The following is a 55,074-nucleotide window of genomic DNA, read 5'->3' as shown; positions in this document are numbered from 1 at the left end:
GCGGCCTCGGCCGTCGAACGCGGCGGACACGCCGTCGGCGTCCTGGCGCACCAGCGCGTAGCCGCCCTCGACGGCGCGCAGGCCCGCCTTGTCGGTGTGGGGGCGTCCGTACTCGCGCCAGTCGTGGGACGGGACGAGCATGATGTCGGCGCGGACGCGCATCATCGCCGGGAAGTCGGCGTCGTAGCAGATCACGTTGGCGATCCGGCCGTACGGGGTGGCGACGACGGGGACGCGGCCGTCCCCTGGCTTGTAGGTCTCGGAGCCGGGGATGGGGTGGGCCTTCTGGTACGTCCACAGCACGGCGCCGTCCGGGCCGAGGAGGACGGTCTCGTCGCGTCCGAAGGCGGGGCCCGTGGTGTCGTACACGGCGATGCCGATGTCGAGGTAGACGCGGGAGCGGCGGGCCTCGGCGCGGGCGGCGGCGATGACGGCCGGTTCGCGGGCGGCCTGCGCGGGGACCGCGTTCTCGGGCCAGACGACGATCCTCGCTCCGGCGGTCGCCTCGCGGCGGGTCGCGGCGAGCAGGTCGTCCTGCGCGGCGGTGGTGGCGGGGTCGACGGCGGCGGGCGGTGCGGCGGCGATCCCCTGCCGTCCGCCGGGGATCCGGGCGAGCGCGGCCCGCCCGGCGGCGGCCACCGTCCTGGCCGGGCTCACCCCGGCGATCCGCACGGTCCTGCCGTCGTGCGGGAGCAGCGCGAGCCGCGCGCCGCCGGCGAGGGCGACGGCCGCGAGCACGGCCGCGCAGGCGGCGGCGGGACGGGCCGACGGGCGCGACGGCTCCTGCCAGAACCCGTTCACGGCGGCGGCGGACCAGGCGATGAGGAAGCCGATGCCGTAGCAGCCGGTGACGGACGTGACCTGGAGCAGCGGCAGATCGCCGTGCTGGGTGACCGCGAGGGAGCCGTAGGCGGTGCCGAACGGCGACAGCAGCGTGATGAGGAACTCGGTCGCGGCGACGGCGGCGGGGAAGACGAGCGGCGCCGTCCACCGGCCGAGCCTGGCGGACAGCAGGCGGTCGAGGAGGAACGGCACGGCCTGGACGGCGCTCAACGCCGCGGCACCGGCGAGGACGACCGGGCCGGACCCCAGCGCCGACTCGTACACCCAGAACGCGGCGGCTGCGATGTGGGCCGCCCAGATCCAGAGGGTGCCCGCCCACGGGCCGGTGGTGCGGGTGAAGCGCAGCAGCAGGACGGGGAAGAGCCATGCGGCGAGCGGGACGTCCCAGCGCCCGCCGACCGCGAACAGCATGGCGGCGGTCCCGGCCGCGAGCAGCGCGTACCGGCGTCGGCGCGCGCGCTCGGCGGGGCGTGCCCCGGCCGGAGACGTTCTGTTTTCGAGGAGAGGAATGCCCATGCGTTGGGACGCTAAGTGAGCGCACATATGCGGGGCGTCGCCCGCGCGGCCCAATTCTCCGGACTCGCGCAACTTTGGATGCGCGCCTTCCGGGCGATGTCCCGGAAGGAGACCGTTGACTAGCCTCACCTGCTGTGGAGACCGTCGCCGTCACGTCCGTGCTGCGGGGCGTCCGCGCCTGGGCTGCGGGCAGGCCGTGGCTGTTCGACGCGGCGCTCGGCGGGGGCCTCACCGCGTTCGACGTCGTGACGCTGGCGGCCCGCGACCCCGCGCCCGGTCCGGCGGCGCTGGCGCTGTGGGGGGTGCAGACCGTCCCGCTGCTGTGGCGGCGGCTCCGGCCGCTCACGGTGCTGGCGGCGATGACCGTCGCGTTCATCGCGTTCGAAGCGGCCGACCCGGTTCCGGGCAAGACGCCCGGACCGTACTTCCTGATCTTCGGTGTCCACGCGGCGGCCCGGTACGCCCCCGCCGCCGCGAGCCTCGCCGCGTCCGGCGGGGCGCTGGCCGGGGCGGTCGCGGTGGACCTGGCGCTCGGCCGGTCCCCCGGGCCGCGCCCCGACTCGCTGGAGCCGATCACCGCGACCACGTTCGCGGTGTTCCTCGGCGTCGCGTGGCTGCTCGGGCACGCGCGGCGGCGCATCGACGCCGACGCCCGCCGGCTCCGCGACCTCAACGCGCAACTGGGCGACGCCAACGCGCGGCTGCGCGCCGAACGCGAGCGCAACGCGCGGCAGGCCGTCGCCGCCGAGCGCGCCCGGATCGCGCGCGACCTGCACGACGTCGTCGCCCACCACGTCAGCGCCATCGCCGTGCAGGCGCGCTCCACCGAGGACGTCGTCCACGACGACCCGGCGCTCGGCCGCGCCGGGGTGGCGCGCATCGCCGAGACGGCCGACACGGCGCTGATCGAGATGCGCCGCATCCTCGGCCTGCTCGACACCGGCCGGGACGACGGCGGCGCCGAACCGTCGCTGCGCGGCCTCGGAAACCTGGTCGAGGCCGCCGAGCGCGCGGGCTGCCGGGTGCGAGCGGACGTGGACGCCGAGGCGCCCGCGCTGCCGCGAGCCGTGCAGGTCTCGGCGTACCGGATCGTGCAGGAGGCGCTGACGAACGTCCTCAAGCACGCCGGGCCGACCGACGTGCGGGTGGCGCTGCGGACGGCGGGCGCCTCTCTGGTCGTCGAGGTCGGCAACGGCCCCGCGGTCCCCGGCCGCACGCCCGTGCCGGGATCCGGGCGGGGACTGATCGGCCTGCGGGAGCGCGTCGCCGCGTTCGACGGGACGCTGCGGGCCGGCCCGGACCCGGCGGGCGGCTGGCTCGTCCGCGCCGAACTGCCGCTGGAGGGCGTCCGATGACCGTCCGGGTGCTGCTCGCCGACGACCAGGAGATGGTGCGGGCGGCGCTGCGGGTCGTGATCGACCGGCGGGACGGGCTGGCCGTCGTCGGCGAGGCCGCGGACGGCGCCGAGGCCGTCGCCGCGGCGGCCCGGCTGCGGCCGGACGTGGTGGTCATGGACGTCCGCATGCCGGGCGTGTCCGGGGTCGAGGCGACCCGGCGGATCATGGCGGGCCCGTGGGAGGGCGGCGCGCGCCCGCGCGTCCTGGTCCTCACCACCTTCGACCTCGACGAGTACGTGTACGCGGCGCTGCGCGCCGGGGCGAGCGGGTTCCTGCTGAAGAACAGCCCGATCGACCAGCTCGAGCACGCGATCCGGGTCGTCGCGGCCGGGGAGGCGATGCTGGCGCCGAGCGTGACGCGGCGGCTCGTCACGGCGTTCGCGGCGGCGCCCCCGGAACCGGCACCGCCCGCGCCGGCCGCGCCGGGACGCCTGGACGGGCTCACCGGGCGCGAGCGCGAGGTGCTGCTGCTCGTCGCGCGCGGGCTGCCGAACGCGCGGATCGCCGAGGTCCTCGGGCTGAGCGAGGCGAACGTGAAGAGCCGCGTCAACCGGATCCTCGCGCGCCTCGGCCTGGAGAACCGCGTCCAGGCCGCGCTGCTCGCGTACGAGGCGGGACTGCCGGGCCTGCGGGACGGCGCGGGCCCCGGTTAGACGCGTTCGAAGACGGCGGTGAGGCCCTGGCCGCCGCCGATGCACATCGTCTCGAGGCCGTAGCGGGCCTCGCGGCGGTGCATCTCGCGGGCGAGCGTGGCGAGGATGCGGGTGCCGGTGGCGCCGACGGGGTGGCCGAGGGAGATGCCGGAGCCGTTGACGTTGATGCGGTCCCAGTCGGCGTCCTTGACGTTCCACTCGCGGGTGACGGCGAGCACCTGCGCGGCGAACGCCTCGTTCAGCTCGATGAGGTCGATGTCGGCGAGGGTGAGGCCGGCGGCGGCGAGGGCCTTGGCGGTCGACGGGACGGGACCGATGCCCATCGTGCGCGGCGGGACGCCCGCGCGCGCCCACGAGACCAGCCGGACGAGGGGACGCAGCCCGAGTTCGGCGGCGCGCTCGGGTGTGGTGACGATGCACGCCGCGGCGGCGTCGTTCTGGCCGCTGGAGTTGCCCGCCGTGACGGTGGCCTGGTCGTCGCTCTTGGCGAGCACGGGCCGCAGCCTGCCGAGGGTCTCCATCGACGTGTCGGGGCGCGGGTGCTCGTCGGTGTCCACGACGGTGTCGCCCTTGCGGGACGGGACGGTGACGGGGACGATCTCGTCCGCGAAACGGCCGGACCGCTGCGCCTCGACGGCGCGCTGGTGCGAGCGGACCGACAGCTCGTCCTGCTCCTCGCGGCCGATGCCGTACTCGCGGCGCAGGTTCTCCGCCGTCTCCAGCATGCCGCCGGGAACCGGGTGGTTGACGCCGCCTGCGGTGGCGCGGCCGCGGGCGAGGGTGTCGTGCAGTTCGAGGGACGGCCCGCGCAGGCCCCAGCGGGCGGAGGTCGTGTAGAACGGCGCGTTGCTCATCGACTCGGTGCCGCCCGCGATGATCAGGTCGCTGACGCCGGTCTGGATCTGCATCGCGGCGTTCAGGACGGCCTGGAGGCCCGACCCGCAGCGCCGGTCGACCTGGAGGCCGCCGACCTCGATGGGCAGGCCCGCGTCCAGCGCGGCGACGCGTCCGATGGCGGGGGCGTCGGCGCTGGGGTAGCACTGGCCGAGGAACACCTCGTCGACCGCGTCGCCGGGCACGCCGGTGCGCTCGACCAGGGCGCGGATCACCGCGGACGCCAGGTCCACCGGCTGCACCGTCTTGAACACCCCGCCGAAACGGCCGATCGGGGTCCGCAGCGGCTCGCAGATCACCGCGTCGCGCATGGCAGGTTCTCCTCAATCCGGGAACGGCGGGCACTCCGCAGGTTATGACCCCGGAGAACGCGCCCCGCGTCCGGGCCCGCGCCCGGCAGCGGGTTGAATGCAGGGCAGGCGAGCGAGGAGGCGCGATGGAGCAGGCCGGGCAGGACTGGGCGGAGCGGGCGGCGACGATCCGGGTGATCGGGACGGGCGCGATGGGACGCGGGATCGCACAGCTCGCGGCGGCCGGCGGGCTGACCGTGGAGCTGGCGGACATCCGGTTCGAGGCTGTGAAGAGCGCCGTCGAGCACGTCAGCGCGATGTTCGACAAGCTGGTCGCGAAGGGCCGGATGGCGGCGGACGACGCGGCGGCGGCGAAGGCGCGGCTGAAGCCGGTCGGCGAGCCGCTGACCCCGCTCCAGGACTGCGACCTGGTCATCGAGGCCGTCCGGGAGGACCTGGACACCAAGCGGGAGCTGTTCGCCGCACTGGAGAAGGCCGCCGGCGAGCGGGTCCTGTTCGCGACGAACACCAGCTCGCTGCCGGTCACGGCGATCGGCGCGGCGCTGCGCGACCCGTCGCGGCTCGCGGGGCTGCACTTCTTCAACCCGGTCCCGCTGATGCGGCTCGTCGAGGTCATCCCGGGCGCGCGGACGGCCGGACGGGTCCCGGACGCACTGGCCGCCCTCGTCCGGCGCCTCGGCCACGAACCGGTCATCGCCCCGGACGCGCCGGGCTTCCTCGTCAACCACGCCGGGCGCGGCCTGGTGACGGAGGCGCTGCAGATCCTGTCCGAGGGCATCGCGGAACCGGCCGACATCGACCGCATCGCCCGCGACGTCCTCGGCCTGAAGATGGGCCCGTGCGAGCTGCTCGACCTGACCGGCATGGACGTCTCGCAGCCGGTGATGGAGTCGATCTGGACGGGCTTCTACACCGAGCCGCGGTACCGGCCGTCCTACATCGGCCGCGCCCGCATGGAGGCGGGACTCCTCGGCCGCAAGACGGGCGAGGGCTTCTACACGTACGTGGACGGGGTGAAGCAGGAACCGCCGGAGGCCACCGCCCCGGCCGTGGACGTCCGGCCGGTCTGGCTCGTCGAGGGCCTGCGTGAGACGCTCGGCGTTCTGCTGGCCGAGTCCGGCGTGGAGGTCGAGACCGGCGACGAGCCGTCGCCGGGCGCCGTCGTCCTGTACGACGCGTCCCTCGGCCTGAGCGGCGGCCACCATCCGGAGCGGACGCTCGGCATCGACGCGTTCTTCGGGTTCTTCAGCCGGCTCACCCTCGTCGTCCAGCCCGCCGTGGACCCGGAGTTCGGGCGTGCCGCGCTCGCCGCGCTGCTCGCGACGGGACGGTCCGTGAGCGTCGTCCGCGACTCGCCCGCCGCCGTCGCGCCGCGGCTGCTCGCCTCGATCGTGAACGTGGCCTGCGGCATCGCCGAGCAGCGGCTGGCCCGCCCGGAGGACATCGACACCGCCGTCCGGCTCGGCCTCGGCTACCCGCGCGGGCCGCTGGAGTGGGGCGACCACGTCGGCGCCGACCGCGTCTACAACCTCCTGGAGATCCTGCACACCGACACCGGCGACCCGCGCTACCGGCCGTCCCGCTGGCTGGTCGAACGGGCCGCGCTCGGCCTCCCCCTCACCGAGTCCGGCACCGGCCCGTCCGACCTGCTCGGCTGAGTCGCGGCGAGCCGTCGTCACGGCGGTGTCCATGACGGCGGCTCGCCGCATGTCGGCGTCGCCGGGTCAGGGGAGAGCGGGGACGGCCGGGGGCGTGTCGGTCCAGCCGGCCTGCACGTACAGCTCCTTGTCGACCTTGCCGGGGACGTCGGGGACGGTGCGCGACGTGCTCAGCACGAGCGAGGAGCCCGGGTCGATGATCACGGTGTCGGCGACGTCGCGCATGACCCGCACGTGCAGCCCGACCCCCTGGCGGCCGCGCTCGTCGGTGACCTTGCCGATGGCGGTGACGCCGGGCATGGCGGCGAGCATCCGGTAGGCGGCGGCGCGCACCTTCGGCGGTGCGGGGACGAAGCTGAGCAGGTCGGTCACGCAGTTCTTCACGACCTCGTCCGCGGTGCGCCCGGCGGTGGCGTGGGCGCGGGGGCTCGCCCGCCTTAGCGCGGCCCTCAGCTCGCCTGGGTCGGTGGGCAGCGCCTGGACCTGCTTGAACGTCATGTCCCTGTCACAGACCAAGAACGTCTTCGTCCCGGTGTCCTTGTCGAGCCTGGGGGCGACCGGGTTCGGGTCGGGCGAGCCGTCCCGGCGGAAGGCGGGCGCGTCCTTGGCGGACATGGGCACGGCGCCGAGCGTCCGGTAGCCGGTCCAGGACCGGCCGTCCGGGCGGCTCCACTGCGCGATCAGCTGCCGCCCGAGCATCCAGTACTTTCCGCGGTCGCTGTAGTAGGCGTCCGACTGCACCCGGAGGACGTGCCAGTACCTGCCGGAGGCCGGCGCGGCGGCGGCGTGCTCGGCGGCGGTGAGCAGCACGGTCTTCGCCGACATCGGCTGCGCGGCGGCGGGATCGCGGCCGGGGTCGGGCGCGCGCGGGGTGGTGCCGGACGAGAGCACGACCGCGCCCGTGACGGCCGCGGCGGTGGCGGCCAGGCCGAAGCCGCTCCAGAGGGCGGGACGGCGCCACGCGCGCCGCGCCGGGCGCTCCGGCTCGCGCATCCCGTTGAGGAGGCGATGGCGGACGGCGGCCTCGGTCTCCGGCGTGGGCGGCTCGGCCAGCATCGTGGCGATCATCTGGAGTTCGTCCATGGTCACGGTCCTTCCGTGTGCGCGGGCAGGGCGGCGCGCAGCTTCGTGCGGGCGCGGTTCAGGCGGGAGCCGACGGTGCCGTACGGGATGCCCAGCACGTCGGCGATCTCCTCGTGGGAGAGCTGGGCGAGGGCCTTGAGCAGCACGACGTCGCGGTCCTTGCGGGACAGCGCGGCGAGCGCGCGGGCCAGCGACGGCTGGAGCCGTTCGGCGGACACCGAGGCCGCGACGCGGTCGTCGTGGCCGCCGGGATGGCGGTCCACGCCGACCTTCGCGAGCGCCCGGTAGCGGCGGGTCTCGGTCCGGCGGTGCTGGGCGATGAGGTTGGTCGCGATGCCGAACAGCCAGGGCCGGACGGACCCGCGGGACGGGTCGAAGGCGGCGCGGCGGCGGAACGCGGCGAGGAAGGTCTCCGCCACGACGTCGTCGGCCGCCTGCGGGCCGAGGCGTCCGGCGACGTAGCGGTGGACATCGGCGTAGTGCCGGTCGTAGACGGCGGTGAAGCGGTCGCCGTCGCGGACGGACGCGGCGAGCAGCTCCGCGTCCGTCGGGGCCGTGTCGGGTGGGGCGGTCACGCTGCCGCCCCTTCCGTCGGGTCCGGCATGGGGCACCTCCGGGGGAATGGTCGTCACTTCTACTCCGCTCGTCCCCCGGGGCGCTTTCACGCGGGTTCGGCGACCTTCCCGGCGGCGGCGGACGCGGTGTCGGTGCGCGGCACGCCGCGCAGGACGACCGCGGCGAACAGTGCGGTGGCGAGGGTCGCGCCGCAGCCGGCGAGGGACCCGACGGACACCGCGTGGACGAACGCGTCGCGGGCCTGGTGCGCGAGCGCGGGATCGCCGAGCGCGAGGGCCTCGCCGAGCGAGTGCTTCGCGGCGGCGGGCACGCCGTCCGGCAGTGCGCGGGCGTAGACGGCGGAGATCACGCTGCCGAGGACGGCGACGCCGAGCGCGTTGCCCAGTTCCTGGCCGGCGTCGTTCACGGCGGACCCGACGCCGGCCTCCTCGGCGGGGACGGCCGCCATCAGCAGGTTGTAGGCGGGCGGGGAGCCGAGGCCCATGCCGAACCCGACGACGACGAGCCCGGTGACGATCGGGGCGAAGCCGTCGCCGGGGCCTTCCAGGGCGAGGGCACCGAACCCGGCGGCGATGACGAGCAGGCCCGCGACGAGTGCGGGCCGTCCGCCGAGCCGGGCTTCGAGGGCGGCGCCGAGGCCGTTGCCGGCCGCCGCGGCGACCGCGCAGGGCAGCAGCGCCAGCCCGGCGCTGAGCGGGCCGTAGCCGAGGACGAGCTGGAGCGTCTGGGTGAGCGCGAACAGCGTCCCGGCGAGGACGAAGCCGAGGACGGCGATGACGGCGGCGGAGCCGGAGAAGGCGCGCTGCCGCAGCAGGGCGAGGTCGAGCATCGGCTCGGGGTTGCGGCGCTGCCAGGCGGCGAACGCGGCGAGGGCGGCGGCGCCGACCGCGAGGCCGGCGAGGGTGCGGGCGCCGGTCCAGCCGTGGTCGGGGGCGGAGATGATCGCCCACACGAGCGAGGCCATGCCGGCGGTGGAGAGCACGGAGCCGAGGACGTCGGGGCGGCGGCGCGGGCCGCGCGACTCGGGGACGAGGACGAGCAGGCCGAGCACGGCGACGGCGGTGACGGGGACGTTCACCAGGAACACCGAGCCCCACCAGAAGTGCTCCAGCAGCACTCCGCCGAGCGCGGGCCCGGCGGCGACGCCGATCATCGAGGCGGCGCCCCAGACCGCGAACGCCTTCGCGCGCTCGTCCGGGCCGAACACCTGCGCCATGATCGAGAGGGTGCCGGGCATCAGGAAGGCGCCGCCGAGGCCCATCACCGCGCGCATGGCGATCAGCTCGCCGGGGTTCGCGGCGAACGCGCCGAGCAGCGAGCCGCCGCCGAACAGCGCGAACCCGGCCAGCATCGCGCGGCGGCGGCCGAAGCGGTCGCCGAGGCCGCCGGCGGTGAGCAGCAGGCCCGCGAAGACGAGCGAGTAGGCGTCGATCGTCCACTGGACGTCGGACAGGGTCGCGTGCAGGTCCTTCAGCAGCGACGGGATCGCCACGTTGAGGATCGTGTTGTCGACGGTGACGGCCAGCAGGCTCAGGCACAGGGCGCCGAGGATCTGCCAGCGCCGGGGGTGCGGCGCGGGGGCGGCTGCGTTCACGGGGGGGACTCCTCGCACAGTGTTCGAGCTGACTCGCACACCGTACGAGATAACTCGCACGCTGTTCAAGTCCCGGTACCCTGTACGAGACGGACCAGGCGGGGAGGAACCGATGGCGGCGAAGGCTGGCAAGGCGGACGGCGAGAAGCCGCCGGAGTCGGTGTGGGTGCGCCCGCAGCGGACCAGGCGCGAGCAGCCGACGCTCACCCGCGACCAGATCGTCGACGCCGCGCTGGACCTGCTCGACGCCGAGGGCCTCGACGGGCTCAGCATGCGGCGGCTCGGCACCCGGCTGAACTCCGGCGCGACGTCCGTCTACTGGCACGTCGCGAACAAGGACGAGCTGCTGGAGCTCGCCCTCGACCGGGTGATGGGCGAGGTCCGCGTCCCCCGCCCGGACGCCGGCGGATGGCGCGCCGCCGTCGCCGGATACGCCCGCGACCTGCGCGGGATGATCCACCGGCATCCCTGGACGGTGCCGCTGTTCGGCGCCCGGCCGATGATCGGCCCGAACGCCACCCGCGTCCTCGACGAGGTGATCGGCGCATTCGACGGGGCCGGCCTCACCGGCCTGGACCTGGACAACGCGATGTCGCTGATCGCCGACTACGTCATCGGCGCGGCGGGCAGCGAGGCGAGCTGGCAGGACGTCCACGGCGCGGCGACCGGCGAGGACTGGATCCAGGCCCTCGGCCCCTACCTCGCCGGGATCGAGGAGCGCCACCCCCGGCTCACCGCGCACATCCGCGAGGTCTGGACCCGCGAGACCGCCGAGGTGGTGGAGCAGCGCTTCGACTACGGCCTGTCCTGCGTCCTCGACGGCATCGAGGCCCGCCGCCCTCGCTGACGTGCGGCGAGTCGTCCTGGACGCCGCCAGGACGACTCGCCGCACCCCAAGAGACGGGGCGGATCAGAAGGGGAGCTTCGCGGGCGGCTCCGGCTTGGCGTCCGTCCAGCCGGACGACCGCACCAGCCAGTAGTTGATCACGAAGCCGGGCGCCTGCGACCGGTAGGCGCCGCCCGGCCTGGTCAGCACGTCCCGGCTACCGAGCAGCTGGCCGGTCGCCGGATCGAACATGATCTCCTCGTGGGAGGTGTAGGTCCCCTGCTCGGCGGCCGGGGTGCCGTACTCGCCGGTGACGTGGACGGTCGTGTCGGCGGCCGCCAGCGCGATGCCCTTGCGGCCGAGCTCGTCCGTCACCGCTCCGATCGCCCGCACCCCGGGCTGCGCGGCGAGGGCCCGCATCAGCCCGGCCCGCACCGCCGGCGGGAGCGGCAGGTCCATCATCAGGTCCTCGGCTCGCATCAGCTTCTCGCGCGAGCCGTGCGGGTCCTCCCGCCGGCCCTCGTCGACCTTCTTCAGCATGTCCTGGAGCGACTTGATGGCCGCGGCGTGTTCGGCCCGCTTGCCGGGATCGGCCGGCACGGGTTGCTGCTGCATCTGCGCCAGGGTCTTCCTGATCCTCTCCAGCTTCGGATCGGAGGCGGCCCCCTTCAGGAACCGCGCGGCGAGGCTCGCGGGGTCGGTGGGCAGGTTCTGCAGGTCATCGACGGTCAGGCCGCCGGACTCCCCGCCGTCCGGGTCCCGGTCGCCGAGCCACCGGCCGCCGCCCTTCGCGTCCGGCCGGTCCGCCTCCCACGCCGAGGTCTTCCGGTCGTAGGTGTAGTAGTGGTCGTTCGACCACACGCGGAACGCCGACGGCGCGCCGGCCTTGCGCCACAGCGCCGCGTCCTTCGGCGTCAGCGGACGCGCCGGGATGTCCCGGCCGTAGAACGCCTCGCCCATGCCGCTCTTCGCGCCCGACCACTCGAACGTCTCGCTGTGCGCACCCACGATCGCGTACTCGCCGGTCTTCGGCCGCATCATGTAGGACTGGCCCTGGATCTGGTCGGTGTACCAGTACTTCCCGGTGGGCATCAGCGCGGCCTTCCCCGCCGCCGCGAGCACCGCCTGCCTGTTCAGGTCCACGCCGGGGGCCGTCTTCCCCGGCTCCGGCGTCCCCTGGCCCGTCACGACGACGGTGACGGCCGCCGCCGCGCCGACCGCGGCCAGGCCCGCGCCGAGCCCGAACGGCCACCCGTACCGCAGCCGCCGTCCCGCCCGCGCCGTCCCGGCGCGGCGCCCGCCGGACATCTCGCGCTCCAGCAGGCCGAACGCCTTCGCGGCCGCCTCCGGCGAGGGTGCCGGGGGCTCGGCCAGCAGCCGCCGCACGCCGTCCATCTCGTCGATCTCGCTCACGCCGTCGCCTCCTCCACGATCGCTGCCATCCGGTCCGTGCCGAGCGCCTCCCGCAGGCGGCGCCGCGCCCGGTGCAGCCGGGACGCGACGGTGCCCGTCTTCAGGCCGAGCGCCTGCGCCACCTCGTCGTACGACAGGTCGGCCAGCGCCACCAGGAGCAGGACGTCCCGCTCCCCGCGCGGCAGCCGGGCCAGCGCGTCCGCGATGTCCGCGCCGGCGTCCCCGGCGGTGACGCGCGCCGCGACCAGGTCGTCGTGCCCGTGCTGGACGTTCTCGGCGGGCGTGCGGGCGAGCGCCCGGTACCGCCGCCCCTCCGCGCGCCGGTGCAGGCCGATCACCCGGGTGACGATCCCGTACAGCCAGGGACGGGCCGTCCCCCGCCCGGTGTCGAACCGGCCGCGCTTGCGGAACGCGATGAGGAAGGTCTCGGCGGCGATGTCGTCGGCCGCGTCGGCGCCGAGCCGGCGCGCCGCGTACCGGTGGATCTCGGTGAAGTGGCGGTGGAAGATCTCCGCGAACGCGTCCGGTTCTCGCCGCGAACGGGCGATCACCTCCGCGTCGGAGCCGGGCCCGATGGGGCCCTCGGGCCCCGGCGGCCGGTCGTGTGCCATGGACGAATCCTCGCTGTGGGGGGACGGACGGATCATCCCGTTCTCAACCGATCCCCCGAAACGCCTTCGCCCTCCGCCCGGGAACCCGGGCGGAGGGCGAGGACGGGGGCGTTCGCCATGGGACAACGGCAGCGCTCACCCCGGGCCGGAGGCTAGAAGGGGAGCTTCGCGGGGGGCGTGGGCCTGGTGCCGGTCCAGTTCGCCGCGCGGGTCGCCGAGTAGCTGATGACGAACCCGGGCTTCATCGCCGCGTACTCGCCGCCCGGCCGGGTCAGCGTGTCCTGGACGGACAGCAGCGCGCCGGTCGCCTCGTCGAAGACGATCACTTCGCGGGAGCGGTAGGTCCCTCGCCCGCCCGTCGGCCCGTCGGTGGTCGTCGTGGTGCGCTCGGCGGAGGCCAGCGCGACGCCCCGGCGGCCGAGCGGATCGGTGGCGTGCCCGATCGCCTGCACGCCCGGCTGGGCGGCCAGCGCCCGCATCAGGCCGGCCCGCGCCTTCGGCGGCACCGGCGCGCCGCCCAGCAGCGACGCGACGCGCCAGATCATGGAGGCCGCGGCCTGGCCGGAGCTCGGGGCCCGGCCGCTCTTCGGGTCCATGCCCATCGCGCGGCCCGCCTCCGACCGGGTCAGGAACCTCCGGGCGAGCGCCGCCGGGTCCGACGGCAGCTTCCGCAGCTCCTCGGCCGACATGCCGAGGAACTCCCCGCCGCCGCGCGCGTCGGCGCCCGCCTCCGGGCCGCTCGACCGCCACTTCGTCGCCTTGGTGCCGTACGTAGTGAAGCCGCCGTCGGTCCGGACGCGGAAGCTCGACGGCGACCCGGCCCTGCGCCACAGCGCCGCGTCCCGCTCGGTCAGCGGACGGGCCGGCAGGTCGCGCAGGTAGTACGCCTCGCCCGTCCCGGACTTCGCGCCGAACCAGCCGAACGACTCGCTCTGCGCGCCGGCGATCGCGTACGCCCCGGTCTTCGCCGGCACGATGTAGGACTGGCCGTCGAGCCGGTCGCTGTACCAGTACTTCCCGGTCGGCGCGTGCTCCACCTTGGTGGCCGCGGCGAGCACCGCCTGCTTGTTCAGGTCGATGCTCCCGGGCCCGCCCCGAGTCCCCGGGGAGCCCGGCGAACCGGACGAGCCGACCGTCGCGACCGCCACGGAGGCCGCCGCCCCGGCCGCGACCACGCCGAGCACCGTCCAGCGGACGGGGCGGCGCCCCCGCGTCCGTCCCCCGGCGGGCGCGTCGTCGGGGTCCGCCAGGAACGCTCGTCCCAGGTCGCGTTCCCGGCGGGCGCGGGCCGTCTCGGGGTCCGCCGGCGGGTCGAGCTGCCCGGGCCGCGCCTCGGCCAGCGCCTTCATCACGTCATGCTTCATCGGACGACCTTCCTTTCGGTGCTGACCAGGGACGGGCGGGGTGCGGGCGCGCCGCGGTCCGGCGCCCGCGACTCGCCGGTCAGCGCGCGCTCCAGCCGCCGCCGGGCCCGGTGCAGCCGCACGTAGAACGAGGCCTTCGAGCAGCCGATGACCTTCGCCGCCTCGCCCGGCGACAGCCCGTGCCAGGCGACCAGCGCCAGCAGCTCGCGGTCGGCGTCGGGCAGGGCGGCCAGCGCGCGCAGCATCCCGGCGCGCTCGGCCACCGCCTCGCCGACGTCGCCGGCGGGCGGCTGCCCGGCCGCCCAGGTCCGCAGCTCGCGGGCCAGCGCGTCCTGCCGGTCCCGCGCCCGGTACGACTCGCGCAGCAGGTTGCGGGCGATGCCGAGCAGCCAGGGCAGCGGCTCGGCCGGCAGGTCGCGGACGCGCCGCCACGCGACGCAGAACGTCTCACTCGTGATCTCTTCGGCGGCCTGCACGCCGACCCGGCTCACGGCATAGGCGTGGACGCGCGGATGGTGCGCGTCGTACAGCGCCGTGAACCGGGCGATGTCTTCGGGGTCCGACAAGGTCCGAGCCCTTCGTCCGGGGGGTTCCGTCACCCGGGTAGTGATCGGGAGCCGCCGGTTCTTACCGAAGCATTCCGGACGCCGGCCGGCGCGCCGGTCAGAAGGGCTGCCCGGCCGGCGGCCGCGGCCTGTTGTCGCTCCAGCCGGAGCCGCGGTAGGTCTCGTAGTCGATGACGAAGCCGGGCTTGCGGTCGCGGTACACGCCGCCGGGGTCGACCAGTTCGGACTGCAGGGACAGCAGCGCGCCGCTGCCCTCGTCGAAGATCATCACCCTGCGCCAGCGGTAGGTCCCCTGGTCGCTCTTCGGCGTGCCGTACTCGCCGTCGTCCGTGGTGGAGCGGGGGTCGGCGGCCAGCGCGACGCCCCGGCGGCCCAGCGGGTCGGTGTCGTGCCCGATCGCGTGGACGCCCGGCTGGGCGGCGAGCGCCCGCATCAGCCCCGCCCGGACCTTCGGCGGCGTCGGGGCGTCCAGCAGCGTCGCCACGACCTTGAGCCTCATGTCGGGCAGGACCCGCAGATTCACCTTGCCGCGGCTCTTCGTGCGGCCGTTCAGGAACAGCGCCCTCAGGGCGTCGTCGCTCAGGAACCGCTTGCCGAGCTCCGCCGGATCGGTGGGCAGCCGCTGGAGGTCCGCGGCCGTCTTGCCGAGGAAGAACGTCCCGCCGCCCTCGGGGTCCAGGCCCACTCCCGGGCCCTTCGACCGCCACTTGGTCGCCTTGGTGGTGTAGGTGGCGTGGTGGTCGCCGGACCAGGTGCGAAAGGTCGGCGGCGACCCGTCCGCACGCCACACCGCCGCGTCCTGGCCGGTCGCCGGGCGGGCGGGGAGGTCGCGGCTGTAGTACATCTCGCCCATGCCGGGCTTCACACCGTTCCAGTGGAACATCTCGTCGGCCGCGCCGACGATCGCGTACGGGGCGCCGGACTTCGACCGGACGATGTAGGCCTGGCCGGAGAGGCAGTCGATGTACCAGTACCGTCCGGCCGGTGCCCGCCCGGCCTTGGTGGCGGCGGCGAGCACCGCCCGCCTGCCGAGGTCCACGTTCCCGTCGCCGTCGCCGTTCCCGGACGGACCCGGCGCGTCCGGGGTCCCCTGCCCGGTGAGGGCGACGGCGACGGCCGCCGCCGCGCCCGCGGCGACCATGCCGAGGGCCAGCCGGGACGGCCACCCGAACCGGGCCCGGCGCGGCGGCGCCTCCGCCTCCTCCCAGCGGGCCCGCGCCTGCGCGATCTCCGTCATGGTCGGCGGCGCGGCGTCGCCGTACGCCTCCCGGACGGTCCGCAGTTCATCCATGGTCGTCCTCCCCATCGCGCATCGGGTTCGTCCCGCCGAGTGCCTCGCGCACCTTCCTCCGGGCCCGGCTGAGCCGGGAGCCGACCGTCCCGTACGGGACGCCCAGCGCAGCCGCGACCTCCTCATGGCTGAGCTCGGCGAGCGCGACGAGCAGCAGCACGTCGCGCTCCCCGGCGGACAGCGTCGCGATCGCCCCGGCCAGCCGGCCGCGCAGCCCCTGCGCGCTGACGCGGGCGTCCACCGCGTCCGCGTGGCCCTCGCCGCCGCCGGTGTCGCCGGGGCCGAGCCGTTCGCGGGCGCGCAGCGCGCGCACCTCGCTCCGCCGGTGCTTGGCGATCAGGTTCGTCGCGATGCCGTACAGCCAGGTGCGGACGGCCGCGCGCGAGGGGTCGTAGCGGTCGCGGCGCCGGAACGCCTCCAGGAACGTCTGGGAGGCGACGTCGGCCGCGGCGTCCGGGCCGAGGCGCTTGGCCGCGTAGCCGTGGATCTCGGCGAAGTGCGCGTCGAAGACCTCCCCGAACCGTTCGGGGTCGTGCAGGGACGGCCGCGGCACGGGCGGGCCCGCGGTGGCCCGGGGCGGTGCCGCGGCGAGGGGTTCCCCTGTCATGTGCTGCCTTTCCGTCGCACGGATGGCGGTCACAGACGTATCACCCGGAACCCCTCGCCGCTTTCGCGCCCGCCGGACGCCCGGCGGGCGCCTACCTGACGCCTACCGGACCCGGTAGGCGCGGATGATGCGCTGGTCGACGCCGCTGCCGCCCGCGTCCTTCGCGGTGACCCGCAGCGACACGGCCTGGCCCTTGACCGGCGCCGGGAGCGGCGCGCTGAACCGGCCGCCGCCGAGCGCCTTCACCGGGACGGCCCGCCAGGTCGCGCCGTCGTCCACCGACGTCCAGAACCGCAGCCCGGTGACCTTCGCCTCCGGCGCGCCCGCGACGCGCGCGACGCTGAGGACGGCGGGCCTGCCCGCCGGCTGGTTGCGCAGGTCGAGGCCGAGGTCGTAATCGACGAGCAGCAGCGGCAGGAGCGCGCCGTCGCCGCGCGGCGCGGACGAGCGGAACGTCCAGGCCGTCGAGGTGCGGACCGACACCGGCAGCAGCTTGGACGCGTCGTTGTCGTAGGTCAGCCGGTACGCCGCCGGCTTGGACGGGACGTCGAAGTCGCCGACCGGGCCGGCCGCGCCGCCGACCTTCTTGCCGCCGGAGTACAGCGCGAGGGCGCCGGTGACGCCGCCGCCGTCCAGACCGCAGTCGAACCCGTCCAGCCTGGTCTGGAGGTCGACCAGCTCGACGTGGACGTGGTCGCCGGTCCGGACGGACGGGTTCGGAGCGCACTCGCTGATCGAGACGCCGGACCCGGAGTACGGGCCGGGGCGCACCGGCTGGCGGCCCCACGTGCGCGAGATCCGCTGACCGGGCCGCAGTTCCCGGAACGGGAGCTGGTCGACCCACTCCCCCTTGGCGATCGCCTCGGGGAACGCCTCGTCGGCCCACAGCATCCCCTTGCCCGTCGACACGTAGTCGGTGCGGGTCGTCCCGGACGGGACGGCGCCGGACGCGTCGAGCCCGGCCAGCAGGAGGCCCTCCGGCGACGTGCCGTAGCGGTGCTCGGTGACGCCCTTGCCGGTGTCGCCGTCGAACGCGGCGAACCGCTGGTCGATCCGGGCCATCCGCGCCTTCTCCGCCGCGCCGGCGACATGGGACGGGTCGGCCGGGACGCCGTTGCCGTACGGGTGGATGAGGTCGTAGACGGCGCCGGGCGCGGTCAGCCGGTGGCTGCTGTAGGCGCGGAACGTCCCGGTACCGGCGCCGCGCATGGCCTGGGCGTAGACGGGGGCGGCGGCGGGGTCGTCGCTGTAGACGCCGACCGTCCACATCATCCGCTTGGTGCTCTGGACGGCGGACGCGCTGGCCATGACGGCCTTCGTCCGGACGCCTTCGACGCCCGCCGTGACGGGCTTGGCGGCGGGGCCGTCCAGCGTGACCGTCAGGTCGCGGTCGACGCGCACCTCCGGCGTGCCCGCGAGCGCGGACCGCCAGGCGTTCCCCTTGGTGTCGTCGACGGTGCCGAGCACGCTGTAGCGGCCTTCGGGGACGCGGACCTTCGTGCCCTCCGGCGTCGGATCGACCGACTCGGCGAACAGCGCGGGATCGTCGAGGTCGACCACGGCGCTGTAGGAGGAGAAGTCGGCCGGGTCCGTGCCGGGCAGCGGGACCGCCTTCACGGTCAGCGTGTGGGACGGCGGCTCGACGTAGAACGTCACGGGCGTGCGGACGACCGTGCGCCCGCTTCTCGCCGTCACCTCCGCCTCGTACATGCCGGGGCGGGGGGCGAGCTTCGACGCGTCGACGGTCAGCGACGCGGACGCGGTGCCGCCCGCCGGGACGTTCACCGCGGCGGCGGACAGGCGCACCGCCCTGGACGCGTCGCGGCCCTTCCGGTCGGTCGCCTTCACGCTCAGCGACACGCGGGCGGCGGCGCCCTGCGACGTCCACGCGAGCTTCGCCGACAGCGCCCTGTGCGCGGGGAACGCCGAAGTCCCGAGGTCCACGACGCCCTGGGCGGGCAGGACGGCGCCGGTCACGGCGGCGCCCGCGTCGAGGCGCCCGGCGCCGCGCTCGTAGACGTCGCCGCCTGTCGCGGGTCCGGCCGTCCCGACCAGCGCGGCCTTGAGCTGCGCGGGCGTCCAGCGCGGGTGCCGGGCGGCGAGCAGCGCCGCCGCGCCCGCGACGTGCGGGGTCGCCATCGACGTGCCCGACGCCCGCGTGTACAGCGGGCCGAGCGGCGTGCCCAGCGCGGTGCCCTTCGCACGGGCCGCCGCGATGCCGACGCCCGGCGCGACGATCTCCGGCTTGGCGACGTGCCCGCCCGCGCGGGGGCCGCGGCTGGAGAAGTCCGCGAGCCGGTCGGTGCCGTCGACCGCGCCGACGGTCAGCGCGGCGTCCGCCGACCCGGGCGCGCCGATCGACCCGATCGCGCCTTCGTTGCCGGCGGCGGCGACGAACAGCGTGCCGTACTTCCGGCTGAGCCCGCCGAGCGCCTGCGAGACCGGGTCGGTGCCGTCGGACGCGTCGCCGCCGAGGCTCATGTTGACGACCTTGGCGCGCGGCGCCGCCCACTCCATGCCCGCGATCAGGCTGGAGTCGGTGCCGTAGCCGTCGTCGCCGAGGACCTTGCCGACGAGCAGGCGCGCGCCGGGCGCGACGCCCCTGCGGGCGCCGCCGGCGGCCGCGCCCGTCCCGGCGATCGTCGCGGCGACGTGCGTGCCGTGCCCGAACCGGTCGGCGGTGCCGGGCGCGTCGGAGAAGTTCGCCGTCCCGGCGATCCGGCCCTTGAGGTCGGGGTGCGTCGCGTCCACGCCGGTGTCGAGGACGGCGACCGTCGCGCCAGCGCCGGTGTACCCGGCCTTCCACGCCTTCGGCGCGCCGATCTGGGTCAGGTTCCCGTCGAGCTTCGCGGCCGTCGCCGGAGCCGTCGCGGGGAGCGCCGTCGCGGAAGGCGCCGTCGCGGGAAGCGCCGTCGCCTTGATCCGGCCGTCCAGCCACAGGTGCCGGACGCCGCCCGCGGCCTTCGGCGACGGCCCGGACATCGCGGCCAGCGACGAGCCGAGCCGCTGCGCGTCCTTCTTCGGCTGCCGGGCGGCGACGGCCCCGATGCTCGGCAGCGCGACGCCCTGCCGGAGCGTCCCGCCGCCGAGCGCCGACAGGCCGTGCGCGCCGCCGTCCCGCTGGACGATCAGCGGCAGGTCGGCGCTGCGGGCGTCGTCGTAGCCGTCCTTGATCAGCGCCGTGACGTCGAACAGGGCCGGGTCGATCACCTTGCCGACCAGGCGCGCGACGTCCAGCGGGGTCACCACCACGTGGCCGTCCGGCCGGACGGCCGTGCGGAACAGGTGGGCGCCGCGCCCGGGGGCGGGGCTCACCGCGACCATCGGCGCGCGGCCGCGGACCGTCCGGACCCGGACGACGTCGCCGGTCAGCAGCGTCACCTTCCAGGACCGGCCCGGCGCGAGCCCGGCCGAGGGCGGGGCGCCGGGGGGCGAGGCATGGGCGGCGGGCGTCGGCAGGACCGCCGCCGTCCCCGCCGCGAGCAGCGTGCCGAGCAGGAGGCCGAGCGGGGCCCGGCTCCGGCGTCTGTGCGTCATCGAGACTCCTCTGCGCAGGGCCGCCCGGGAGCGGGCGGTCCTAAGGGATCACCCGGAGGGCGTGATCGTCTTCGCGGGAGTAGTCCCGATAGATCCCGGTTTCTTACACCGCGCCGGGAACTGGAATAGGTGGCTCACACGTCCTGTTGAAGAGAGCGTCAGCAAAGTTGAGTCCGGTCGACTCAAGTCATTTGACAACGAGGCGAGGGCCGGGCAATCTTGCGGACAGACAGACATCGACCGGCCGCACCCCGGGGGCGACCGGGGCGCGATAACACCGGAAACGACGGAGGACGAGAGACATGGCACGTGCGGTCGGCATCGACCTCGGGACGACCAACTCGGTCGTCGCGATCCTGGAGGGCGGCGAGCCCACCGTCATCGCCAACGCGGAGGGGTCGCGGACCACGCCGTCCGTCGTCGCCTTCGCCAAGAACGGAGAGGTCCTGGTCGGCGAGGTCGCCAAGCGCCAGGCGGTGACCAACGTCGACCGGACGATCCGGTCGGTCAAGCGCGAGATGGGCACCGACTGGAAGACCAAGATCGACGACAAGGACTTCACCCCCCAGCAGATCAGCGCGTTCGTGCTGCAGAAGCTGAAGAGGGACGCCGAGTCCTACCTGGGCGAGACGGTCACCGACGCGGTCATCACCGTCCCCGCCTACTTCTCCGACCACCAGCGCCAGGCCACCAAGGAGGCCGGCCAGATCGCGGGCCTGAACGTCCTGCGCATCATCAACGAGCCGACCTCGGCCGCGCTGGCCTACCACCTGGAGAAGGAGAACGAGGCCACCATCCTGGTGTTCGACCTCGGCGGCGGCACGTTCGACGTGTCCCTGCTGGAGGTCGGCGACGGGGTCGTCGAGGTCAAGGCCACCAGCGGTGACAACCACCTCGGCGGCGACGACTGGGACAACAAGGTCGTCGACTGGCTGGTGGAGAAGTTCAAGAACGCCAACGGCGTCGACCTGTCCAAGGACAAGATGGCGCTGCAGCGGCTCCGCGAGGCCGCGGAGAAGGCGAAGATCGAGCTGTCCGGCTCGTCCGAGACGCAGATCAACCTGCCCTACATCACCGCGTCCTCCGAGGGCCCGCTGCACCTGGACGAGAAGCTCACCCGGGCCGAGTTCCAGCGGATGACCTCCGACCTGCTCGACCGGACCAAGGCGCCGTTCCACTCGGTGCTCAAGGACGCCGGCATCTCGGTGAACGACATCGACCAGGTCGTCCTGGTCGGCGGCTCCACCCGGATGCCCGCGGTGTCCGAGCTGGTCAAGGAGCTGACCGGCGGCAAGGAGCCGAACAAGGGCGTCAACCCCGACGAGGTCGTCGCGATCGGCGCCAGCCTCCAGGCCGGCGTGCTGAAGGGCGAGGTCAAGGACGTCCTGCTGCTGGACGTGACCCCGCTCAGCCTCGGCATCGAGACCAAGGGCGGCATCTTCACCAAGATCATCGAGCGGAACACCACGATCCCGACCAAGCGGTCGGAGACGTTCACCACCGCCGACGACAACCAGCCGTCCGTGGAGATCCAGGTCTACCAGGGCGAGCGCGAGATCGCCGCGTACAACAAGAAGCTCGGCACCTTCCAGCTGACCGGCCTGCCGCCGGCGCCGCGGGGCGTCCCGCAGATCGAGGTCACCTTCGACATCGACGCCAACGGCATCGTCAACGTCAGCGCGAAGGACCAGGGCACGGGTCGCGAGCAGTCGATGGTCATCACGGGCGGCAGCGCGCTGCCCAAGGACGACATCGAGAAGATGATGCGCGACGCCGAGCAGTACGCCGAGGAGGACCGGCGGCGCAAGGAGGAGGCCGAGGTCCGCAACCAGGCCGACACCCTCGCGTACTCGACCGAGAAGTTCCTGCGGGAGAACGACGAGAAGGTCCCCGCGGAGCTGAAGACCGAGGTCAACGACGCGATCGCCGAGGTGAAGAAGGCCCTGGAGGGCACCGACGTCGACGCGATCAAGAGCAGCGCCGAGAAGCTCGCGCAGGTCTCCCAGAAGATGGGCGCGGCGATGTACGCGCAGAACCCCGAGGGCGCCCAGCCGGGCGCCGAGGACGCCGGCCCGACGGCCGACGCCCAGGGCGCGCAGGACGACGAGGTCGTCGACGCCGAGATCGTGGACGACGACAAGCCGAAGGGTGAGGCCTCGTGACTTCCTCCTCCCGCGAGGGCGAGGAGCAGGAGGGCCCGGTGATACGCGACAAGCGGCGCATCGACCCGAAGACGGGAAAGCTCCGGGAGCCGGCGGAGGCGCCGGCCCCGGAGGCCCCGGCCGAGGGGGAAACCGGGGGATCCGATGAGGAGGTCTCCTCGCTGAAGACGCAGCTGAACGAGCGGCTGGCCGACCTCCAGCGGCTCAAGGCCGAATACGACAACTACCGCAAGCGGGTCGAGCGGGACCGGGTCGCGGTCCGCGAGCAGGCCCTCGGGCAGGTGCTGTCCGAGCTGCTCCCGGTGCTGGACGACATCGGCCGCGCCCGGGACCACGACGAGCTCACCGGCGGGTTCAAGTCCGTCGCGGAGAGCCTGGAGGCGGTCACCGGCAAGCTCGGCCTGGAGAAGTTCGGCGAGAGGTCCGAGCCGTTCGACCCGACCGTGCACGAGGCGCTCATGCACTCGTACTCGGCGGACGTGACGGAGACGAGCGTCGCGGACGTCCTGCAGCCCGGCTACCGGATCGGGGAGCGGGTCCTGCGGCCCGCCCGCGTCGCGGTGGCCGAGCCCGACCCGAACGCCGGCGCCGACGAGAGCGCCGACGGCGGCGAGTGATCCACCCGCCGGGCCCGTCCCGTCCTGGGACGGGACGGGCCCGGCGGCGCACGTGAAGACAAGACGCAAGTGGCGATAGCAGAGAGCGGGGCGCCGTGAGCACCAAGGACTACCTGGAGAAGGACTACTACAAAGTCCTCGGTGTCTCGAAGTCGGCCTCGCAGGAGGAGATCAAGAAGTCCTACCGGAAGCTGGCGCGCAAGTACCACCCGGACGCCAACAAGGGGGACGCCGACGCCGAGGACCGCTTCAAGGAGGTCTCCGAGGCGTACGACGTCCTGTCGGACGACAAGCGCCGCAAGGAGTACGACGCGGTGCGGTCCATGCCGGGCGGTTTCCGCGGCCAGCAGGGCGGCGGGGGCTTCCCCTTCGACCTGGGGGACATCTTCGGGCAGACCGGGGGCACGCAGACGGGGGGCGCGGGCGAGCGCATCGGCGACCTGTTCGGCGGCCTGTTCAACCGGGGCGGCGGCGCCGGCACCCGGACGACGGGGGCGCGGCGGGCGCGGCGCGGCGCGGACGTGGAGACGGACGTGACGCTGTCGTTCGGCCGCGCGATGAACGGCGTGACCGTCCCGATCAAGCTGACCAGCGAGGCGGCGTGCCCGTCGTGCCGGGGCACCGGCGCGAAGGCCGGCACGGTGCCGCGGGTGTGCCCGAACTGCGAGGGCACGGGGCACGAGACCCGCAACCTCGGCAACTTCGGCTTCCAGGAGCCGTGCCGGGAGTGCCACGGCCGCGGGCTGGTCGTGGACGACCCCTGCCCGACCTGCCACGGCAGCGGCCGCAAGCAGTCGGACCGCACCATCCAGGCCCGCATCCCGGCGGGCGTCGCGGACGGGCAGCGGATCCGGCTGAAGGGCAAGGGCGCGCCGGGAGAGAACGGGGGCCCGCAGGGCGACCTGTACGTGAACATCAAGGTGCTGCCGCACAAGGTGTTCGGCCGCACCGGCGACAACCTGACGATGACCGTGCCGGTGACGTTCCCGGAGGCGGCGCTCGGCGCGGAGATCCGGGTGCCGACGTTCCAGGGGCAGCCGGTGACGCTGCGGCTGCCGGAGGGCACTCCGAACGGCCGGACGTTCCGGGTGCGGGGCCGCGGCGCGCCCCGGCGCGACGGCACGAAGGGCGACCTGCTCGTCACCGTGGACGTGCAGGTGCCGCAGAAGCTCGACGATCAGGCCCGCGAGGCGCTGGAGCGGCTCCGCGACGCGGGCGCGGGCGACGACCTGCGCGGCGAGCTGCTCCAGCAGGCGAGAACGGAGTGAGGTCATGGATCCGTTCGGCGACGACACTCCGGTCTATGTGATCTCGGTGGCGGCGCAGCTGTCCGGGCTCCACCCGCAAACGCTCCGCACCTACGACCGGATGGGGCTGGTGTGCCCGGGCCGCACGGCCGGCCGGGGCCGCCGGTACTCGATGCGCGACATCGTGATGCTGCGCGAGATCCAGCGGCTCTCCCAGGAGGAGGGCGTCAACCTCTCCGGCATCAAGCACATCCTGGAGCTGCAGCGCGACAACGTGCGGCTCCGCGAGGAGCTCGCCAAGGCGCACGCCGCCCTGGAGGAGCTCGCGAACGAACTCGAATCGACCCGGTCGGTCGCGGCGCGCCTGGCGCAGCAGCGGCGGCGCGGGAACCCGGGCGGCACTCCCGGCTCCGACCTGGTGCCGATCAGGCAGACCAGCGTCGTGGTGTGGCACGAGCGAAACCGGGACTGAGGGCAGTTGCCGGGGGGTTTGGGGGGTCGTCCCCCCAAATCGGGCAGGTAGTTGCCGGCGGGTTTGGGGGTCGCCCCCCAGACTGGAACGGCTGGGGCCGCGGCCCCAGAGAAAGTACGGGGACATGGACGTCAAGCTGACGCAGAAGAGCCAGGAAGCGGTGTCGGTCGCGGCCCGCAGGGCGGCGGCCGAGGGGCACCCCGAGGTGGAGCCGCAGCACCTGCTGGTGGCGCTGATCGGGCTGCCGGAGGGCACCGCGGTGCCCCTGCTGGAGGCGGTCGGCGCGGACTGGCAGGCGATCCGGCGGCGGGCCGAGGAGCAGCTGGCGGCGATGCCGAAGGCGCAGGGCTCGACGGTCGCGACGCCGCGGCTGTCGGGGCAGCTGAACCGGGCGATCAACACGGCGGGTGCGCGGGCGCAGCAGCTGGAGGACGAGTACGTCTCGACCGAGCACCTGCTGGTGGGCCTCGCGGCGGACGGCGGCCCGGCGGCGGGCCTGCTGAAGGAGTTCGGGGCGACGCCGCAGGCGCTGCTGGACGCGTTCGAGAAGGTCCGCGGGCACGCCCGCGTGACCAGCGAGAACCCGGAGAGCACCTACCAGTCGCTGGAGAAGTACGGCGTCGACCTGACGGCGGCGGCGCGGGACGGCCGGCTGGACCCGGTGATCGGGCGGGACTCGGAGATCCGCCGGGTCGTGCAGGTGCTGTCGCGGCGGACGAAGAACAACCCGGTGCTGATCGGCGAGCCGGGCGTCGGCAAGACCGCCGTCGTCGAGGGCCTCGCGCAGCGGATCGTGGCGGGCGACGTGCCGGAGTCGCTGCGCGGCAAGCGGCTGGTGTCGCTGGACCTCGGCGCGATGGTCGCGGGCGCGAAGTTCCGCGGCGAGTTCGAGGAGCGGCTGAAGGCCGTCCTGAACGAGATCAAGGAGTCGGAGGGGCAGGTCGTCACGTTCATCGACGAGCTGCACACCGTCGTCGGGGCGGGCGCCGCCGAGGGCGCGATGGACGCCGGCAACATGCTGAAGCCGATGCTGGCGCGCGGCGAGCTGCGGATGATCGGCGCGACGACGCTGGACGAGTACCGGGAGCGGATCGAGAAGGACCCGGCGCTGGAGCGCCGGTTCCAGCAGGTGTTCGTGGGCGAGCCGTCCGTGGAGGACTCGATCGCGATCCTGCGCGGGCTGAAGGGCCGCTACGAGGCGCACCACAAGGTGCAGATCAACGACTCGGCGCTGGTCGCGGCGGCGACGCTGTCGGACCGCTACATCACGTCCCGGTTCCTGCCGGACAAGGCCATCGACCTGGTGGACGAGGCCGCGTCGCGGCTGCGCATGGAGATCGACTCCCGGCCCGTCGAGATCGACGAGCTGCAGCGCGCCGTGGACCGGCTGAAGATGGAGCAGATGAACCTGGAGAAGGAGACCGACGAGGCGTCCCGGCAGCGCCTCGAACGCCTCCGCGCCGACCTGGCCGACAAGCAGGAGCATCTGAGCGGCCTGAACGCCCGCTGGGAGCGGGAGAAGGGCGAGCTGAACCGGGTCGGCGAGATCAAGGAGCGGATCGACCAGCTGCGCGGCGAGGCGGAGCGGGCCGAGCGCGACGGCGACCTGGAGACGTCCTCGCGGCTGGTGTACGGGGAGATCCCGGAGCTGGAGAAGCAGCTGGAGGCGGCGTCGGAGGCGGCGGACAGCCGCGACACGATGGTCAAGGAGGAGGTCGGCCCGGACGACGTCGCGGACGTGGTCGCGTCCTGGACGGGCATCCCGGCGGGCCGTCTGCTGGAGGGCGAGACGGGCAAGCTGCTGCGGATGGAGGAGGAGCTGGGGCACCGGCTCATCGGCCAGTCCGCCGCGGTGAAGACGGTGTCGGACGCGGTGCGCCGTGCGCGCGCGGGGATCTCCGACCCGGACCGTCCGACGGGCTCGTTCCTGTTCCTCGGCCCGACCGGCGTCGGCAAGACGGAGCTGGCGAAGGCGCTCGCGGAGTTCCTGTTCGACGACGAGCGGGCGATGACCCGCATCGACATGAGCGAGTACTCCGAGAAGCACTCCGTCGCCCGGCTCGTCGGCGCGCCTCCCGGGTACGTCGGCTACGAGGAGGGCGGCCAGCTCACCGAGGCCGTCCGGCGCCGCCCGTACTCCGCCATCCTGCTGGACGAGGTGGAGAAGGCGCACCCCGAGGTGTTCGACATCCTGCTCCAGGTGCTCGACGACGGGCGCCTCACCGACGGGCAGGGCCGCACGGTCGACTTCCGCAACACCATCCTGATCCTGACGTCCAACATCGGGTCGCAGTTCCTGGTGGACCCGTCGATGGAGAACGGGGCGAAGCGGGAGGCGGTGTGGGCCGCGGTCCGCGACTCCTTCAAGCCGGAGTTCCTGAACCGGCTGGACGATGTGATCCTGTTCGACGCGCTGTCCACGGAGGAGCTGACCCGGATCGTGGACCTGCAGGTCGACCGGCTCGCCGGCCGTCTCGCGGACCGGCAGCTCACGCTGAAGGTGACGGAGGCGGCGCGCGAGTGGCTGGCGCTGACCGGCTACGACCCGCTGTACGGGGCGCGCCCGCTGCGCCGCCTGGTGCAGACCGCGATCGGCGACCAGCTCGCCCGCGAGCTGCTCGCCGGCGACGTCCGCGACGGCGACGAGGTGGTCGTCGACCTCGACGAGGCCGCCGACCGGCTCACGGTCCAGCCCTCCCGGGGGCTGACCCTCACCAAGTAAGGATCTCGCGGCGGCTCCGCTCGGGGGCACAATGGCGACGGAAGTCGCCGTCCCCCGAGCGGAGCCGTCGCGCGTGGAACACAGGATGTCGGAGCAGGGCCAGGAGGCGTTGAGAGCGGCGGTGCGCCGGGCGTCCGGCGCGGGCCATGCCGAGGTCGGACCGCCGCACGTGCTCGCGGCGCTGCTGGACGGCGCCGAGGTCGGCGCGCTGCTCGCGTCCGCCGGCGTCGGCGCCGCGGCGCTGCGGGACGACGCGGAGGCGCTGCTCACGCGGCTCCCGGCGGGGCCCGATGAGCCCGGTACGGCGCCGCGAATGTCGAGCGCGGTGGCGAGGGTGGTCGCGGCGGCGTCCGAGGAGGCCGGGGGCGCGGAGGTGTCGGCCGTCCATCTGCTCGCCGGGCTCGCCGCCGGGGACGATCCGGCGGGACGGCTGCTGCGCGCGAGGGACCTGACGCGGCGGCGGCTGCTGAGCGAGCAGGCGGGGCGGGAGGTCGTCCGGTCGCCGTACGCGCAGGACCTCACCCTGCGGGCCCGGGAGGGGGCGCTCGAACCGCCTGTCGGCCGGGCGGCGGAGTCGCGGCGGCTGGTCGAGATCCTCTCCCGGCGGGACGGCGGGAACGCGCTGCTGGTCGGGGAGCGCGGCGCGGGCAAGAGCGCCCTGGTCGCGGGCCTCGCGCACCGCGTCGGGGCGGGCGACGTCCCGGCCGCGCTGCGCGGCGCCCGCGTGGTCGCGCTCGACCTCGCGGCGATGCCGGACGGCGAGCTCGACCGGATCATGGCGGCCGCCCGGGGCGGCGGCGTCGTCCTCGTGCTGGACGATCTGCACGCGGTGGCCCGGCCCGGCTCACCGGTGCTCGCGGCGCTCGGCCGCCTCGCGGACCCGGGCGCGCCCCGGGTGATCGCGACGGCGACGCCCGCCGGGGAGCGGGAGCGCCTCGCGGACCTGCCGGTGCTGCGCCGACTCTTCCAGCGGCTGCCGGTGGCGGAGGCATCCGTCGAGGACACCGCGATGGTCCTGCGCGTGCTGCGGGCGCGGTTCGAGGAGCACCACGGGATCACGATCCGGGACGCGGCGCTGGTCGCGGCGGCGCGGCTCGCGGACCGGATCGGCGGACGCGTCCGGCCCGGCGCCGCCGTCGAGCTGCTGGACGAGGCGGCGACGCGGCTCCAGGTCGACGCGGACGGCGCGCCGGAGGAGCTGCGGGACCTGGAGCGCACCGTCACCCGGCTGGAGATCGAGCGGTTCGCGCTGCTCAAGGAGGACGACGCCGCGTCCCGCGAGCGGCTCGCGGAACTGGACCGCAGGCTGGCGGACGTGCGGCTCGACGAGCGCGCGCGGCGGGACCGGTGGTACCGCGCGCGGGACGACCGCGACCGGACCGCGGACCTGCGGCGCCAGGTCGAGGACGTCCGGGCCGAGGCGGAACGGGCGCAGCGCGACGGCGACCTGGAGACGGCGGCGCGGCTGCTGTACGGGGAGCTGCCCGAGCTGGAGCGGCGGCTCGCGGAGGCCGCCGAGCGGACCGCGGCGGCCGGAGCCCCGGACCGTGCCGAGCTGCGCGAGGACGACGTCGCGCGCGTGGTCTCCGATGTTCCGGCCGCCCCGGTCGACCCGGTCGGCCTGGACACCGACGAGCCCGACGACCTCGTCCAGAAGGCGGCGGACGAGGACTCCTTCCAGGAGGCGGACGGCGAGCCGGCCGTTCCCGCCGGGAAGGGCGGCGACGCGGCGTGGGCGCCGCGTCCGCGGCCCGTCCCCCCGTTCCGGAGCGGGCCGTCCGGAGACGTCCCGCCGTCGGAGCCGGACACGGAGACGGCGGGGGCGCCCCTCGGCCTCGCCGACCCTCGGGAACTGGGCGGGTACCGGCTGCTGCGGCGGCTCGGGCAGGGCGGCCAGGGCGTGGTGTACCTCGCCGAGGACGCCGGCGGGAGGCGCGTCGCGGTCAAGGTGCTGCACGCCGCCGCGCTGGACCACCCCCGGGCGCGGGAGCGGTTCTTCCGGGAGATCGAGGCCGCGCGGCGGGTCGCGTCATTCTGCACGGCGCAGGTCCTGGACGCCGACTTCGCGGGCGAGCTGCCGTACGTGGTGAGCGAGTACGTGACCGGCCCGTCGCTGCGGCGGGCCGTCGCCGAGGACGGGACGCGCTCGGGCGGCGCCCTGGACCGGCTGGCGATCGGCACCATCACGGCGCTCGCGGCGATAGCGGAGGCGGGCATCGTGCACCGCGACTTCAAGCCGGACAACGTGCTGCTCGGCCCGGACGGTCCCCGCGTCATCGACTTCGGGATCGCGCGGATCACCGACGCCGGCTCGTCCGTCACGGGGCAGGCGATCGGCACGCCCGCCTACATGGCGCCCGAGCAGTTCGAGGGCGGGCGCGTCGGACCGGCCGCCGACGTGTACGCGTGGGCCTGCACGATGGTGCAGGCGGCGACGGGGCGGCCGCCGCACGGGGCGGACTCGATACCGCAGATCATGTACCGCAAGCTGCGCGGGGAGGCCGATCTCGGCGACTTCGCGGCGCGGGCGTCCGGCCCCCTGCGCGCGCTGGTCGGCGAGGGGCTGCGGACCGCGCCCGGGGAGCGGCCGGCGGCGCGGGACGTGCTGCTGCGGCTGATCGGACACGACGCCCCGGCGCCGACCCGGCTGCTCGCCGAGGGCGCCGCCCGCGCCACCGGCGCCCCCTGAACCGGCGGACGGCCCGGGGGTGAGTCCCCGGGCCGTCCGTTCGCCGCTCAGATCTCGAGGTTCTCCTCGATGTCGCGGAGGCGGTGGCGGGCGAGGGCGAGGTTGGCGCGGCCCCGGTCGAGGGCCATGTAGAGGAACAGCCCCTTGCCCTTGCGGCCGGTCACGGGCCGGATGAGGTGGTACTGGGCGGAGAGGCTGATGAGGATGTCCTCGATCTCCTCCTTGATGCCGAGCTGCTCGATGGTGCGGAGCTTGGCCCGCACGACCTCGGTGTTCCCGGCCGCGGCGACGTTGAGGTCGAGGGCCTTGGAGCTGCCGAGGTGGCCGAGGGCCATCCCGCTGTTGTAGTCGACGACGGCCGCGCCGATGGCGCCGTCGATCGTCATCATGTCCTTGAGCGACGTGTCCAGGTTGGACATGGGTCTCTGCCTTTCGGTTCGTGGTGCCCTTTCGGCTCCTGGTGCGGGGTCAGGTGCGGCCGAGGTGCGCGGCGATGGCGCGGGCGGCGGGGCGGGCCTCCAGGTGGAGGCGGCCCACGTTGACGCCCGCCTCGGCGAGGACGGTGAGGGACGCGGTCGGCCCGGCGGCGTAGGTGACGACGTAGCCGTCGACGCCGCGGATGACGACCTCGTGGAAGGCGCCGCCGTGCGCGGTCTGGGCGATGCGGTGCGCGAGGGACAGCCCGGACGCGGTCACCGCCGCCATGCCGGACGGTTCGACGGACGGCGGGAGGTCCGCGGCGACGAGCAGCCCGTCGGCGGACGCGACGAGGCTCCCGGTGAGCCGCGGGACGCGGGCCCGCAGCGTGCGGAGTTCCGCCAGCACGTCCGGTTCGCTCGTCGGCGTGGTCATGGTCACGGTCCCGGCTGGTACGGCCACCTTCGTCAGCCTTTCGATCAATTTCCCGAAGCGGTCGCGCACGTCACCCGAGCTCCACCAGGGCGGCCCGGAGCCGTGCGAGCAGGTCGTGGTCGGCCGGTGCCCACCCGGCGGGCGGCTCGGCCTCCGGCGGCAGGCCCGGCGGCGGCGCGGGCGGGCCGGCCGCGAGCCCGTGCGGCGGGTCGTGCGCCGGATCGTGCGGGCGGGTGCGCAGCAGCGCCGCCGCGGCGAGGCCGCGCACCGCGAGCAGGCAGGCGAAGGCCGTCCGCCCGAGGTCGCGGGCCAGCTCGCCGGGGGTGCGCCGGCCGTCGGCGTTGAGCAGGATCTCCGCCTGGAGCCCGGTGAGGATGACGCGCTGGCGCCGGACGCGCCGCACCGGTTCGACGGGCGCCGCGTCCACGTCGTCGTAGGGCCAGGCGGAGTGCAGGAGGGTGCGGCGCCGGCGCCGCTCGTGGACGAGCGTCGCCGCGGTGATCCGCCGGACGGGTCCCCGCGCCGTGGGCCCGTCGGTGAACACCGGCTCGGCCCCCGAGCCGAGCAGGAAGTAGGCGGCGTCGAACAGCGCGAGCAGCGCCGGCAGTTCGGGGTCGGGGCCGCCGAGGGCCCCGGTCAGGTCGCCGGGGCCGGGCGCGTGCCGGCTCTCGGCGCGGGTGACGGCTCCGCCGTCGAGGTGGAGGGCGCCGTCGTCGCCGAGGCGGAGCAGGCCGGTGGCGCGTTCGCGCTCCAGCGCGCCGAGCGTCCGGGCGACGCGGTCGCCGGACTCCCGGAGGCTCCCGTATTCTGCGAAGTCGCCGTGCGCCATTTCAGCGTCCGGCCATTTCGTCGACGAGGCCCTGCAGCCGCAGCCGCGCGAGGGCGAGGTTGCCTTTGTCGCGGTCGACGAGCAAATGGACGAACAGATGCCCGTCGAGGTCGGCTCCGGTGAGGACCAATAGGTGGTATCCGCCGGTGCCGCAGACGATGATCTCCTCGACGTCGTCGCCCGCGGCGGTGGCGCTGAGCGCGGGCGAGGCGAGCACGGCGCGGACGACGTCGGTGGCTCCGGCGGCGTCCTCGTGCTGGTCGACGAGGTCCTCGCGGCCGGCGCTCGCGACGGCGAGGCCGCTCGCGCAGTCGATCAGGGTCACCCGCTGCGCCCCGGGGATCGTCATCATCCGTGCCAGGCAGTCGTCGATACCGGCCACTCATTCCCCCACCGAATGAGAGTTGCAGGAAAGCAACCATAACCCGGTGTTTGTCTCTCGCAACACGAAAGCGTTGATGTGCCACAGAAGGCATTAAACGGGGTACAAATACCAATCAGTATCGGAACCCGTCAGCGCCGTCCGGGATGCGGAAGATGTCCGAAGCGTTGGAATCGGCCGGAACCCTCGTACCTGTTGTGGAATGACCGCAATTGTCAGCCGCCGCGCCGCTCGACCTCCGCGAGGCGGCCGGCGAGGAACCGGCGGTCGGGCTCCGCACGGGCCAGGGCCAGCGCCTCCCGGTACGCGGCCGCCGCCTCCCCGGAGCGGCCGAGCCGCCGCAGCAGGTCCGCGCGCGTCGCCGGGAGCAGGTGGTAGCCGTCGAGCCCGCCGATCGTCTCGACCAGCGCCAGCCCCGCCGCCGGACCGTCCGCCATCGCCACCGCGACGGCCCGGTTCAGCCGAACGACCGGACCCGGGCTCATCGCCTCCAGCCGCCCGTACAGCGCGGCGATCTGCGGCCAGTCCGTCTCCTCCGCCGTCGCGGCCGTCGCGTGGCACGCCGCGATCGCCGCCTGCACCTGGTACGGGCCCGGCTCCCCGCGGCGCAGCGCCCCGTCCAGCAGCCGGACGCCCTCCGCGATCCGCGCGGCGTCCCAGTGCGAACGGTCCTGCGCGTCCAGCGGCACGAGGTTCCCCTCGGCGTCCTGGCGGGCCGCGCGGCGCGAGTCCTGGAGGAGCAGGAGGGCGAGCAGGCCGCGCGCCTCCGGCTCGTCCGGCATCAGGCCGGCCAGGACGCGGGCCAGCCGGACCGCCTCCGCGCACAGGTCTGCGCGGACCGGGTCCTCCCCCGCCGTCGCCGCGTACCCCTCGTTGAACAGCAGGTACACGACGCCGAGCACCGCCGCCGTCCGCTCCGGCAGCAGGTGCGCGGGCGGCACCCGGTACGGGATGCCCGCCTCCCGGATCTTGCGCTTCGCACGGACGATCCGCTGCGCCATCGCGGGCTCCGCGACCAGGAACGCCCGCGCGATCTCCGCCGTCGTCAGCCCGAGCAGGGTGCGCAGCGTCAGCGCGACGCGGCCCTGCATCGGCAGCGCCGGATGGCAGCAGGTGAAGATCAGCCGGAGCCGGTCGTCGGGCACGCCGCCGGCGTCCGCCGGCTCGTCCGGACCGGTCATGGCGCTCAGCTCCCGCAGCTTCTCGCGTTCGGCGGCGCCGCGCCGCAGCCGGTTCACCGCGTGGTTGCGGGCGGCCGTGGTCAGCCAGGCGCCGGGGCGGCGCGGCACCCCGTCGCCCGGCCAGCGCTCCAGGGCGCGCGCGAACGCCTCCTGGGCGCACTCCTCGGCGAGGTCCCAGTCGCCCGTCATCCGGATGAGCGTCGCGACGACGCGGCCCCACTCCTCGCGGAACGCCGCCGCGACGGCCCCTTCGGCGTCCGTCAGTCCTCCCGCCACGGCCACAGCGGCCTGACCTCGATCGAGCCGCCGCGCGCCGCCGGGTGCGCCGCCGCGACCTCCAGCGCCTCCTCCAGGTCGGCGCAGTCGATCAGGTCGAAGCCGAGGATCTGCTCCTTGGTCTCGGCGAACGGCCCGTCCGACAGCAGCGTCTCGCCGCCGCGGACCCGCACGGTCGTCGCGGTGTCCGCCGGGCGCAGCCGGTCGCCGAACCTGCGCACGCCCCGCCCGTCCATTTCCGCGACCCATGCCTCGGTGTCGGCGATCATCGCCGCGCGCTCGTCCGGCGACGGCTCGGGCCCGCCCTCGACGCCGCAGATCAACAGCATGTACTGCATGGTCCCTCCTCCTACTTCACTCTGACTTGTTCCGGCTCCGGAACTGTGCGCCGGGCCGGTGCCGCGAGCAGCACGCCCGCGACGAGGGCGCCGGCCAGGGCGATCCCGGCCGACACGTCGAACGCCCCGCGGAACCCCGCGGTGAGGGCGGCGGGGCCGGTCCCGTCCGTCCAGGACGCGACGGCGGTGGACGCGGCGGCGACGCCGAACGCGCCGCCGAGCTGGAACGAGGCGGTGTTGATCCCGGACGCGAGGCCCGCGTCCCCGTCGGCGGACCCGGCGAGCGCGGCGACCGATCCGGCCACCCCGCACGTGCCGAGCCCGAACCCGAGCAGCGCCAGGCCCGGCAGCAGCCCCGGCGCGTACCCGGCGCCGGCGGTCACCCGGCCGAGCGCCAGGCAGCCCGCCGCCATGACGGCGAGCCCCGCCACCGCGACGGGACGCACCGCCCACCGTCCGAGCGCCGCCTGCGCCGCGTACGATCCGGCGACCGCCGCCACCGGCAGCACCGCCGTCGCGAACCCGAACACCAGTGGCGAGTACCCGAGCACGCCCTGCGCGTACTGCGACACGGCGAACGACGTCCCGAACACCGCCGTCGCCGCCGCGAACGTCACCGCGTTCCCGCCGGTCAGCGTCCGCGACCGGAACGTCCGCAGCGGCACGAGCGGGGCCGCCGACCGCGACTCGGCCCGCACGAACGCCGCCCCCGCGAGGACCGCGACCGCGAACGCCCCCGCCGTCCACGGGCTCGTCCAGCCCTCCTCGGGCGCGCGGACCACGCCGAACACCGCCGCCGTCACCGCCAGCGTCACCGACGCCGCGCCCGCCGGGTCGTACGCGCGTGCCGCGCCCCGGCTCTCGGCCAGCAGCAGCGGCCCGAGGACGAGCAGCAGCGCCGCGACCGGCACGTTGAGAAAGAAGATCGCCCGCCAGCCGAGCACGTCCGTCAGCGGGCCGCCGGCCAGCAGCGCCGCCGTGCCGCCGAACCCGCCGACGCCGCCCCACACGGCGATCGCGCGGTGCCGTTCGGGCCCCTCCCCGAACGTCGCCGTGACGATCGACAGCGCGCTCGGCGCCATCAGCGCCGCCGACAGCCCCTGGAGCACGCGCGCGCCGATCAGCGCCCCGCCGGTCCAGGCCAGCCCGCACGCCAGCGACGCGACGAGGAAGAGCACCGTCCCGGCGAGGAACGTCCGGCGGCGCCCGGCCAGGTCGGCGGCGCGCCCGCCGAGCAGCAGCAGGCCGCCGAACCCGAGCAGGTAGGCGCTCAGCACCCACTGCGCGCCGCTCGCCGCGAGCCCGAGGCCCCGCTGGATCGACGGCACGGCCAGCAGCACGATCTGCGAGTCCAGGATCACCATGAAGTTGGCCGCGCAGAGCAGTGCCAGTGCCTTCCACCTGCGCGGATCCGGTTCCGCCATCTCGGTTCGCCCTCCCGTGCCGACGCCTTACGGACTGACGACAAACGGGAACCGCCGTAATCGACACCCGGCCCGAACCTTTTTCCGGCCGCTTCAGCCGCCGGGCCCCGGCGGCTGAGGTTCGCTGCGCCGGTCAGAAGCGGCCGCAGGCGATGAAGACGCCCATGGCCAGGTACGTCACGTTCGCCAGGACGGCGACGCGCTCGTGGCGGCGGAGGTGGGTGGCCATCGCGCCGACCATCAGCAGCACCCAGCAGACGGCGGTCACCGGCACCATGACGGGCGCGATGTCGACGATGGCGGGCACCACGATGCCGACCGCCGCCAGGATCTCGACGGCGCCGAGCGTCTTGACGAAGGCGGCGCTCCGGTCGCCGGTCCAGCCGCCGCCGGGCGCCGCGGCCAGCGTCTCCCTGGGCACGAGCACCTTCGTCGCGCCGCCGAACAGCATGACGGCGCACAGCAGGCCCGCGACGATCCACAGCGCGAGATCCATGGGGTTCTCCCTCCCGGAGTCAACGTGTCGTGCACGAGACACCGGGCTCCGGGTCCGCGTCACGGGCGGCGGGCGTGAGGCCCGTCACGGGCGGGCGCCGGTCACGCGCCCGTCGTGGAGCCGGGACGGACGATCATCACGATGGTCACCGCGGCCCACAGCACGTTGAACACGCCGGTCGACATGGCGATGCGTGCCGGGGCGACGCGCCCGAAGCCGGGGGTACCGGCGGCGGCGACGGCGCCGTCCTGGGCGGGCAGGATCAGCAGGGCCAGGACGCCTGCGGCGACGGCGGTCAGCGCGATCGAGACGATCAGCCAGGCGTCGCCGAGGACGCCGAGCGCGCTCGCGGTGGCGAAGCCGAAGGCGGGGACGGCGAGGCCGACCGCCGCGTAGACGCGGCAGATGCGGTTCAGCGTCCGGAGGGTCGTGAGGGCCGCGGGATCGTCCGGGGCGGCCTGGGCGCGGCGCAAGGCCGGGGGGAACATGCTCGCGGCGACCGCGACGGGCCCGATCGCGATCACGGCGGCCAGGACGTGCAGGACCAGAAAGAACTTCGCCACGGTGCTCCGCCTCTCTCGGGTGACGTCAGAAGCCGGCGGGCACGGGGCCGGCGGCGCGCCAGACCGTGCCGCGCCGCTCGTGGGCGAACAGGTCCTCGACGGCGTGCGCGATCCGCGGGCCGACCTCGCGTTCCAGCAGGTAGAGCGCGAGGTCGAGGCCGGAGGTGACGCCCGCCGCGGTGACGAGGTCGCCGTCGTCGACGACGCGGGCGCGCACGGCGCGGGCACCGGTGGCATCGAGCATGCCCATGCCCATGTGGTGGGTGACGGCGTGGCGTCCCTCCAGCAGGCCGGCCATGGCCAGGACGAGCGAGCCGCCGCAGACGGTCGCGACCGTCACGTCCGGGTCGTCCATCGCCGTCTTGAGCAGCGCGGGCAGTCCGGTGGTGAGGGTGCGTCCCAGCAGGACGGGGATGGTGTCGTCCGGGTTCGGCTCGCCCGTCCCGGCGGCCTGATCGGGGGTCTCGCCGGGGTCGCCGATGCGGCCGGACGCCCCGGGGACCACGACGAGGTCCGCGCGTGCGGGGTCGAGGGCGGCGGTGGCGCGGAGCGCCAGCCCGCCGGTGCCGCCGACGACGTCGCGCGGCCCCTCGGCGGACACGAGTTCCACGCTCACCGCGCCGGACGCGGCGCCGCCGGCGTGCAGGACCTCGAAGGGGGCGACGGCATCGAGCGGATCGAAGCCGTCGAACAGGACGATCTGGGCATGCATGAGGGGCTCCTTCGGTAGCGGGCGCGCCGGGATCACAGCCGACGCTAGAGGCCCGCCGCCCCGTCCCCCAGTGGCATTAGTGCCAGCCTTCAACGGATAAATGCCAGCAGTCACACCACGCCTCCGAGCTGGGAGAAAGACGGAATCGCATGCTCTCTGCCGTGTCACTCCGCGCAGTGTGGAGGTAGGTTCTCGCCATGCACACCGTCGCCGTCCTCGCGCTGGACCGGGTGATCCCGTTCGACCTGTCCACGCCGATCGAGGTGTTCACCCGCACCCGGCTCCCGGACGGCCGCCCCGGCTACCAGATCCGGGTGTGCGCCGAGCGGCCGGAGATCGACGCGGGCGCCTTCACGCTCCGCGCACCCTGGGGGCTGGACGGGCTCCACGGGGCGGACACCGTCATCGTCCCCGGCACCGCGACCCCGCTGGACCCGCCGTCCCCGGCCGTGCGGGACGCGCTCCGGGCGGCCGCGGAAGGCGGCACGCGCATCGCGTCCATCTGCACGGGGACGTTCCCGCTGGCGGCCACCGGGCTCCTCGACGGGCTGCGCGCGACCACGCACTGGCTCGCCGCGGACCAGCTGGCCGCCGCCCACCCGGAGATCGACGTCGACCCGGACGTCCTCTACGTCGACAACGGGCGGATCCTCACGTCCGCCGGCGCCGCCGCCGGCCTGGACCTGTGCCTGCACCTGATCCGCCGCGACTACGGCTCCGCCGTCGCCGCCGACGCGGCCCGCCTGTCGGTCATGCCCCTCGAACGCGAGGGCGGGCAGGCGCAGTTCATCGTGCACGACCACCTGCCCGCGCCGCGCGGCTCCGCCCTCGAACCGCTGCTCGGCTGGCTCCAGGACAATCTGGGCCGCGACCTGTCCCTCGCCGACATCGCCGCCCACGCCGGGACCAGCACCCGCACCCTGATCCGCCGGTTCCGCGAGCAGACCGGCACGACGCCGCTGCAGTGGCTGCACCGCGCCCGCGTCCGCCAGGCGCAGCACCTGCTGGAGACCACGGACCATCCGGTGGAGCGCATCGCCGCGCAGGTCGGGTTCGGGTCGCCCACCGCGTTCCGCGACCGCTTCAAGAAGACGACCGGCGTCAGCCCCCACTCCTACCGCCGCGCCTTCAGCTGACCGCCCGCCGCGCTCGGACCCGTCCGGAACCGCCGCCGCACACGCGGACCAATGACACGATCTTGGACATGGATCAGGACGAGACACGGACCATCGAGACGCGCGGCGAGGCCCTCGTCGCCGCGGCCCGCGCGGGCGACGAGAAGGCCGCCCGCGCGCACACAGACTTCTTCGTGCTCGGCCGCCGCGTCGACGAGGGGATCCCCTACTGGCAGCGGGCCGTGGAGGCGGGCGACGCCTTCTCCGCGTACACCCTCGCCCGCTACCGCAAGATCCGCGGCGACCGCGCGGAGGCCGAGCGGCTCTACCGCCTCGCCGCCGACCGCCACTCCGGCTGCGCGTACGGCCTGGCCGTCCTGCTGAAGGAGAACGGCGACCCGGAGGCGGCCCGGTGGTTCCGGAAGGGCTGGGACATGGGCCGTCTCGACTGCAAGATCGAGCTGGGCAGGCTCCTCGCGGCCGAGGGGGAGCCGGCGGAGGCCGCGGCGTTCCTGATGAAGGACGCCGGGATCGGGGACATCGCGGTCTTCCGGTGGGTGCAGCTCTTCGAGGGCGTCCGCGAGACGTTCGACGGGATCGCCGCCGCCCTCGACGCGGCGGAGGAGACCGGGGACGGCGACGCCGCCGTGGAGGCCCTGGCGCCGCTCGACGACATGGACCGCGAGTTCAAGGACTATCCCGGGCTGGCGGCGGAGGCCGAGGAGTACCTCCGCAGGGCCGGGGCGCTCAGCCCGGAGGCGCTCGTCGAGCACGCGATCTTCCTTGAGCGGCGGTGCGCCGACGACCGCTGGCCGGAGGTCCGCGACCTGCTCCTGCGCTCCCACGCCGCCGGGTACGGCGGCGCGTCCTTCGTCCTGGGCGTGTTCAACGAGGAGCGCGGCGAACTCGCCGAGGCCGAGCACTGGTACGCCCTCGCCGCCGAGGCGGGGCACGAGGCCGGACGGCTCCGGCTCTCCGTCCTGTACCTGCGGCAACGCCGGCTCGACGAGGCGGAGGCGGCGCTCGGGGAGCTCGATCCCGGCGACGAGGACGTCGCCGAAGGGCTCGCCCTCCTCGCCGGGCTCCGCGACGAGGACGAGGTACCGCCCGACCAGGACCTGCGCCGACTGCCTGACCTGCGGGAACGCGCCGAGGCGGGGGACGTCGGGGCGTCGCACGCGTACGGTCGGATGCTCTACGAGTGGGGCGGGGCGGCGGCGCGCTGGACGGTCCGCTGGTACGAGCCCGCGGCGCTGGCCGGCGACGCCGCGGCGGCCGCCGATCTCGCGGGGCTCTACCGGACCCTCGGCGATCCCGTCCGCCGCGACCACTGGACGCGGGTCGCGGCGGACGCCGGTGACCACGACGCCTGCGACACCATGGGCTGGCTGTCCGACTACCACCGCGACTACCAGGAGGCCGAGCGGTGGTACGTCCGCGCGGCCGCCGGAGGCGGCGCGCTGCACGCGATGACGGCGGGCAAGGCCATCGCCCAGCGCGGCGGGTACGAGGAGGCCGAGCCGTACCTGCGCAAAGCCTGGGAAGAGGGGCGGGACAAGGCGTTCGGCACTGAGACTGCGGGCTACTACGGACTCGTGTTGAACCGGACCGGACGCCACGCGGAGGCCGCCGAACTGCTGCGCGTCGCCGCCGAGAGGTGGTGGGAGGACGTCAGGTCGCGCTACGACACCGACGACCTCGACATGCTCTCCCGCATGCTGGACCCCGAGGAGGAACTGGAGGCCGCCGAACAGGCGCTCGCCGCCGGTTGACGAACGCGTCGGCCCCGCCGCCTTTCCCGGCGGCGGGGCCAGGGGGCGGTCAGGACGTGGTCTGGCGGTAGTTGTAGAGGTACGTCGCGAGCCTTCCGGAGACGGCGTCCAGGGCGTGCATCTGCGCGCCGTCCGAGGTCGGGAGGAACGCGAGCCCCTCGGTCTCCGAGCCGGAGGGCAGCGAGGACGCGCGGTCGAAGACGTCGGTGACCTGGCCGGTGTCGGGGTCGATCCGGTAGATGGACTTGGCGTCGTTGTTCGAGGACGCGTAGAGGTCGCCCTCGTAGATCTTGGCGCCCTGGATGCTGCCGATGGTCGTGCTCAACGGGACGGTCTTCACCAGGTGCAGGTCCGTGAGGCTGTAGACGTTCAGCGCAGGAGTCGGGTCGTAGGCGGACGAATAGACGTAGCCGCGGGCCGCGTCCACGGCGACCCAGGGCGCACCGTCCGGCTGCACGCTGAGCGGCAGCGCGTACGCGGTGCCGGTGTACGTCAGCGTGGCGGCGTCATAGAGCGCGATGTAGGGGTGCCGGTAGTCGGTGCCGTCCTCGATCGGGGCGTAGATCTTGCCGTCGTGGTAGTCGATGTCGCCGATGTGGTTCGCGCCGAGCGCGGAGAGCTGCGCGGGGATCGCGAGCGCGTTCGTCGCCAGCACCGTCCGGCCGTCCAGGGTGACCCGGCTGAGCCCCAGCTTCCACGAGAAGTACCAGGTGGTGCCGTCGGTGGCGATGCCCTGGGACCGCTGCAGGGCGTCGAGGAGGTAGTAGGTCTGCCGGGAGGTCTGCTGCCACGTCTCCGCCGCCGAAGCGGCCGGGGTGGCGGCGAGGGCCAGTCCGGCGAGGGCCAGGGTGCAGGCGATGCGCCGTCGCATGGGGGGACTCCGCTCTCCGAGGGATGCGCCGGACAGATCATCGGACGGTTCCGCCGCCTCCGGGAGGCCCCATGTCTCCGGGCTTCCGGGTCCGCCCGCTCACGCCTCGCGGTCGAGCCCGGCCGTCTCCGCGAACGCCCTTAGCTGCTCCAGGTAATGCGCGAGGGACTCGTGCCGCACCGTCAGGTTGACCTGCGTCGCGCCCGCCTCCTCCGCCGTGGCGATCACCTCGCGGGCCCGTCCGGGATCGTTGACGGCGTCGAGCCGCTCGCCCGGGGTGAAGACGACGTCGAACCCTTCGGGCAGGTCGTGCCGGTCGAGCATCTCCCGCATCAGCTCCGGTGTCGGCCCGCGGAACGACTGCGGCGCGGGCGCCCAGCCGTCGCCGAGCGTGACGGCGCGGCGCAGGGCCCGCTCGCTGTGCCCGCCGATCCACAGCGGCACCCGCTCCTGCACGGCGTGCGGGTCGATCACCATGTCCTCGAACGCGTAGTACGGCCCCTCGTACGACACCGTCCGTCCGGACAGCGCCGCCCGCAGCGCCGCTAGGGCGTCGTCGGCGCGCGGCCCGCGGTCGTCGAAGGGAGCGCCGAGCAGGTCGAACTCCTCCTTCAGGTTCCCGACCCCGAGCCCCAGGACCAGCCGCCCGCCGCTGAGGTGGTCGAGCGTCCCGTACCGCTTGGCGATCTCCAGCGGATGGTAGAAGGGCAGCACCAGCACGTACGGCAGGAACCGCAGCCGGGTGGTCAGCCCCGCCAGGAACGAGAACGTCGCCAGCGGATCGTAGAAGCGCTCCCCGCGCGGCAGCCCCGGCGGAACGGCCACGTGGTCGGGGCAGGTCATGAACGCGTACCCCAGCCGGTCGGCGGCCTGCGCCACCCGGACGAGCTCGGCCGTCCCGGCCGCGGCCTCCCATGCCGGACGCCGCCCCGCCAGCGCCACGATCGGCGAGCTGATCCCCACCTTCACGCGCCCGCCTCCGTCCCGCGCAGGCTCCGCTGGAGCCGGATGAGAGGGTCGTCGCCGTCCCTGGTGCCCGACGGGCCCGCCGCCTCCTTCGGCATGAGCCGTCCCGCGTCGGACCTCGTCCACTCCCGGACGGCCCACCGCTCGGCGATCGCCCACCGCCCGTCCCGCCACGCCATGTGGTCGACGAACCGCACGCCGCTGGTGAAGTTCGCCCGCGCGTCGCCGGCCGGCTCGCCCCAGTGGACCGACGTCCCGTACGTCTCGCTTACCGCGGTGTCGCCGAGCAGCTCGACCAGGTGGTTCGCGACGATGTGCATCGTCCCGCCGCGCCGGGCGCGCAGCTTCGGCTCGACCCAGGCGAGGTACTCCTCCACGGACCCGTCGAAGCCGGTGTGATGGTCGACGGCGTCCGGATGGTAGGCCGACCGGACGAGCTCGAAGTCCAACCGGTCGATCCCGCGGCAGTATCGCAGGACGACGTCATGGATCTCCTGCCGATCGGTCCACTCGCTCCGCTGCGCACCCATAGCGCCCGAGTCTGCGCCACCGGCTCGCGCCGGCCCTTCGAGGTCCCGCTCTCCGAGACCCCGCCCCGTCTCAGCCGTCCAGGCCGATCAGCGCGCCGCGGGCGTCGAAGCGCGTGCCCGGCGCCCAGGCGATCTCCCAGCGGTTGCCCTCCGGGTCGGCGAAGTACGCGGAGCGACCGCCCCAGGACCGGTCCACCGGTTCCGCCACCACCGTGGCTCCGGCCGCCACCGCCGCCGCGAACGCGGGATCCACCTGCTCACGACGGTCGACGTTGCAGATCAGCGTGATCCCCGACCACCCGGCGGGCGCCGGAGCACCGCCCGCCGCCTCCGCCGCCAGAAGATCCGCGGGATACAGCGTGAGCAGCACCCCGCCGAGCAGGAAGCCCGCCCAGTTGTCGTCGCTCGCCGGGAGCTCCTCCCACCCCAGATCCCGATAGAACCGGCGCAACCCGGCCATGTCCCGAGCGCCGAGCGTCACGGCGGACAAACGAGAGGGCACCTCAGACATGCCCACGAGCATGCGCCCGAGCCGGCCACCGAGCAAGGAACCCGCGTTCCCTCTCGACCCGCGTCGACCATGTTCTTTCGCGCCCTTGGCCGCACGTGGCGCCCTACAGTACGGCCCATGGTTGCCAAGGGAGGCCGCATTGGCGCGGCTGTGGTGATGGCGTTGCTCTCCGCCGGCTGCGGTGGTGAGAGCGACGACGGCCCCGCTTCAGCGGCCGTGCAGACGACCAGCTCGGTGGGCAGCGTGCCCGAGCCGACGGCGGAGCAGAAGCGGCCCTACCTGGCCATCGCCTCGCAGATCGACCCCGGTCTCGGCCGCGACGAGGAACGGGCCATGGACCACGCCAACCGGATCTGCAAGGGCATCATGGGCGGCCCCACGTACGGGTCATCGCTCCTCGAGTTCGCGAGGGCAGAACTCTCCGGCTCCCGGGAGATCTCCCTGGCGGAGACCGAGCAGGCGATCAAGGCCATCAAGCTGTGGTGCCACTAGGCCGTGTCTGATAATGATCACTTTGCTGGTTGGCGGAGCCAGAGGATGAGTGAGGCGATTTCGAGTCCGGCCCGGTAACGGACGGCGAGCTTGTCGAAGCGGGTGGCGACGGCGCGGAACTGTTTGAGCCGGTTGAAGCAGCGTTCCACGACGTTGCGCTGCTTGTACGCCTGTGCGTCGAAGGCGGGCGGGCGGCCCCCGCGGGAGCCCTGGCGGAGCCGGTTGGCCTGCTGGTCCCGCCGTTCGGGAATGGTGGCCGTGACGGCGTGGCGCCGGCACCAGGCTCGGATGGCCCGGGACGAGTACGCCTTGTCGGCCAGGATCCTGTCCGGGCGGGTGCGGGGCCGTCCCTTGCCCGCACGCGGGACGCAGCCGCATCCGTCAACTCTCCCCGAATCGCCACGACATGCATCATCCCGAAAGGCGATATGGGCGCCGTCACAGAACCCCGAAGATCATTCGTCAGATGCGGCCGAGGCCGATAGCGACATCCCCGGGGCCCTTTCAGCGGTGGCCATGAGCGGGGGGCGTGGGCTGGCCGAGGACCGCTTGCGACTCGTCGACGAGTCCGGTCAGGCGCGCGACCTCGGTGTCGGTCAATTGTTCGGCAACTTCGGAAGCTGCGATGTTGGACCGCAGGTGGTCGGTACTGCTCGTGCCGGGGATGACGACCATGGAGGGCGAACGGCGCAGCAGCCAGGCCAGTGCGATCTGGGCAGGTGTGGCACCTAGGCGCTCTGCCGGGCCGGTCAGCTCTTGGTGGTCGCTGAGCCGTCCGGCGGCCAGCGGGAAGTAGGGGATGAAGAGGATGCCCTGGGTCTCGCAGTCGGCGAGGACCTGGACGCCGCTGCGGTCAAGCAGGTTGAAGCGGTTCTGCACCGCCGCGATGGGGGTCATCCGCTGGGCGCGGGCCAGCATCTGCGGGGACGCGCCGGAGAGGCCGATGCGGCGGATCAGTCCCTGGTCTCGCAGCTGGACGAGTGCGCCGAGCGATTCCTCCAGCGGCACGTCCTGGTGTGCGCCGGGGGTGTCACCGACGAGTCGGAGGTAGGTCAGCTCGCTCGCCTCCGTTCCCATGTCGGTCAGTGCCTCGTGGACCTGCCGCCGGACCGTCTCCGGGCGGCCGTCGACAAGCCATGACTTGTCCGGGCCGCGCTCTGCGCCGACCTTGTTGCCCACGATCACGCCCTCGGGGATCGGTCCGAGCGCCTGCCCGATCAGCTGGTTTACCGTTCGTGGCCCGTAGGCGTTCGCGGTGTCGAAGAAGGTCACGCCCAGCTCGACAGCCAGGCGCAACACCCGCCGCGCCGCCTCCGGGTCGTCCGGGAATCCCCAGACCTTAGGGCCCGCAAGCTGCATGGCGCCGTATCCCACACGATTCATCGACCTCTCCTGCCGTATCACTGCGACGGTATTTCCCGTATCGCTGATCGAACCAGTGATACGCCTTATGCCGTAGCATTGCAACCGTGGATGATGCGAAGACCCGCAGTCGCCGGCAGATCCTGGAAGTCGCAGCCGAGCTCTTGGAACGGGGGGGCGTTCAGGCGCTCTCGACACGCGCCGTCGCAGCGGCGGCAGGCATCCGAGCCGCCTCCCTCTACCAGCTCTTCGGCGACAAGGACGGACTCCTCTCGGCCCTGGCCATCCACGCCTTCGACCTTTACCTGGCCCAGAAGCAGACCTTGTCGTCGAGCGGCGACCCGGTTGACGACATGCGCCGCGGATGGGACATGCATGTCGACTTCGGTCTGAAGCACTCCGCCTTCTACCTGCTGATGTACGGCACCGACCGCCCCGGCCGGCGCCCACCTGCCGCGCGGGAGGCTCAGGAACTCCTCATGACGTTCCTCGGCCGCGCCGCCTCCGACGGCCGCCTACGGGTACCGCCCGTCCTTGCCGCCCACCTCTTCTTGGCGGGGGTGACGGGCGTCACGCTCTCCCTGATCGGTATCCCTGAGAACGACCGCGACCCGGAGGTCTCACCACGCATGCGGGAAGCACTCATCAACGCCCTGACCACCGACACGAGCCCAGCCCCAGAGCCCACCCTCGCCGCTCGCGCCCTCGCGCTCGATGCGACCCTCAGCGAAGCGGATCCGGCCACCGTCCCGCTCCGCCCCGTCGAGACCGCACTCCTGCGCGACTGGCTCCAGCACCTCGCCCACTAGGACGAGCCGAATCCTCGAAGGCCATTTGTCAGACACGGCCTAGCCCCGGAGGTCACGCCAGATCGAGAGCGCCGCTGCGGATACGGCTGAGGAGAGCGGCGAAGGACGCCCGATCGACGGCGACGTGCCCGCCGTCCGGGTCCTTGCTGTCCCGCATCCCGACGACCCCATCTAGCGCGGCCACCTCGACGCAGTCGGAGCCCGAAGTGCCGCCGCTATAACTCGACTTCCGCCACCGCAGAGCGGTCATGCCACGGCCTCCGATGCTTCGTCGGATGACGTTCCACAGTCAGGGCCGAGTCGGCCTACCGGAGGTCCAGGGCACCTGACTTGGCTCGGACGAGGAGCATGGCGAAAGACGCTCGGTCCAGCGTGACGTGCCCGCCGTCCGCGTCCTTGCTGTCGCGCACACCGACGCCCGCCTCCAGCGCGGCAAGTTCAACGCAGTCCGTTCCCGAGTCTCCCGAGCTATAGCTGGATTTGCGCCACTGGGTCATCCCATCGACTCCTGTAGTTGCCTCAGGCGATCACGCGAAGCCTGGCGCGATAGGGCGTCGGCTCCGAGCAGATCGTGCCGAACCCTCATCCGCTCGGTCTCATTGGGGTCCCGCATGAGTCTGCCACCCGCCGCGGCTTCCGTGTAGGCCAAGATCTCACGACCCACCGTGAGGATCTTGAACGATCCTCGTAGCCCGCTGTGGTAGCCGACGGATCGGGGGATGATGTTGATGACGACGTTCGGCATAAGAGAGAGCTCGATCAGGTAGGCGAGCTGCTCGCGCATGACATCGCTGCCGCCGACCACGCGATCGACGACGTTCTCATCGAGAAGCGCCCAAATGCGAGGCGGTTTGGCGCGGCTCAGGACGGCCTTCCGCGCCATGCGTTCCCGGACGTCCTTCTCGACGTCCGTGGAGCCACCCAGGGTGAAGAGCGTCCGGGCGTAGTCCTCGTTCTGGAAGATGCCGGGCACCAGGCCGGACTCGTAGATGCGGATCTCCTCGGCGACGGCTTCCAGCGCCACCTGCTCCTCGTACCAGTTGGCCTCGTGTCCCGCTTTGGCCCAGTAGAGCAGGGTCGCGAGCAGCTTGCCGGTGCCGTAGAGGTCGTCGAGCAGATCGACCTGCCTCTCGTCGGGCTTGCGGTAACCGCTCTCCCAATGGGAGACAGTCTGCCGGGCAGCACCCGCGACCTCTCCTACGTAGGCGCACGAGTAGCCGTGCTTCGTACGAAGAAAGTGCAGGTAGGAGGCCAGGAAGTCCCACATTGACGATCGTGGTTCGAGCGTTTCCCTGCGCAGCATCGCGCCTCCCATTTCCGATCTTGTATCCGATGTCTGCGGATCCATGGCCAAGGTAGCCCGGGGCATTCACTCTTGGAGTGGAACTCGGAAGATTCAGAGAAAGGGCGGTGATCGGGAAGTGGACGGCTTGGCGGACGCTTTCGAGTGCTGTCTCAAACCGATTCCGGAGGCGGCGCGGGAGGCGCGGCAGCTCGTCTCGGTGGCGTGGGCGCATTGGGAGCTGGGCGACGACTACATGGCGCGGCTCGTCGTGTCCGAGCTGGTCACCAATGCGATCACGGCGTCCGAGCGGGTCGGTGGCGACCCCACGATAAAGGTTGTTTGCCGCCTTTCCGGAAGTTGTCCGGTTATTGAGGTATGGGACGGGAGTGACGAGCTTCCGGAGATGCGCCATCCGGCGCTCGGCGACCTCGGAGGGCGGGGGTTGCCCTTGGTGGCCTGCCTTTCCCGGGGATGGACCGTGGAGAAAAGACCGGGAAAGGGAAAAATCGTGCGGGTCGAGCTTGGCGGGGCGGCATGACGCCGTCACCGGACCACCTCGAATCGATGGCATTGATCATCGGGGGCGCCATGACGGTGTCGCTGGTGCTCGGCATCCTGCTCGGCGCGCTGTTCGCGCCGAGGCCGTCGGCGGACCCCGGCAAGGGCGGCGGGAAGCGGGGGAAGTGATGGACGTTCCGGACGTTGCCGCGCGCGTCGAGCGGCGAGCGGCTCGCGGTGAGCGGCGGTTGCGGGACGGCCATCGGGTGTGGCTCGACGAGCCCGCCGGCCTGCTCAAACCGGTTGGCCGAGGGGGCGGATCGTGACGGTGTTGACGTCCACGCCGGGCGGCTGCCCGATGGCCCAGGCGATCGATTCGGCGACCTGCCCGGCGGTGAGCACCGGGCCGTCGGGGACGCCGCCCAGGGCATCCCAGAAGGCGGTCTCGACGCGGCCCGGCGCGATCAGGGTGACGCCGACTCCGTCGCCGGTGACGGCGCGGCGGGTGTTCTCGGCGAGTCCGGTCAGGGCCCACTTCGTCGCGCCGTAGAGGGACCCGGGGGCGGGGACGAGACCGGCGACGCTGCCGACGAGGACGATCCGCCCGCGCGTGGCCTTCAGCGCGCCGGCGGAGGCGCGGATGAGCAGGGCGGGTCCGAGGACGTTGGTCAGCACCATGTCCCGCCAGCGGGCGGGGTCGCCGTCGACGACGCTGTCGGACGCGGCGGATCCGGCGTTGGCGACGGCGGCGTCCAGCCGCCCGAACCGGGCGACGGCGGCGTCCACCGCGGCGCGCACGGCCTCGGGGTCGGTGGCGTCGGCGGCGATGGGCAGGAGCGCGCCCGGGTTCCCGCAGGTCCGGGCGAAGCGGTCGAGGCGGTCGCGGTCGCGGCCGGTGACGGCGACGCGGTGGCCGCGCTCCAGCAGCAGGCGGGCGGTGGCCGCGCCGACGCCGCTGGAGCCGCCGGTGATCAAGGTGACGGTCATGGGCGGGACGGTAGGTGCTGGAGCCGGCTCTAGGGCAAGCTCGTGGCCATGCCCCTCACCATCGGCCAGGTCGCCGAGCGCACCGGTCTCAGCGTCCACACCCTGCGCTTCTACGAGAAGGAAGGGCTGTTCGCGATGCCCGTGCGGCGCGTCGGCGGGCAGCGCGTCTACGGCGAGGCGGAGCTGGAGTGGCTGTACCTGTGCACGCGGCTGCGGGCGTCCGGGATGCCGCTGCCGATGATCCGCGAGTACGCGGAGTTGGTGCGGGAGGGCCCGGCGACCGTGGAGGCGCGGCTCTCGCTCCTGCGCGACCATCGGGAACGCGTCACCGCGCGCGTCGCGGAGCTGCAAGGGTGCCTCGACCTCGTCTCGCGCAAGGTCGCGATGTACGAGGAGCATCTCGCGGCCGGCGGCGACGACCCGCTGTGGGCTGGCTCGCACCTCGCCCGGGACGCGGAACCGGAGCGGCGGGAGTTCAGGCGTTGACCCAGTCGCCGGGGAAGAGGGCGCGGAACCGGTCGAGGGTGTCGGGGTCGCGGGCGCGGACGGACAGCCAGTCGCCTCCGCCGTCGGACAGCAGCACGCCCGGGGCGGCGTAGAAGTTCTGGCCGCTCTCCGACGGGAACGGGACGAGGGCGAAGCGGCGGGCCAGCTCGTCGTCCTCGCCGGGGCCGAGGCCGCGGGCGTCGCACAGCTCCTCGGGGCCCTGCGTCGCCTCCGACAGGATGATCTCCAGGACGGCCGCCGAGAACCGGTCGGTCCACGGCTCCCACAGCTCGGCGTACTTGTCGGCCAGGTCCTGCCGGACGTGGACGGGCGGGTCGTCGCCGCCGAAGTCGTCCAGCAGGACGCCCCAGAGCGCCGCGCCCTGGTTCTCCTCGCGGAAGACCAGGGCGCCGTGCTCGACGGCCAGTTCGCCGGGGCTCAGCAGGGTGTCGAGGTTGCTGTGCAGGTCGGGCCGGCGTCCGAACAGCGCGTACGCCTCGCGGACGGCGGCGGGCAGCCGGAGGGCGAGCCGTCCCTCGGCCTCCGCCAGTTCCGCCTCCGGCGTGCCGTCCTCCCCGCCGAGCGGCAGCCCCCAGCCTGCGGCGAACTCCCTGATGAAGGTCCAGGCGGCGGCCCTGTCGTGGAGTGCCGGCGGCAGGTCGCGGACGATGTCGAAGCCCACACTTCGACGTTATCCCTCCTCAGGCGGTTTTGACCGCGCCTCCGTCGATGAGGTGGTCGGTGCCCGTGGTGCTCCCGGCGAGCGGGGACGCGAGGTAGGCGATGAGCGCGGCGACCTCGGCGGGCTCGACGAGCCGTCCGGTGACCATGCCGGTCGTGCCGGGCAGCCCCGCGAGCAGGTCCTCGTGGGACACCCCCACGGCCGCGGCGAGGCTCGCGCCGTAGCCGTCCGGGCTCTCCCACAGGGCGGTGCGGGTGACGCCGGGCGACACCGTGTTGACGCGGACGCCGCGCGGCCCGAACTCCTCCGCGAGCGCCTTGCCGAACGCGGTGAGCGCGGCCTTGGCGGTCGTGTACGGGGTGGGGCCGGCGTGCGGGAGGCGGGCGCCGTTGGACGACACGTTCACGATCGCCCCCGAGCGCTCCAGCAGGCTCGGCAGCGCGGCGCGGGTGGTGCGGACGGCCGCGAAGAGGTTCAGCTCGTACGTGCCCTGCCAGGCGGCGTCGTCGAAGGAGAGGAAGCCGCCCACGCTGCCGGCGCCGTCGCCGCCGCCGACGTTGTTCACGAGGACGTCGATGCCGCCGAGCTCGGCGATCGCGGTCTCGACGAGGCGGGCCGGGGCGTCGGGAGCGGACAGGTCGGCGGCGACGGTGATCGCGCCGGTCTCCTTCAGGGCCGGGGTGATGGTGCGGGCGGCCGCGACGACGCGCATGCCCTCGGCGGTCAGCGCCTCGACGGCGGCGAGGCCGATGCCCCTGCTCGCGCCGGTCACCACGGCGGTCTTGCCGGTCAGTCGCAGGTCCATGGAAATCCCCCTTAGTGCGTCACTGATGACGCAATGAAGGTAATACTCGCGACACCAATGTTGCAAGTAGCGGGCAAACCAGGACGCTGCTGTACTGTTTCAAGGGTGAGCAGACCACTGCGCGCGGACGCGGAGCGCACCGTGCGGACGATCCTGGAGGCCGCCGAGCGGGTGCTGTCCGCCGACCCGGCGGCGACGATGGAGCAGATCGCCGAGGCGGCCGGGGTCGCGCGGACGACCGTGCACCGGCGGTTCGCGACCCGCGACGCGCTGATCGACGCGCTCACCGCGTGGGCCGTCCGGCGCCTCGCGGACGCCGTCGACGCCGCGCCGGGCCCGAGCACGCCGCCGCTCGTCACGCTCTACCAGGTCACCGCGAACATCCTGGAGGTCAAGATCGGCTGGGGCTTCGCGATGACCCGGGCCGGGCGGTCGTCCGATCCGGAGGTCGTCCGCGTGCAGGAGGAGATCGCGGCGCAGTGCGACGACCTCTTCCGGCGGGCCCGGGAGGCCGGCGTCGTGCGGAACGACGTCGACCCGCTGTGGGCGCGCCGCGTCTACTACGCGCTGCTCTACGAGGCCAGCACGGCGCGGGACACCGAGGACCTGGGGGCGCTGGCGACGCTCGTCGTGGACACGCTGCTCCGGGGCATCGCCGCCGGACCGGGCCGGGGCGTCTGATGACGCCGGCAGCGGACAACGCTTCCGTACGTAGCGTACGGACCGTACAGTTCGCGCCATGAGACTTCTAATGCTGGGCGGTACCGAGTTCGTCGGACGCGCCATGACCGGAGCTGCGCTGGAACGCGGCTGGGACGTGACGGTCTTCCACCGGGGCCGCCACGAACCGCCGGACGGCGTGACGGCCCTGCACGGCGACCGGACCACGGAGGACGGCCTCGCGACCCTCGCCACCGGGGAGTGGGACGCGGTCATCGACACCTGGTCGGCCGCGCCGTCCGTCGTCCGCGACGCGGCCCGGCTCCTGAAGGGGCGCGTGGGGCGGTACGTCTACATCTCCAGCCGGTCCGTCTACGCGTACCCGACGGGCCCCGGGCTGGACGAGAGCGCGGCCGTCGTAGAGGGCTCCAAGGACGACGGTCAGGTCGCCTATGCGGAGGCCAAGCGCGGCGGTGAACTGGCCGCGATCGACGCGTTCGGCGACAGCGCCCTGCTCGTGCGCGCGGGCCTGATACTCGGCCCCCACGAGAACATCGGACGCCTGCCGTGGTGGCTCAACCGCGTCGCGCGCGCGGGACGCGTCCTGGCACCGGGCCCGCGCGACCTGCCGCTCCAGTACATCGACGTCCGGGACCTCGCCACCTGGACCCTGGACGCCATAGAGCAGCACCTGGGCGGCCCCTACAACCTGGTGAGCCCGCCAGGCCACACCACGATGGGCGAACTCCTCGCCGCATGCGCCCGCACGACGGGATCCGACGCCGAGTTCGTATGGACGTCCCCAGAGGCGATCCTCAAGGCCGGCATCGAACCGTGGACGCAGCTCCCCATCTGGCTGCCGCCAGGGGAGGACCACGACACCATGCACCAGGGCAACGTCGCCAAGGCGCTCGCCACGGGCCTGCACTGCCGTCCCGTGGCGGAGACCGTCGAGGACACCTGGACCTGGCTGCGATCCATGGGCGGGCAGGCGCCGCAGCGTCCGGACCGTCCGGTCGTAGGGCTCGCCCCGGAAACCGAGGCCGCGTTCCTCGACGGCGGGCACTGACGGCGGCGGGCACTGACCGCGACGGGTGGACGCGAAGCGCCGGTTCCGCTAGAGAGACCTTCTATGACCGCTTTGGCACTCGGCCCCCACCTTCGCCACGTGAGCGCCCACACCGCGACGATCTGGGTGGAGACCGACCGCCCGTGCGAGGTCCGCGTGGTCGCCGCCGACCACGGGGTGGACGCGGGCGCCCGCACGTTCACCGCGCACGGCCACCACTACGCGGTCGTGGAGGTCGACGGCCTCGAACCCGGCGCCCGCGTCCCCTACGAAGTGGTCATCGACGGCGAGACGGTCTGGCCGGAACCCGGCTCCGACGACCCGCCGAGCCGGATCCGGACCCTCGACCCGGAGGGCACGCTGCGCATCTCGTTCGGGTCGTGCCGCCGCTCACCCGGCACCCCCGAACGGTTCGGGCACGACGCGCTCACCGCGTTCGCGCACCGCCTCAGGTCCGGCGGCGACGGCGTGACCTGGCCCGACGTCCTGCTGATGGTCGGCGACCAGGTCTACGCCGACGAGCTGAGCGACGAGATGAAGGAGTTCATCCGGGGGCGGCGCGCCGCGGACGAGCCGCCCGTCGACGAGGCCGCCGACTTCGAGGACTACACCCACCTGTACAAGCTGGCCTGGCGCGACGACCCGGCGGTCCGGTGGCTACTGTCGACCGTCCCCACCTTCACGATCTTCGACGACCACGACATCCGGGACGACTGGAACACCTCGCACGCGTGGCGCGAGCAGATGTGGGCGCAGCCGTGGTGGCGGGCCCGGATCACCGGCGGGATCGGCTCCTACTGGATCTACCAGCACCTCGGGAACATGTCGCCGGAGGACCGGGCGTCCGACCCCGTCCTCGCCGCCGTGCGCGCCGCGTCCGAGGACGGCGGCGACGCGGGCGAGGTCCTCGACGCGTTCGCCGAGCGGGCCGACAAGCAGCCCGAGACCATGCGGTGGAGCTACGCGCACGACTGGGGCGGCACCCGGCTGGTCGTCGTCGACAGCCGCTGCTCCCGGCTGCTGACCCCCGACCGCCGCGGGATGCTCGACGACGAGGAGTTCCGCTGGCTCGACGGGCGGTGCGAGGGCGGTATGGACCACCTGCTCATCGCCAGCTCGCTGCCCTACCTGCTGCCGCGCACCATCCACCACGCCGAGTCGTGGAACGAGGCCGTCGCGGGCGGCGCGTGGGGGCGGCGGGCCGCCGCCCTCGGTGAGAAGGTCCGGCAGGCCGCCGACCTGGAGCACTGGGCGGCGTTCGAGCGCTCCTTCCGCCAGGTGGCGGAGGACGTGATCGCGGTCGGTAAGGGAGAACGAGGTCCTGCCCCGGCCAGCATCTCCTTTCTCTCCGGTGACATCCACTACTCGTGCCTGTCCCGCGTGACCGCCCCGGACACCGCGTCCGCCATCACCCAGATCATCTGCTCGCCGCTGCGCAACCCGCTGAGCGGCACCATCCGCCGGGCCAACCGCGTCGCGTCCGCGCGCGGCGTGAGCGGGGCGTTCCGGGCGCTCGCCAAGCTGGCGAAGGTGCCCGCGCCGCCGCTGCGGTGGCGGATGACCGAAGGGCCATGGTTCGACAACGCCATCGCCACGGTGGAGCTGACCGGCCGGCAATGCACCGTCCAGTGGGAGACGCCCCGCACCGAGGCCGCCCTCACCGAGCTGGGCCGCGCCGCCATCACCGGCTGACCACGGCCCGTTCCCCGCTCCGGCCAGGCACGACCGACGGAGCGGGGCGCACCCGTTCAGCCCCCTCGCCGGAACGGGCGCACCCCGGGTGGACGGACTGGGGAACCGTCCACGCCCCTCCAACGCGCGAGCGCCCCCGCCATGACGCCGTTCCGGGAAATTGAACATGGCGCGCGCCGACCTAGGCGACAATGTGTGGTCAAGGCGTCACAATGAGCTAGCATCGGGGTGGCGAAGAGCCCGCCAAGGACGGCGCGTCCGTGAGGAGGCCACGTGGAGGAGCCCGCCACGACCGGGACCGGGGACGCGGCGCTCATCTCGCGGGTGCGCGACGGCGACGTCTCGGCGTACGCGACGCTGTACGAGCGGCACCTCGCGGCGGCGCGCGGCCTCGCCCGGCACCTGACCGGCGGGTCCGACCCGGCCGCCGCCGAGGACGCCGTGCAGGACGCGTTCGCCAAGGTCCTCGGCGTGCTGCGGCGCGGCGCCGGGCCCGACACCGGCTTCCGCCCGTACCTGCTCACCGCCGTGCGCCGCTCGGTGTACGACCGGCGGCGCGCCGACCGGCGCGTGCACCGCACCGACCGGATCGAGGAGTTCGACCAGGGCGTCCCCTTCGAGGACCCGGCCCTCGCCGAACTGGAGCGCTCGATGATCGTCCAGGCGTACCGGTCGCTGCCCGACCGCTGGCAGGAGGTGCTCTGGTACACCGAGGTCGAGGGCGCCAGGCCGGCCGAGATCGCGCCGCTGCTCGGCCTCTCCGCCAACGGCGCGGCGGCGCTCGCCTACCGGGCCCGCGAAGGGCTCCGTCAGGCCTACCTCCAGACGCACGTCGCGGACCTGGGGGAGGTGCGCCGCGAGTGCCGCCCGGTGCTGGAGAAGCTCGGCTCGTTCGTCCGGGGCGCGCTCGCCGGGCGCGAGAGCCGCCGGATCCAGCGGCACCTGGACGGCTGCGGCCGCTGCAAGGGGCTGCAGCCGAACTCGCCTCCCTCAACACGGCGCTGCGCGAGGGGCTGGGTCCGCTGATCCTCGGCACCGCGTCCGGCGTGGCGCTCGCGTCCGGGGGCGGCCTGCTCACCTGGCTGCGGCACCTGCCGAGACGGCAGCAGCAGGCGCTCGCGGGCGGCGGCGCGGTGGCGGTGGCGGCCGCGGTGGCCGCCGCGATGATGCTCGTGTCCGACAAGCAGCCGATCAGGCCCGCGCAGGACCCGCCGTCCGCCGCGCAGGCCGCGCCGAGGCCGCCGGCCCCGAAACCGCCCGCGCCGCGTCCGCCCCTGCCCCCGCCGGCTCCGCGCGACCCGGCGGCGCACCGCCCGGCACCGGTCGTGGTGCAGCCCGCCGCGCACCGGCCCGCCCCGCACCCGAGACCGCACGTCGCGGCGCCCCCGGCGAGCCCTCCGCCGAAGCGGCCCCCGCACGCGCGACCGCCGCGGCCGCGGCCCGTCCCCCGGCCCCCGCACGGCCTGTTCGTCCGCGTCACCGTCGGGACGGGCGGGCACGGCGACCTGGTGGACATCCGGGTCGCCGGGGCCGGGCACGTCAGAGCGGGCGGCGGGGTGCGCGTCGACGTCGGCGCGGGCCCGCCCGCGGGCATCCCGCGCCAGGTCATGGCGCCCGCGCTCGCGGACGGCCTGTCCCAGGGCCGGTTCCACCGCCGGTTCCACGGCCGGTTCCACGGCCGGTTCCACGGCCGGTTCCACGGCCGGTTCCACGGCCGGTTCCACGGCCGGTTCCACGGCCGGTTCCACGGCCGGTTCCACGGCCGGTTCCACGGCCGGTT

The 55,074-nt window shown here is 74.1% G+C and carries 56 protein-coding genes (1 of these 56 only partly in view); 22 read left to right on the top strand and 34 right to left on the bottom strand.

The genetic code is table 11. The features are described 5' to 3' along the window. On the bottom strand, positions 1-1,359 hold the 5' portion of the coding sequence (locus J4557_RS43470; RefSeq protein WP_208272790.1) for a nitrilase-related carbon-nitrogen hydrolase. 174 nt of this gene lie to the left of the window's left edge; only the first 1,359 of its 1,533 coding nucleotides appear in the window; it begins with the start codon at positions 1,357-1,359; its stop codon lies off the left edge, out of view. A 134-nt stretch (positions 1,360-1,493) separates the two neighbouring features. Between J4557_RS43470 and J4557_RS43465 the strand changes: the two genes are divergently transcribed. Together J4557_RS43465 and J4557_RS43460 are read left to right on the top strand one after the other, a co-directional pair. After that, positions 1,494-2,714, top strand: coding sequence for a sensor histidine kinase (locus tag J4557_RS43465; RefSeq protein ID WP_208272788.1), 1,221 nt, complete (start codon positions 1,494-1,496; stop codon positions 2,712-2,714). Then, the gene (locus J4557_RS43460) at positions 2,711-3,409 is read left to right on the top strand and encodes a response regulator transcription factor (RefSeq protein WP_208272786.1); all 699 of its coding nucleotides are present in this window, start codon (positions 2,711-2,713) and stop codon (positions 3,407-3,409) included. The genes J4557_RS43465 and J4557_RS43460 overlap by 4 nt, the downstream gene beginning before the upstream one ends. Here the strand turns inward: J4557_RS43460 and J4557_RS43455 are convergent. Next, positions 3,406-4,614 (bottom strand): acetyl-CoA C-acetyltransferase, encoded by a 1,209-nt coding sequence (locus J4557_RS43455; RefSeq protein WP_208272784.1) that lies wholly within the window; start codon positions 4,612-4,614, stop codon positions 3,406-3,408. The two genes, J4557_RS43460 and J4557_RS43455, sit on opposite strands and share 4 nt — an antisense overlap. A 125-nt stretch (positions 4,615-4,739) precedes the next feature. Here J4557_RS43455 and J4557_RS43450 point away from each other — a divergent pair, with 125 nt between their 5' ends. After that, positions 4,740-6,272 (top strand): 3-hydroxyacyl-CoA dehydrogenase, encoded by a 1,533-nt coding sequence (locus J4557_RS43450; protein WP_208272782.1) that lies wholly within the window; start codon positions 4,740-4,742, stop codon positions 6,270-6,272. Positions 6,273-6,338: 66 nt separating this feature from the next. Here J4557_RS43450 and J4557_RS43445 read toward each other — a convergent pair whose 3' ends face one another. The 3 genes from J4557_RS43445 to J4557_RS43435 form a co-directional block, all read right to left on the bottom strand. Continuing rightward, positions 6,339-7,355 (bottom strand): CU044_5270 family protein, encoded by a 1,017-nt coding sequence (locus J4557_RS43445; protein WP_208272780.1) that lies wholly within the window; start codon positions 7,353-7,355, stop codon positions 6,339-6,341. A gap of 2 nt (positions 7,356-7,357) precedes the next feature. Continuing rightward, positions 7,358-7,930 (bottom strand): RNA polymerase sigma factor, encoded by a 573-nt coding sequence (locus J4557_RS43440; protein WP_208272778.1) that lies wholly within the window; start codon positions 7,928-7,930, stop codon positions 7,358-7,360. An 86-nt stretch (positions 7,931-8,016) separates the two neighbouring features. Next, positions 8,017-9,525, bottom strand: coding sequence for an MFS transporter (locus J4557_RS43435; RefSeq protein WP_307800542.1), 1,509 nt, complete (start codon positions 9,523-9,525; stop codon positions 8,017-8,019). Positions 9,526-9,637: 112 nt separating this feature from the next. Here J4557_RS43435 and J4557_RS43430 point away from each other — a divergent pair, with 112 nt between their 5' ends. After that, positions 9,638-10,372, top strand: coding sequence for a TetR/AcrR family transcriptional regulator (locus J4557_RS43430; protein WP_243777290.1), 735 nt, complete (start codon positions 9,638-9,640; stop codon positions 10,370-10,372). Between the two features lie 63 nt (positions 10,373-10,435). Here the strand turns inward: J4557_RS43430 and J4557_RS43425 are convergent, their stop codons facing one another. From J4557_RS43425 to J4557_RS43395, 7 genes are all read right to left on the bottom strand, one after another. Further along, a complete protein-coding gene (locus J4557_RS43425; protein WP_208272772.1) occupies positions 10,436-11,764 on the bottom strand; it encodes a hypothetical protein in 1,329 nt (442 codons plus the stop codon). Then, complete coding sequence (locus tag J4557_RS43420) at positions 11,761-12,375, bottom strand: RNA polymerase sigma factor (protein ID WP_208272770.1); 615 nt, start codon at positions 12,373-12,375, stop codon at positions 11,761-11,763. Before J4557_RS43420 ends, J4557_RS43425 begins: the two co-directional genes overlap by 4 nt. Positions 12,376-12,527: 152 nt before the next feature. Next, positions 12,528-13,739: a CU044_5270 family protein gene (locus J4557_RS43415; RefSeq protein WP_208272768.1), complete on the bottom strand. Its 1,212-nt coding sequence runs from the start codon at positions 13,737-13,739 to the stop codon at positions 12,528-12,530. Beyond that, positions 13,736-14,305 (bottom strand): RNA polymerase sigma factor, encoded by a 570-nt coding sequence (locus J4557_RS43410; RefSeq protein ID WP_208272766.1) that lies wholly within the window; start codon positions 14,303-14,305, stop codon positions 13,736-13,738. Before J4557_RS43410 ends, J4557_RS43415 begins: the two co-directional genes overlap by 4 nt. A gap of 97 nt (positions 14,306-14,402) precedes the next feature. Beyond that, complete coding sequence (locus J4557_RS43405; protein WP_208272764.1) at positions 14,403-15,596, bottom strand: hypothetical protein; 1,194 nt, start codon at positions 15,594-15,596, stop codon at positions 14,403-14,405. Next, positions 15,589-16,203 (bottom strand): RNA polymerase sigma factor, encoded by a 615-nt coding sequence (locus tag J4557_RS43400; protein WP_208272762.1) that lies wholly within the window; start codon positions 16,201-16,203, stop codon positions 15,589-15,591. Before J4557_RS43400 ends, J4557_RS43405 begins: the two co-directional genes overlap by 8 nt. A 102-nt stretch (positions 16,204-16,305) precedes the next feature. After that, positions 16,306-19,740 (bottom strand): S8 family serine peptidase, encoded by a 3,435-nt coding sequence (locus tag J4557_RS43395; RefSeq protein WP_208272760.1) that lies wholly within the window; start codon positions 19,738-19,740, stop codon positions 16,306-16,308. 302 nt (positions 19,741-20,042) lie between these two features. Here J4557_RS43395 and dnaK point away from each other — a divergent pair, with 302 nt between their 5' ends. From dnaK to J4557_RS43365, 6 genes are all read left to right on the top strand, one after another. Continuing rightward, positions 20,043-21,902 (top strand): molecular chaperone DnaK, encoded by a 1,860-nt coding sequence (gene dnaK, locus J4557_RS43390; RefSeq protein WP_208272757.1) that lies wholly within the window; start codon positions 20,043-20,045, stop codon positions 21,900-21,902. Next, positions 21,899-22,519: a nucleotide exchange factor GrpE gene (gene grpE / locus J4557_RS43385; RefSeq protein ID WP_208272747.1), complete on the top strand. Its 621-nt coding sequence runs from the start codon at positions 21,899-21,901 to the stop codon at positions 22,517-22,519. Before dnaK ends, grpE begins: the two co-directional genes overlap by 4 nt. Positions 22,520-22,614: 95 nt before the next feature. Further along, on the top strand, positions 22,615-23,787 hold the full coding sequence (gene dnaJ / locus J4557_RS43380) for a molecular chaperone DnaJ (protein ID WP_208272745.1): 1,173 nt from the start codon (positions 22,615-22,617) through the stop codon (positions 23,785-23,787). Positions 23,788-23,791: 4 nt separating this feature from the next. Continuing rightward, positions 23,792-24,238, top strand: coding sequence for a heat shock protein transcriptional repressor HspR (locus J4557_RS43375; RefSeq protein ID WP_208272743.1), 447 nt, complete (start codon positions 23,792-23,794; stop codon positions 24,236-24,238). A 124-nt stretch (positions 24,239-24,362) separates the two neighbouring features. Then, a complete protein-coding gene (clpB, locus tag J4557_RS43370; RefSeq protein WP_208272741.1) occupies positions 24,363-26,960 on the top strand; it encodes an ATP-dependent chaperone ClpB in 2,598 nt (865 codons plus the stop codon). Between the two features lie 73 nt (positions 26,961-27,033). Further along, the gene (locus J4557_RS43365; RefSeq protein WP_208272739.1) at positions 27,034-29,649 is read left to right on the top strand and encodes a protein kinase domain-containing protein; all 2,616 of its coding nucleotides are present in this window, start codon (positions 27,034-27,036) and stop codon (positions 29,647-29,649) included. 47 nt (positions 29,650-29,696) lie between these two features. On the opposite strand, the gene J4557_RS43360 is transcribed toward J4557_RS43365, so the two are convergent. The 10 genes from J4557_RS43360 to J4557_RS43315 form a co-directional block, all read right to left on the bottom strand. Then, on the bottom strand, positions 29,697-30,068 hold the full coding sequence (locus J4557_RS43360) for a hypothetical protein (protein WP_208272737.1): 372 nt from the start codon (positions 30,066-30,068) through the stop codon (positions 29,697-29,699). Between the two features lie 49 nt (positions 30,069-30,117). After that, positions 30,118-30,501, bottom strand: a complete 384-nt coding sequence (locus tag J4557_RS43355) for a roadblock/LC7 domain-containing protein (protein WP_208272735.1) — start codon at positions 30,499-30,501, stop codon at positions 30,118-30,120. A gap of 70 nt (positions 30,502-30,571) precedes the next feature. Beyond that, positions 30,572-31,330 (bottom strand): hypothetical protein, encoded by a 759-nt coding sequence (locus tag J4557_RS43350; protein ID WP_208272725.1) that lies wholly within the window; start codon positions 31,328-31,330, stop codon positions 30,572-30,574. Between the two features lies 1 nt (position 31,331). After that, positions 31,332-31,712, bottom strand: coding sequence for a hypothetical protein (locus J4557_RS43345; RefSeq protein WP_208272723.1), 381 nt, complete (start codon positions 31,710-31,712; stop codon positions 31,332-31,334). A gap of 215 nt (positions 31,713-31,927) precedes the next feature. After that, positions 31,928-33,169 (bottom strand): RNA polymerase sigma factor, encoded by a 1,242-nt coding sequence (locus J4557_RS43340; RefSeq protein ID WP_307800541.1) that lies wholly within the window; start codon positions 33,167-33,169, stop codon positions 31,928-31,930. Beyond that, positions 33,154-33,507: a YciI family protein gene (locus J4557_RS43335; RefSeq protein ID WP_208272721.1), complete on the bottom strand. Its 354-nt coding sequence runs from the start codon at positions 33,505-33,507 to the stop codon at positions 33,154-33,156. The genes J4557_RS43340 and J4557_RS43335 overlap by 16 nt, the downstream gene beginning before the upstream one ends. A gap of 11 nt (positions 33,508-33,518) precedes the next feature. Beyond that, positions 33,519-34,931 carry an MFS transporter gene (locus J4557_RS43330; RefSeq protein ID WP_208272719.1) on the bottom strand — a complete coding sequence of 471 codons (1,413 nt, stop codon included), beginning with the start codon at positions 34,929-34,931 and terminating at the stop codon, positions 33,519-33,521. Between the two features lie 133 nt (positions 34,932-35,064). Further along, positions 35,065-35,427, bottom strand: a complete 363-nt coding sequence (locus J4557_RS43325; RefSeq protein ID WP_208272717.1) for a DoxX family protein — start codon at positions 35,425-35,427, stop codon at positions 35,065-35,067. Positions 35,428-35,528: 101 nt separating this feature from the next. Continuing rightward, on the bottom strand, positions 35,529-35,990 hold the full coding sequence (locus J4557_RS43320; RefSeq protein ID WP_208272715.1) for a hypothetical protein: 462 nt from the start codon (positions 35,988-35,990) through the stop codon (positions 35,529-35,531). 25 nt (positions 35,991-36,015) lie between these two features. Further along, positions 36,016-36,702 carry a DJ-1/PfpI family protein gene (locus tag J4557_RS43315; RefSeq protein WP_208272713.1) on the bottom strand — a complete coding sequence of 229 codons (687 nt, stop codon included), beginning with the start codon at positions 36,700-36,702 and terminating at the stop codon, positions 36,016-36,018. A 197-nt stretch (positions 36,703-36,899) separates the two neighbouring features. Here J4557_RS43315 and J4557_RS43310 point away from each other — a divergent pair, with 197 nt between their 5' ends. Both J4557_RS43310 and J4557_RS43305 read left to right on the top strand, forming a co-directional pair. Next, a complete protein-coding gene (locus J4557_RS43310) occupies positions 36,900-37,838 on the top strand; it encodes a GlxA family transcriptional regulator (protein WP_208272711.1) in 939 nt (312 codons plus the stop codon). Positions 37,839-37,906: 68 nt separating this feature from the next. Continuing rightward, positions 37,907-39,589, top strand: coding sequence for a hypothetical protein (locus tag J4557_RS43305; RefSeq protein WP_208272709.1), 1,683 nt, complete (start codon positions 37,907-37,909; stop codon positions 39,587-39,589). Positions 39,590-39,638: 49 nt separating this feature from the next. Here J4557_RS43305 and J4557_RS43300 read toward each other — a convergent pair whose 3' ends face one another. The 4 genes from J4557_RS43300 to J4557_RS43285 form a co-directional block, all read right to left on the bottom strand. After that, positions 39,639-40,460 (bottom strand): YncE family protein, encoded by an 822-nt coding sequence (locus tag J4557_RS43300; RefSeq protein WP_208272707.1) that lies wholly within the window; start codon positions 40,458-40,460, stop codon positions 39,639-39,641. Between the two features lie 99 nt (positions 40,461-40,559). Further along, on the bottom strand, positions 40,560-41,429 hold the full coding sequence (locus J4557_RS43295) for a TIGR03619 family F420-dependent LLM class oxidoreductase (RefSeq protein ID WP_208272705.1): 870 nt from the start codon (positions 41,427-41,429) through the stop codon (positions 40,560-40,562). Beyond that, positions 41,426-41,956, bottom strand: a complete 531-nt coding sequence (locus J4557_RS43290; protein ID WP_208272703.1) for a nuclear transport factor 2 family protein — start codon at positions 41,954-41,956, stop codon at positions 41,426-41,428. The genes J4557_RS43295 and J4557_RS43290 overlap by 4 nt, the downstream gene beginning before the upstream one ends. A 70-nt stretch (positions 41,957-42,026) precedes the next feature. Continuing rightward, positions 42,027-42,467, bottom strand: coding sequence for a VOC family protein (locus J4557_RS43285; protein WP_208272701.1), 441 nt, complete (start codon positions 42,465-42,467; stop codon positions 42,027-42,029). 117 nt (positions 42,468-42,584) lie between these two features. Between J4557_RS43285 and J4557_RS43280 the strand changes: the two genes are divergently transcribed. Then, positions 42,585-42,959: a hypothetical protein gene (locus tag J4557_RS43280; RefSeq protein ID WP_208272699.1), complete on the top strand. Its 375-nt coding sequence runs from the start codon at positions 42,585-42,587 to the stop codon at positions 42,957-42,959. Between the two features lie 17 nt (positions 42,960-42,976). On the opposite strand, the gene J4557_RS43275 is transcribed toward J4557_RS43280, so the two are convergent. Both J4557_RS43275 and J4557_RS43270 read right to left on the bottom strand, forming a co-directional pair. Next, on the bottom strand, positions 42,977-43,387 hold the full coding sequence (locus J4557_RS43275; RefSeq protein ID WP_208272823.1) for a transposase: 411 nt from the start codon (positions 43,385-43,387) through the stop codon (positions 42,977-42,979). 76 nt (positions 43,388-43,463) lie between these two features. Next, positions 43,464-44,342: an aldo/keto reductase gene (locus J4557_RS43270; RefSeq protein ID WP_208272697.1), complete on the bottom strand. Its 879-nt coding sequence runs from the start codon at positions 44,340-44,342 to the stop codon at positions 43,464-43,466. Positions 44,343-44,428: 86 nt separating this feature from the next. On the opposite strand from J4557_RS43270, the gene J4557_RS43265 reads away from it, so the two are divergent. Next, positions 44,429-45,130, top strand: a complete 702-nt coding sequence (locus J4557_RS43265; protein ID WP_208272696.1) for a TetR/AcrR family transcriptional regulator — start codon at positions 44,429-44,431, stop codon at positions 45,128-45,130. A gap of 52 nt (positions 45,131-45,182) precedes the next feature. Here J4557_RS43265 and J4557_RS43260 read toward each other — a convergent pair whose 3' ends face one another. Genes J4557_RS43260 through J4557_RS43250 form a run of 3 tightly spaced genes read right to left on the bottom strand, consistent with a single transcriptional unit; the run spans position 45,183 to position 46,433 of the window. Then, positions 45,183-45,380, bottom strand: a complete 198-nt coding sequence (locus J4557_RS43260; protein WP_208272694.1) for a DUF397 domain-containing protein — start codon at positions 45,378-45,380, stop codon at positions 45,183-45,185. A gap of 55 nt (positions 45,381-45,435) precedes the next feature. Then, positions 45,436-45,627 carry a DUF397 domain-containing protein gene (locus J4557_RS43255; RefSeq protein WP_208272692.1) on the bottom strand — a complete coding sequence of 64 codons (192 nt, stop codon included), beginning with the start codon at positions 45,625-45,627 and terminating at the stop codon, positions 45,436-45,438. Continuing rightward, positions 45,624-46,433: a helix-turn-helix domain-containing protein gene (locus J4557_RS43250; protein ID WP_208272690.1), complete on the bottom strand. Its 810-nt coding sequence runs from the start codon at positions 46,431-46,433 to the stop codon at positions 45,624-45,626. Before J4557_RS43250 ends, J4557_RS43255 begins: the two co-directional genes overlap by 4 nt. A gap of 43 nt (positions 46,434-46,476) precedes the next feature. Between J4557_RS43250 and J4557_RS43245 the strand changes: the two genes are divergently transcribed. Together J4557_RS43245 and J4557_RS43240 are read left to right on the top strand one after the other, a co-directional pair. Then, positions 46,477-46,953 carry an ATP-binding protein gene (locus J4557_RS43245; protein ID WP_208272688.1) on the top strand — a complete coding sequence of 159 codons (477 nt, stop codon included), beginning with the start codon at positions 46,477-46,479 and terminating at the stop codon, positions 46,951-46,953. Next, positions 46,950-47,102, top strand: a complete 153-nt coding sequence (locus J4557_RS43240; protein ID WP_208272686.1) for a hypothetical protein — start codon at positions 46,950-46,952, stop codon at positions 47,100-47,102. The genes J4557_RS43245 and J4557_RS43240 overlap by 4 nt, the downstream gene beginning before the upstream one ends. A 105-nt stretch (positions 47,103-47,207) precedes the next feature. Here J4557_RS43240 and J4557_RS43235 read toward each other — a convergent pair whose 3' ends face one another. Next, on the bottom strand, positions 47,208-47,900 hold the full coding sequence (locus J4557_RS43235; RefSeq protein ID WP_208272684.1) for an SDR family oxidoreductase: 693 nt from the start codon (positions 47,898-47,900) through the stop codon (positions 47,208-47,210). A gap of 48 nt (positions 47,901-47,948) precedes the next feature. On the opposite strand from J4557_RS43235, the gene J4557_RS43230 reads away from it, so the two are divergent. Then, positions 47,949-48,386 carry a MerR family transcriptional regulator gene (locus tag J4557_RS43230; RefSeq protein WP_208272682.1) on the top strand — a complete coding sequence of 146 codons (438 nt, stop codon included), beginning with the start codon at positions 47,949-47,951 and terminating at the stop codon, positions 48,384-48,386. Here the strand turns inward: J4557_RS43230 and J4557_RS43225 are convergent. After that, the gene (locus tag J4557_RS43225; protein ID WP_208272680.1) at positions 48,376-49,068 is read right to left on the bottom strand and encodes a hypothetical protein; all 693 of its coding nucleotides are present in this window, start codon (positions 49,066-49,068) and stop codon (positions 48,376-48,378) included. The two genes, J4557_RS43230 and J4557_RS43225, sit on opposite strands and share 11 nt — an antisense overlap. A 19-nt stretch (positions 49,069-49,087) precedes the next feature. Next, on the bottom strand, positions 49,088-49,873 hold the full coding sequence (locus tag J4557_RS43220; RefSeq protein WP_208272678.1) for an SDR family NAD(P)-dependent oxidoreductase: 786 nt from the start codon (positions 49,871-49,873) through the stop codon (positions 49,088-49,090). Positions 49,874-49,978: 105 nt separating this feature from the next. On the opposite strand from J4557_RS43220, the gene J4557_RS43215 reads away from it, so the two are divergent. The 5 genes from J4557_RS43215 to J4557_RS43195 form a co-directional block, all read left to right on the top strand. Further along, entirely contained in the window at positions 49,979-50,554 is a 576-nt protein-coding gene (locus J4557_RS43215) for a TetR/AcrR family transcriptional regulator (RefSeq protein ID WP_307800540.1), read from the top strand. A gap of 58 nt (positions 50,555-50,612) precedes the next feature. Next, positions 50,613-51,602 carry an NAD-dependent epimerase/dehydratase family protein gene (locus J4557_RS43210; RefSeq protein WP_208272676.1) on the top strand — a complete coding sequence of 330 codons (990 nt, stop codon included), beginning with the start codon at positions 50,613-50,615 and terminating at the stop codon, positions 51,600-51,602. 63 nt (positions 51,603-51,665) lie between these two features. Then, complete coding sequence (locus tag J4557_RS43205; protein WP_208272674.1) at positions 51,666-53,294, top strand: alkaline phosphatase D family protein; 1,629 nt, start codon at positions 51,666-51,668, stop codon at positions 53,292-53,294. Between the two features lie 273 nt (positions 53,295-53,567). Beyond that, on the top strand, positions 53,568-54,320 hold the full coding sequence (locus J4557_RS51345; RefSeq protein ID WP_208272672.1) for a sigma-70 family RNA polymerase sigma factor: 753 nt from the start codon (positions 53,568-53,570) through the stop codon (positions 54,318-54,320). A gap of 20 nt (positions 54,321-54,340) precedes the next feature. Then, positions 54,341-55,074: hypothetical protein (locus tag J4557_RS43195; protein WP_208272670.1), on the top strand; the 734-nt coding region annotated here is incomplete at its 3' end.

The sequence above is a fragment of the Actinomadura nitritigenes genome, from assembly GCF_017573545.1.
Classification (GTDB): Bacteria; Actinomycetota; Actinomycetes; order Streptosporangiales; family Streptosporangiaceae; genus Spirillospora; species Spirillospora nitritigenes.
This window is presented reverse-complemented; position numbering and strand designations above follow the sequence as displayed.

What these genes read in the sequence shown, in the direction of transcription:
- J4557_RS43460 (WP_208272786.1), top strand. Translation starts at nt 2,711, where the DNA reads ATGACCGTCCGGGTGCTGCTCGCCGACGACCAGGAGATGGTGCGGGCG.
- J4557_RS43455 (WP_208272784.1), bottom strand. Translation starts at nt 4,614, where the DNA reads ATGCGCGACGCGGTGATCTGCGAGCCGCTGCGGACCCCGATCGGCCGT.
- J4557_RS43450 (WP_208272782.1), top strand. Translation starts at nt 4,740, where the DNA reads ATGGAGCAGGCCGGGCAGGACTGGGCGGAGCGGGCGGCGACGATCCGG.
- J4557_RS43445 (WP_208272780.1), bottom strand. Translation starts at nt 7,355, where the DNA reads ATGGACGAACTCCAGATGATCGCCACGATGCTGGCCGAGCCGCCCACG.
- J4557_RS43430 (WP_243777290.1), top strand. Translation starts at nt 9,638, where the DNA reads ATGGCGGCGAAGGCTGGCAAGGCGGACGGCGAGAAGCCGCCGGAGTCG.
- J4557_RS43420 (WP_208272770.1), bottom strand. Translation starts at nt 12,375, where the DNA reads ATGGCACACGACCGGCCGCCGGGGCCCGAGGGCCCCATCGGGCCCGGC.
- J4557_RS43415 (WP_208272768.1), bottom strand. Translation starts at nt 13,739, where the DNA reads ATGAAGCATGACGTGATGAAGGCGCTGGCCGAGGCGCGGCCCGGGCAG.
- J4557_RS43405 (WP_208272764.1), bottom strand. Translation starts at nt 15,596, where the DNA reads ATGGATGAACTGCGGACCGTCCGGGAGGCGTACGGCGACGCCGCGCCG.
- J4557_RS43400 (WP_208272762.1), bottom strand. Translation starts at nt 16,203, where the DNA reads ATGACAGGGGAACCCCTCGCCGCGGCACCGCCCCGGGCCACCGCGGGC.
- J4557_RS43395 (WP_208272760.1), bottom strand. Translation starts at nt 19,740, where the DNA reads ATGACGCACAGACGCCGGAGCCGGGCCCCGCTCGGCCTCCTGCTCGGC.
- dnaK (WP_208272757.1), top strand. Translation starts at nt 20,043, where the DNA reads ATGGCACGTGCGGTCGGCATCGACCTCGGGACGACCAACTCGGTCGTC.
- J4557_RS43375 (WP_208272743.1), top strand. Translation starts at nt 23,792, where the DNA reads ATGGATCCGTTCGGCGACGACACTCCGGTCTATGTGATCTCGGTGGCG.
- clpB (WP_208272741.1), top strand. Translation starts at nt 24,363, where the DNA reads ATGGACGTCAAGCTGACGCAGAAGAGCCAGGAAGCGGTGTCGGTCGCG.
- J4557_RS43360 (WP_208272737.1), bottom strand. Translation starts at nt 30,068, where the DNA reads ATGTCCAACCTGGACACGTCGCTCAAGGACATGATGACGATCGACGGC.
- J4557_RS43355 (WP_208272735.1), bottom strand. Translation starts at nt 30,501, where the DNA reads ATGACCACGCCGACGAGCGAACCGGACGTGCTGGCGGAACTCCGCACG.
- J4557_RS43350 (WP_208272725.1), bottom strand. Translation starts at nt 31,330, where the DNA reads ATGGCGCACGGCGACTTCGCAGAATACGGGAGCCTCCGGGAGTCCGGC.
- J4557_RS43335 (WP_208272721.1), bottom strand. Translation starts at nt 33,507, where the DNA reads ATGCAGTACATGCTGTTGATCTGCGGCGTCGAGGGCGGGCCCGAGCCG.
- J4557_RS43330 (WP_208272719.1), bottom strand. Translation starts at nt 34,931, where the DNA reads ATGGCGGAACCGGATCCGCGCAGGTGGAAGGCACTGGCACTGCTCTGC.
- J4557_RS43325 (WP_208272717.1), bottom strand. Translation starts at nt 35,427, where the DNA reads ATGGATCTCGCGCTGTGGATCGTCGCGGGCCTGCTGTGCGCCGTCATG.
- J4557_RS43315 (WP_208272713.1), bottom strand. Translation starts at nt 36,702, where the DNA reads ATGCATGCCCAGATCGTCCTGTTCGACGGCTTCGATCCGCTCGATGCC.
- J4557_RS43310 (WP_208272711.1), top strand. Translation starts at nt 36,900, where the DNA reads ATGCACACCGTCGCCGTCCTCGCGCTGGACCGGGTGATCCCGTTCGAC.
- J4557_RS43305 (WP_208272709.1), top strand. Translation starts at nt 37,907, where the DNA reads ATGGATCAGGACGAGACACGGACCATCGAGACGCGCGGCGAGGCCCTC.
- J4557_RS43300 (WP_208272707.1), bottom strand. Translation starts at nt 40,460, where the DNA reads ATGCGACGGCGCATCGCCTGCACCCTGGCCCTCGCCGGACTGGCCCTC.
- J4557_RS43290 (WP_208272703.1), bottom strand. Translation starts at nt 41,956, where the DNA reads ATGGGTGCGCAGCGGAGCGAGTGGACCGATCGGCAGGAGATCCATGAC.
- J4557_RS43285 (WP_208272701.1), bottom strand. Translation starts at nt 42,467, where the DNA reads ATGTCTGAGGTGCCCTCTCGTTTGTCCGCCGTGACGCTCGGCGCTCGG.
- J4557_RS43280 (WP_208272699.1), top strand. Translation starts at nt 42,585, where the DNA reads ATGGTTGCCAAGGGAGGCCGCATTGGCGCGGCTGTGGTGATGGCGTTG.
- J4557_RS43270 (WP_208272697.1), bottom strand. Translation starts at nt 44,342, where the DNA reads ATGAATCGTGTGGGATACGGCGCCATGCAGCTTGCGGGCCCTAAGGTC.
- J4557_RS43260 (WP_208272694.1), bottom strand. Translation starts at nt 45,380, where the DNA reads ATGACCGCTCTGCGGTGGCGGAAGTCGAGTTATAGCGGCGGCACTTCG.
- J4557_RS43255 (WP_208272692.1), bottom strand. Translation starts at nt 45,627, where the DNA reads ATGACCCAGTGGCGCAAATCCAGCTATAGCTCGGGAGACTCGGGAACG.
- J4557_RS43250 (WP_208272690.1), bottom strand. Translation starts at nt 46,433, where the DNA reads ATGCTGCGCAGGGAAACGCTCGAACCACGATCGTCAATGTGGGACTTC.
- J4557_RS43245 (WP_208272688.1), top strand. Translation starts at nt 46,477, where the DNA reads ATGGCCAAGGTAGCCCGGGGCATTCACTCTTGGAGTGGAACTCGGAAG.
- J4557_RS43240 (WP_208272686.1), top strand. Translation starts at nt 46,950, where the DNA reads ATGACGCCGTCACCGGACCACCTCGAATCGATGGCATTGATCATCGGG.
- J4557_RS43235 (WP_208272684.1), bottom strand. Translation starts at nt 47,900, where the DNA reads ATGACCGTCACCTTGATCACCGGCGGCTCCAGCGGCGTCGGCGCGGCC.
- J4557_RS43230 (WP_208272682.1), top strand. Translation starts at nt 47,949, where the DNA reads ATGCCCCTCACCATCGGCCAGGTCGCCGAGCGCACCGGTCTCAGCGTC.
- J4557_RS43220 (WP_208272678.1), bottom strand. Translation starts at nt 49,873, where the DNA reads ATGGACCTGCGACTGACCGGCAAGACCGCCGTGGTGACCGGCGCGAGC.
- J4557_RS43210 (WP_208272676.1), top strand. Translation starts at nt 50,613, where the DNA reads ATGAGACTTCTAATGCTGGGCGGTACCGAGTTCGTCGGACGCGCCATG.
- J4557_RS43205 (WP_208272674.1), top strand. Translation starts at nt 51,666, where the DNA reads ATGACCGCTTTGGCACTCGGCCCCCACCTTCGCCACGTGAGCGCCCAC.